This window comes from Streptomyces phaeofaciens (genome assembly GCF_014648915.1).
Classification (GTDB): Bacteria; Actinomycetota; Actinomycetes; order Streptomycetales; family Streptomycetaceae; genus Streptomyces; species Streptomyces phaeofaciens.
On record NZ_BMSA01000010.1, the window covers coordinates 1 to 53,789 of the forward strand.

Genomic DNA, 53,789 nt, shown 5'->3' on the forward strand with positions numbered 1-53,789 from the left:
GTACGACGCAGGGAGTTGCCGAGCGTGTAGCCGAAGCCCGGCTCCAGCGGCTCGATCACGAACCGGGAGCGGAACTCGTCGACGACCTCTTCGGTCAACGAGGGACGCTGAGCGATCAGCATGTTGCGTTCCTTCAGTCAGGGGCACCCACTATTTGATGCCCTGAGTCACCGGGCGGTGGCCCGGTGGTGATACAGCAAGGGTACGGGCGATACGGCCCTTTTACGGAGCCGTACCGCCCGGAAACCTCAGACCGACCGACGAGCGGCCGAGCGGCCGTGCGTCAGACGCGGCGGCGCTTCGGCGGACGGCAGCCGTTGTGCGGGGTCGGGGTGACGTCCTGGATGGAGCCGACCTCGAGGCCCGTGGCCTGCAGGGAACGGATGGCGGTCTCACGACCGGCGCCCGGGCCCTTGACGAACACGTCGACCTTGCGCATGCCGTGCTCCTGAGCGCGGCGGGCAGCCGACTCGGCGGCCATCTGCGCGGCGAACGGCGTGGACTTGCGGGAGCCCTTGAAGCCGACGTGGCCCGCGGAGGCCCAGGAGATCACGTTGCCGGCCGGGTCCGTGATGGACACGATCGTGTTGTTGAACGTGCTCTTGATGTGCGCGTGGCCGTGCGCGACGTTCTTCTTTTCCTTGCGGCGCACCTTCTTGGCAGCGCCCTGACGACCCTTGGGGGGCATCTACAAACTCCTACGGGGAGGTGGTCGGTCCTACAGCGAAGACCGCTGATGAAGCGTTGTCCGCTGAGGACTACTTCTTGCCCGGCTTCTTCTTGCCGGCGATGGCGCGACGCGGGCCCTTGCGGGTACGAGCGTTCGTGCTGGTGCGCTGACCGCGGACGGGCAGACCACGACGGTGACGGAGACCCTGGTAGCAGCCGATCTCGACCTTGCGGCGGATGTCGGCCTGGATCTCGCGACGGAGGTCACCCTCGGTCTTGATGTTGGCGTCCACGTACTCGCGGATCGCGACGAGCTGCTCCTCGGAGAGGTCGCGAACGCGGGTGTTCGGGTCGACGCCGGTCGCAGCCAGCGTCTCCTGCGAAAGGGTCCGGCCAATGCCGAACACGTAGGTGAGGGCGACCTCCACGCGCTTGTCGCGCGGGATGTCAACACCGGAAACGCGTGCCATTCAATGGCTCCTGGTGATCTTCGGAGGTCTTCCGCAGAGCCTGCTCCCAGCCGCCGTACCAGGTACGAACTGGGTCTCCGGCCTCCGAACCGGGGGTGTCAGGCAAGAAAAAACCCCGCCTGGGCCCTGCGTATGAACATATTCAGCTCGCGTCGCGCGAAGTCTCTGCGATATCGATGCAGAGGGTGTGATCCGGTGCGATCAGCCCTGGCGCTGCTTGTGGCGCGGGTTCTCGCAAATGATCATGACCCGACCGTGACGGCGGATCACCCTGCACTTGTCGCAGATCTTCTTGACGCTCGGCTTGACCTTCATGGGATGTGAGGTTCTCCGGGTCAGTTGCCGGCAACCCCGCACGCGGAACAGCGCACGGAGCCGGGGCAAGATCTACTTGTAGCGGTAGACGATCCGGCCACGCGTCAGGTCGTACGGAGACAACTCCACCACGACCCGGTCGTCAGGGAGGATACGGATGTAGTGCATCCGCATCTTGCCGCTGATGTGTGCCAGGACCTGGTGGCCGTTCTGGAGCTCGACCTTGAACATGGCGTTCGGAAGAGACTCGACGACAGTGCCCTCGATCTCGATGGCACCTTGCTTCTTGGCCACGCTTCGCCCTTCGAATCGACTACCTTGATCGACTCCCCCGCTTTCCCTTACGGGCGCATGCGGACATGCGGGTGCACGAGAGCCGACGAGTCAGTCTACGTCAGCGCATCCAGAAACACGAATCGAGAAGTCTGCCCCACCCAGCAGATCATCATGCGCACGCCCATCCCGACAGCCCCGGCACAGACCTCCGGCCGACGGACCGGGGCGGACCCGTGCCCGTAGGCCGGCGGATCCGGGGCCGCCGTCACGCGTCCGTCAGGCCGGCGGATCCGGAGCCGCCGTCACGCCGTGTTCGGCCAGCGTCGCGCGGCCGCAGTCCGGGGCCGTCAGGACCAGCGGACCCTCCTCCGTCAGCGCGACGGAGTGCTCCCAGTGCGAGGACCAGGTGCCGTCCGTCGTGATGACGGTCCGGTCGACCGATCCTCCACGCCACTCTCGCGGGCTCGGCGCCGGGGGCGCCTCACGGGCTTCGAGTGGCTGCGCCGGCCTCCGGCCGACGGCTGGGAGCGGGCCCCACCGTCAGGCCAGCGGATCCGGGGCCGCCGTCACGCCGTGTTCGGCCAGCTTCGCGCGGCCGCAGTCCGGGGCCGTCAGGACCAGCGGCCCCTCCTCCGTCAGCGCGACGGAGTGCTCCCAGTGCGAGGACCAGGTGCCGTCCGTCGTGATGACGGTCCAGTCGTCCTCCAGAACCTCCGTGCGCGGGGTGCCCAGGGAGACCATCGGCTCGATGGCCAGGCAGAAGCCCGGGACCAGCTTGGGGCCCTTGCCGCGGCGGCGGTCGACGTAGTTCAGCAGGTGCGGGTCCATGTGCATCTCGGTGCCGATGCCGTGGCCGCCGTAGTCCTCGATGATCCCGTACTTGCCGCCGCCCGGCTTCGGCTGGCGGCGGATGTACGTCTCGATGGCCCGGGAGACGTCCACCAGCCGGTTGCCCGGCTTCATGGCCGCGATACCGGCCCACATCGACTCCTCGGTCACCCGGGACAGCTCCACCAGCTCCGGAGCGTGACCGGAGCCCACGAAGGCCGTGTAGGCCGCGTCCCCGTGCCAGCCGTCCACGATCGCGCCGCAGTCGATGGAGATGATGTCGCCGTCCTTGAGGACGACCTCGTCGGAGGGGATGCCGTGGACGACCACGTCGTTCACCGAGGTGCAGATGGTCGCGGGGAAGCCGCCGTACCCGAGGAAGTTCGACTTCGCGCCGTGCTCGGCGAGGACCTTGCGCGCGACCTCGTCCAGGTCCTTCGTGGTCGCCCCCGGCACTGCCGCTTCCCGCGTCGCCGCGTGGATGGCCGCGACGACCAGCCCCGCCGCACGCATCCTGGCGATCTGCTCGGGGCTCTTGATCTGCACCATGGGGGGCCTGCGCTCTCCGTCACTCAGGTCGATGGGTACTCGAGGGTTACTACTACGTACACAACAGTACGGCCGTGGGGTCCCGGGGGACTCCACGGCCGTACAGGGACGACGGCTACTGGTCGTCGCCCTCACGCTTCAACGCGGCCAGCGCACGGCCGGTGACCTCTTCCACGGGACCCATGGAATCGATCGTCACCACCAGGCCCTGGGCCTTGTAGTAGTCGATGATCGGCTCGGTCTGCGTGTGGTAGACCTCGAGCCGGGTCCGCACGGTCTCCTCGGAGTCGTCGTCCCGCTGGTACAGCTCGCCGCCGCAGACGTCACAGACGCCTTCGCGGGCCGGCTTCTTGTACGTCACGTGGAAGACGTGGGACGAGTCGTTGCGGCAGATGCGCCGGCCGGCGATCCGCTTGACGACCTCCTCCTCGGGGGCCTCCAGGTCGAGCACCGCGTCCAGCTTGATGGCCTCGGTGGTGAGCAGCTCGTCCAGCGCCTCCGCCTGCGAGACATTGCGCGGGAAGCCGTCCAGCAGGAAGCCGCGCTCGGCGTCCGGCTGCTCCATGCGGTCCTTGGCCATGGCGATGGTGACCTCGTCCGGCACCAGCTCGCCCTTGTCCATGTAGGACTTCGCGAGTTTCCCGAGCTCGGTCTGCTGGCTGATGTTGGCGCGGAACAGGTCGCCCGTGGAGATGTGCGGCACGCTCAGTGTCTCGGCCAGGCGAGTGGCCTGCGTTCCCTTTCCGGCACCCGGCGGCCCGACGAGGACGATTCGCATCAGCGGAGGAACCCTTCGTAATTACGCTGCTGGAGCTGGCTCTCGATCTGCTTCACCGTCTCCAGGCCGACACCCACGATGATCAGGATGCTCGTCCCGCCGAAGGGGAAGTTCTGGTTTGCCCCGAAACCAACCAACGCCATCGTCGGCACAAGAGCGATCAGACCCAAGTACAGCGAACCCGGCCAGGTGATCCGGTTGAGCACGTACGACAGGTACTCAGCGGTCGGTCGGCCAGCCCGGATGCCCGGGATGAAGCCACCATACTTCTTCATGTTGTCGGCGACTTCCTCGGGGTTGAAGGAAATGGCCACGTAGAAGAAGGCGAAGAAGACGATCAGCAGGAAGTACAGGGTGATGTAGACGGGGTGATTGCCCTTGGTCAGCGTCTGCTCGATCCAGGTCTTCCAGCCGGAGGTCCCGCTGGAGAACTGGGCGACAAGAGCCGGGATGTAGAGCAGCGACGAGGCGAAGATGACCGGGATCACACCGGCCTGGTTCACCTTGAGCGGGATGTACGTCGAGGTACCGCCGTAGGACCGGCGGCCGATCATGCGCTTCGCGTACTGCACCGGGATCCGGCGCTGGGCCTGCTCGACGAAGACCACCAGGGCGACCATGACCAGGCCGACCAGGATGACCGTGCCGAACTCGATCCAGCCGTCCGCCAGGGTGCCCTGCTTCTTGATGGCCCACAGCGCCGACGGGAACGTGGCGGCGATCGAGATGAACATCAGGATCGACATGCCGTTGCCGATGCCGCGGTCGGTGATCAGCTCACCGAGCCACATGACCATGGCCGTACCGGCGGTCATGGTGACGACCATGACGATGGTGGTGAAGATCGCACGGTCCGGGACGATGCTCGAGGCGACCGTGCAACCGGAGAACAGGGCGCCGCTGCGGGCGGTCGCCACGAGGCCGGTGCCCTGGAGGATGGCGAGCGCCACGGTGAGATAACGGGTGTACTGCGTGATCTTCGCGGTGCCGGCCTGGCCCTCCTTCTTCAGGGCTTCCAGGCGTGGAATGACCACGGTCAGCAGCTGAAGGATGATGCTCGCCGTGATGTACGGCATGATCCCGAGCGCAAAGATGGTGATCTGCAGCAGCGCGCCGCCACTGAACATGTTCACCAGACCGAAGAGGCCCTGGTTGCCGGACGCCTCGTCCACGCACCGCTGGACGGACGTGTAGTCGACACCGGGGATCGGGATGTGCGTACCGACCCGGTAGACCACGATGATGGCGAGCGTGAAGAGCAGCTTCTTGCGCAGGTCGGGCGTCTTGAACGCCCGGGCGAACGCGGTGAGCACGGTGCCTCCTGCGACCCCCGCGCATCTGCGTCAAGGGTGACGGTCTTGAAGGTCCAATAGGAACAACGACATGAGTAACGGCCGACTGCCGCTCAAGGTGCCCGCTTGAGGGAACCTTGTGAAAAGTGGGCAGTGCAGGTCACCTTACCGGCGACACGCCTTCCCTAGGAACGACCAACCGGGGATACCCCATTTGTGGGGTATCCCCGGTCGGGATCGTTCAAGTCATCGAGACGCCTGTTGTGTTCAGACGAGCTCGGTGACGGTACCGCCGGCGGCGGTGATCTTCTCCTTGGCGGAGCCGGAGACGGCGTCGACCGTCACCTGAAGCGCCACGGTGATCTCGCCCTGGCCGAGCACCTTGACGAGGCTGTTCTTGCGAACGGCACCCTTGGCGACGAGACCCTCGACGGTGACCTCGCCACCCTCCGGGTACAGCGCGGCCAGCTTGTCGAGGTTCACGACCTGGAACTCGATCTTGAACGGGTTCTTGAAGCCCTTCAGCTTCGGAAGACGCATGTGGAGGGGCATCTGGCCACCCTCGAAGCGCTCCGGAACCTGGTAGCGGGCCTTCGTGCCCTTGGTACCACGACCGGCCGTCTTACCCTTCGACGCCTCACCACGACCGACACGGGTCTTGGCGGTCTTGGCGCCCGGGGCGGGACGGAGGTTGTGGATCTTGAGCGGGTTGTTCTCCGCCATGATCAGTCGACCTCCTCGACCGTCACGAGGTGGCGGACGGTGTGCACCATGCCGCGGAACTCGGGACGATCTTCCTTGACGACCACGTCGTTCAGGCGCTTGAGCCCGAGCGAACGAAGGGTCTCACGGTGGTTCTGCTTGCTGCCGATGTACGACTTCGTCTGCGTGATCTTGAGGCGGGCCATTACGCACCAGCCCCGGCACGCGCACGAAGCAGAGCCGCGGGAGCGACGTCCTCGAGGGGCAGACCACGGCGAGCCGCGATCTCCTCGGGACGCTGCAGGCCCTTGAGGGCCTCCACGGTCGCGTGCACGATGTTGATCGCGTTCGACGAACCGAGCGACTTCGACAGGATGTCGTGAACGCCGGCGCACTCGAGCACGGCACGCACCGGGCCACCGGCGATGACGCCGGTACCGGGGGAAGCAGGCTTGAGCAGGACGACGCCCGCGGCCTTCTCGCCCGTGATCGGGTGCGGGATGGTGCCCTGGATACGGGGAACCTTGAAGAAGTGCTTCTTGGCCTCCTCCACACCCTTGGCGATGGCGGCCGGCACCTCCTTGGCCTTGCCGTAACCGACACCCACGGTGCCGTCACCGTCGCCCACCACGACCAGCGCGGTGAAGCTGAAGCGACGACCACCCTTCACAACCTTGGCGACACGGTTGATCGCGACGACGCGCTCAACGTACGCGGTCTTCTCGGCGGCAGCAGCGCCGCCGTCACGGCCCTTCCGGTCCCGCCGCTCGCCGCCACCGGCACCGCTTCCGCGGCGCTGGGGTCCAGCCATTGGATTACCTCTCTCTTTTTCCGCTAGCTACGCAGCGACCTAGGTCGCTAGCGCGACGGGCGACTCAGAACTTGAGTCCGGCCTCGCGGGCGGCATCCGCCAGGGCGGCGATGCGCCCGGCGTACTGGTTACCACCACGGTCGAACACGACAGCCTCGACACCGGCGGCCTTGGCGCGCTCGGCGACCAGGGCACCGACCGACTTGGCCTGCGCGGACTTGTCGCCCTCGCCGCCGCGGATCGTCGTGTCCAGGGTCGACGCCGACGCCAGGGTGTGACCCTTGATGTCGTCGATGACCTGGGCCACGATGTGGCGGTTCGAGCGCGTCACGACGAGACGCGGACGCTCAGCCGTACCCGAGATGTGCTTACGGATCCGGATGTGGCGACGCTTGATCGCGGCACGCTTGTAAGCGTCGCCCTTGAGGATCTTCTGTCCGTATGCCATGGCTTACTTACCCGCCTTTCCGACCTTGCGGCGGATGACTTCGCCCTCGTACTTGACGCCCTTGGCCTTGTACGGGTCGGGCTTGCGCAGCTTGCGGATGTTGGCCGCAACCTCGCCGACCTTCTGCTTGTCGATGCCCTCGACCGAGAACCGGGTGGGGTTCTCGACCTTGAAGGAGATTCCCTCGGGGGCCTCGACGGTGATCGGGTGGCTGTAACCGAGCGCGAACTCAAGGTTCGAGCCCTTCGCGGTCACGCGGTAACCGACACCACTGATCTCGAGCTTCTTCACGTAACCCTGGGTCACGCCGGTGATCATGTTCGCCACCAGCGTGCGGGACAGGCCGTGCAGGGCCTTGCTCTGACGCTCGTCGTTGGGGCGGGTGACGTTCAGAACGCCGTCCTCACCCTTGGCGATCTCGATCGGCGCAACGACGGTGTGGGTCAGCGAGCCCTTGGGACCCTTGACCGAAACCGTCTGGCCGTCGATGGTGACGTCCACGCCGGCGGGAACCGTGATAGGGAGCTTGCCAATACGCGACATAGCTGTTTCCGTTCCCTTCCGCTACCAGACGTAGGCGAGGACTTCTCCGCCTACGCCCTTCTTGCCGGCCTGCTTGTCGGTGAGGAGACCGTGCGACGTGGAGATGATCGCCACGCCGAGGCCACCGAGCACCTTGGGCAGGGAGGTGGACTTCGCGTAAACCCGGAGACCGGGCTTGGAGATCCGCTTGATGCCCGCGATGGAGCGCTCACGGTTCGGGCCGAACTTGAGCTCGAGGGTGAGGTTCTTGCCGACCTCGGCGTCCTCGACCTTCCAGCCCGTGATGAAGCCCTCCTGCTGGAGGATCTCCGCGATGTGCGACTTGATCTTGGACGCCGGCATCGTCACGGAATCGTGGTACGCCGAGTTCGCGTTCCGCAGACGCGTCAGCATGTCTGCGATCGGATCAGTCATGGTCATGAATTGGCCTGTGGCCTCTCTCGCCGGGGTTTCCTGGTGCGCCATCCCTCTCCCCGATCCGAGACGGGGCGGGTGCGGCGCGGTGGACCTACGGCGTAGTAAGTCGTACGGGCGACCATCAGGTGCCCAACCCTCCAAGCCTAAGCCATGAAGAGGTGGGCACCTGACACGCCCATTGCTTACCGAGAGCCTCTGGAACCCCTAATAAGGGGGTTTACCAGGAGCTCTTGGTCACGCCCGGCAGCTCGCCACGGTGAGCCATCTCACGAAGGCACACACGGCAGAGGCCGAACTTGCGGTACACGGAGTGGGGACGGCCGCAACGCTGGCAGCGGTTGTACGCGCGCACAGCGAACTTGGGCTTGCGAGCAGCCTTCGCGATCAGAGCCTTCTTCGCCATCTCGCTCACGCCTCCTTGAAGGGGAAGCCGAGGTGACGAAGGAGCGCACGGCCCTCAGCGTCGTTGGTCGCCGTGGTGACCACGGTGATGTCCATACCCCGGACACGGTCGATCTTGTCCTGGTCGATCTCGTGGAACATGACCTGCTCCGTGAGACCGAAGGTGTAGTTGCCACGGCCGTCGAACTGCTTGGGGGACAGACCACGGAAGTCGCGGATGCGCGGGAGCGCGAGCGACAGGGTGCGGTCCAGGAACTCCCACATGCGGTCGCCACGGAGCGTGACGTGGGCACCGATCGGCTGACCCTCACGCAGCTTGAACTGCGCGATGGACTTGCGGGCCTTGGTGACGGCCGGCTTCTGACCGGTGATCGTGGTGAGGTCGCGGATGGCGCCCTCGATCAGCTTGGAGTCGCGGGCGGCGTCGCCCACACCCATGTTGACCACGATCTTGACGAGGCCGGGGATCTGCATGACGTTCTCGTAGGAGAACTCCTCACGCAGCTTGCCCGCGATCTCCTCGCGGTACTTCGTCTTGAGACGCGGAGTGGTGGTGGTAGCCATCAGATGTCCTCACCCGTCCGCTTGGCAACGCGGATCTTGTTGCCCTCGTCGTCGAAGCGGTAACCGACGCGCGTGACGACCTTGTTGCCGTCCTTCTCCACGACCAGCTGAACGTTGGACACGTGGATCGGGGCCTCGGTGGTCACGATGCCGCCGGCCTGGGAGCCCTTGGCGGTCGGACCGGCCTTCGTGTGCTTCTTGACCCGGTTGACACCCTCGACCAGGACGCGGTCCTCGCGGGGGAAGGCCGCGATGACCTTGCCCTGCTTGCCCTTGTCCTTACCCGTGATGACCTGGACCAGGTCGCCCTTCTTGATCTTCATGCTTACAGCACCTCCGGAGCCAGCGAGATGATCTTCATGAACTTCTTCTCGCGCAGCTCGCGCCCGACCGGGCCGAAGATGCGGGTGCCGCGAGGGTCACCGTCGTTCTTCAGAATGACGGCGGCGTTCTCGTCGAAGCGGATGTACGAGCCGTCCGGACGGCGGCGCTCCTTGACGGTGCGAACGATGACCGCCTTGACGACGTCACCCTTCTTCACGTTGCCACCGGGGATCGCGTCCTTGACGGTGGCGACGATGACGTCACCGATGCCCGCGTAGCGGCGACCGGAGCCACCGAGCACACGGATGCAAAGGATTTCCTTCGCACCAGTGTTGTCGGCGACGCGCAGTCGCGACTCCTGCTGGATCACGTCTATCTCCTGTTTGTCTGCCGGTTCCCCGGGAGCCGCTCAGCAGAGCGGCTCCCGGAGCCTGGCGGAACTGTCCTGCGAGGGATGCCCCGCAGGAGCGTACTGACGGGAATTCCCTTGCGGGAATTACCTACTTGGCCTTCTCGAGGATCTCGACGACGCGCCAGCGCTTCGTGGCGGACAGCGGCCGGGTCTCCATCAGGAGGACACGGTCGCCGACACCCGCGGCGTTCTGCTCGTCGTGCGCCTTGAGCTTGTTCGTACGGCGGATGACCTTGCCGTACAGCGCGTGCTTGACGCGGTCCTCGACGGCGACGACGACGGTCTTGTCCATCTTGTCGCTGACGACGAGACCCTCGCGGGTCTTGCGGAAACCGCGCGCCTCGGTGTTCTCAGTCACGTTGCTCTCGCTCATCAGGCGCTCTCCACCGTCTCGATGCCCAGCTCGCGCTCACGCATCAGGGTGTAGATCCGCGCGATGTCCTTGCGGACGGCCTTCAGCCGACCGTGGTTCTCGAGCTGACCCGTCGCCGCCTGGAAGCGGAGGTTGAACAGCTCTTCCTTGGCTTCGCGGAGCTTCGCCAGAAGCTCCTCGTCACCCAGTTCGCGCAGCTCGGACGCCTTGGTACCGGCCGACATCACGCTTCACCTGCCTCGCGCTTGACGATCCGGCACTTCATCGGCAGCTTGTGGGCTGCGCGAGTGAGGGCCTCACGGGCGATCTTCTCGTTCGGGTAGGACAGCTCGAACATGACCCGGCCCGGGTGCACGTTCGCGATCCACCACTCCGGCGAACCCTTACCGGAACCCATGCGGGTCTCGGCAGGCTTCTTGGTGAGGGGACGGTCCGGGTAGATGTTGATCCAGACCTTGCCGCCACGCTTGATGTGGCGGGTCATCGCGATACGAGCCGCTTCGATCTGGCGGTTGGTCACGTACGCCGGCGTGAGGGCCTGGATGCCGTACTCGCCGAACGCGACCGTGGTACCGCCCTTGGCCTCACCGCGACGCTTCGGGTGGTGCTGCTTGCGGTGCTTGACCCTACGGGGGATCAGCATGTCGGTCAGGCCTCCGTTCCGGTGCTCTCAGCCGGAGCGGCAGCCGGAGCCTCGGCCTTGGGGGCCTCGGCAGCGGGAGCCTGCTGCGGCTTGCGACCGCGACCGCCACGCTCGCCACCGCGGCCACCACGGGCCGGGCGGTCGGCGCCGCCACGAGCCGGGCGGTTGCCGGCACGGGCAGCAGCGTTCTCGGCGCGGACCTCGGCGATGTTCTTGACGTCGCCCTTGTAGATCCAGACCTTCACACCGATGCGGCCGAAGGTCGTCTTGGCCTCGAAGAAGCCGTAGTCCACGTTCGCGCGGAGCGTGTGCAGGGGCACACGGCCCTCGCGGTAGAACTCCGAGCGGGACATCTCGGCGCCACCGAGGCGGCCACCGCACTGGATCTTGATGCCCTTGGCGCCGGCCTTCATGGCGGACTGCATGCTCTTACGCATGGCCCGACGGAAGGAGACGCGGGAGGAGAGCTGCTCGGCGACGGCCTGGGCCACCAGCTGAGCGTCCGTCTCCGGGTTCTTGACCTCGAGGATGTTGAGCTGGACCTGCTTCTTGGTCAGCTTCTCCAGGTCACCGCGGATACGGTCGGCCTCGGCGCCGCGGCGGCCGATGACGATGCCCGGGCGAGCGGTGTGGATGTCCACACGCACACGGTCACGGGTGCGCTCGATCTCGACCTTGGAGATGCCGGCGCGCTCCATGCCGGACGTCATCATCCGACGGATGGCGACGTCTTCCCCGACGTACTCCTTGTACGACTTGTCGGCGTACCAGCGGGACTTGAAGTCCGTGGTGATGCCGAGCCGGAACCCATGCGGGTTAACCTTCTGGCCCATTACCGGGTTCCTTCCTTGCTGCTGACGACCACGGTGATGTGGCTGGTCCGCTTGCGGATCCGGTAGGCACGGCCCTGGGCGCGCGGCCGGAACCGCTTCAGGGTCGGACCCTCGTCGACGTACGCCTCGGAGATGAAGAGGCTGTCGGCGTCAGTGTGGTCGTAGTTGTGCGCGGCGTTGGCAATGGCGCTGTCCAGCACCTTGCCGACCGGCACGCTCGCGGCCTGCGGGGCGAAACGCAGGACCGCCTGAGCCTCCGTGGCGTCCATGCCACGGATAAGGTCCACCACCCGGCGGGCCTTCATGGGCGTGACGCGGATGTACCGCGCCTGGGCCCTGGCTTCCATGGTTGTCCTTCCAGTGTCTGTCATGGTCATTCCACCCCGCTACTAGCGGCGCTTCGACTTCCGGTCGTCCTTGACGTGACCCCGGAAGGTGCGCGTCGGCGAGAACTCGCCGAGCTTGTGGCCGACCATCGACTCGGTGACAAACACCGGAATGTGGGTCTTGCCGTTGTGCACCGCGATCGTGTGGCCCAGCATGCTGGGGACGATCATCGAGCGACGGGACCAGGTCTTGATGACGTTCTTGGTACCGGCTTCGTTCTGGGCGTCCACCTTCTTGACGAGGTGGCCGTCGACGAAGGGTCCCTTCTTGAGACTGCGCGGCATCTAAACCCGCTCCTAGCGCTTCTTGTTCGTCTTGCGGCGGCGGACGATGTACTTGTTCGAAGCCTTCTTCGGCGAACGAGTACGACCCTCCTTCTGACCCCACGGGGAGACCGGGTGGCGACCACCGGAGGTCTTGCCCTCACCACCACCGTGCGGGTGGTCGACCGGGTTCATCGCGACACCACGGACAGTCGGACGCACGCCCAGCCAGCGCTTACGACCGGCCTTGCCCCAGTTGATGTTGCTCTGCTCGGCGTTGCCGACCTCGCCGACCGTGGCGCGGCAGCGCTGGTCGACCAGGCGGATCTCACCGGAAGGCATGCGGAGGTGGGCCATCGTGCCCTCCTTCGCGAGCAGCTGCACGGAGGCACCGGCGGAGCGGGCGAACTTGGCGCCGCCACCGGGACGGATCTCGATCGCGTGGATCGTGGTACCGACCGGGATGTTGCGGAGCGCCAGGTTGTTGCCCGGCTTGATGTCGGCCCCGGGACCGTTCTCGACGCGGTCACCCTGCGACAGGTTGCGGGGGGCGAGGATGTAACGCTTCTCGCCGTCCGCGTAGTGCAGCAGCGCGATGCGCGCGGTGCGGTTGGGGTCGTACTCGATGTGCGCGACCTTCGCCGGCACGCCGTCCTTGTCGTGACGACGGAAGTCGATCACGCGGTAGGCGCGCTTGTGTCCGCCACCCTGGTGGCGAACGGTCACACGACCGGAATTGTTACGGCCGCCCTTGCTGTGCAGGGGACGGACCAGCGACTTCTCCGGCGTGGACCGCGTGACCTCGACGAAGTCGGCGACGCTGGAGCCACGACGGCCCGGCGTAGTCGGCTTGTACTTGCGGATTCCCATTTCTCAGTCCTCGTCCGATATCGGACGATCCGGACCGCCCTTAGGCGGTCGGACCGCCGAAGATGTCGATACGGTCGCCCTCAGCAAGGGTCACGATCGCCCGCTTGGTGGCGGCGCGCTGACCGAAGCCGGTCTTGGTGCGCTTGCGCTTGCCCTGGCGGTTGATCGTGTTGACCCCGGTGACCTTGACCGAGAAGACCGCCTGGACGGCCTGCTTGATCTGGGTCTTGTTGGCGCCGGGGGCCACGATGAACGTGTACTTGTTCTCGTCGAGGAGCGCGTAGCTCTTCTCCGACACGACCGGCTTCAGCAGCACGTCACGGAGGTCCGTGTACGCCTTGCTGGGCGCGGTGACGACGGTGTTCTTGCCCTCGGCCTCGTGGCGCTTCGCCTTGGCGACGCGCGCGGCCTTGGCGACCTTGGCCGCCTTGGAAGCAATGCTCGGGTGACGCGTAGCCATCAGGCGTCACTCCCTTCGGTGTCGTTGGCCTTCGGGCCGGCGACGAAGGACTCGAGAGCGGCCTGGGTGAAGACCACGTCGTCCGAGACGATCACGTCGTACGTGTTCAGCTGGCCCGGCTCCAGGATGTGGACCTGGGGCAGGTTGCGGGCGGACAGCCACGCGGCCTCGTCGCTGCGCTCGACGATCAGGAGCAGGTTCTTGCGCTCCGAGATCTTGCCGAACAGCGTCTTCGCGGCCTTGGTGGAGATGTCGCCGTCGACCACGCCGGTGACGACGTGGATGCGGTTGTGGCGGGCCCGGTCGGTGAGGGCGTGACGCAGGGCGGCAGCCTTCATCTTCTTCGGGGTCCGCTGCGAGTAGTCACGCGGCACGGGACCGTGCACGACGCCACCACCGGCGAACTGCGGCGCGCGGGTCGAGCCCTGACGGGCGCGGCCGGTGCCCTTCTGGCGGTAAGGCTTCTTGCCACCACCACGGACCTCGCCACGGGTCTTCGTCTTGTGCGTGCCCTGACGGGCAGCCGCGTTCTGCGCGACGACGACCTGGTGGATCAGCGGGATGCTGACCTTCTCCACGCCGAAGATCTCCGCGGGGAGCTCGACGCTACCGGTCTTCTCGCCGGCAGGCGAAAGGATGTCAACAGTGCTCATCGGTTACCTCAGGCCCCCTTGGCCGCGGTGCGGACCAGGACGAGGCCGCCGTTCGGACCGGGGACAGCGCCCTTGATGAGCAGCAGACCCTTCTCCGCGTCAACGGCGTGGACGGTCAGGTTCTGGGTGGTGACACGCTCGTTGCCCATGCGACCCGCCATGCGGAGGCCCTTGAACACGCGGCCCGGGGTGGCGCAGCCACCGATGGAACCGGGCGAGCGGTGCTTGCGCTGGGTGCCGTGACCGGCGCCGAGGCCCTTGAAGTTGTGACGCTTCATGACACCGGCGAAGCCCTTGCCCTTGCTCTTGCCGGTCACGTCGACCTTGATGCCGGCCTCGAACACCTCGGCGGTGATCTCCTGGCCGAGGGTGTACTCGCTGGCGTCAGCGGTACGGATCTCGACGAGGTGGCGGCGGGGAGTGACGTCGGCCTTGGCGAAGTGGCCCTTGAGGGGCTTGTTCACCTTGCGCGGGTCGATCTCGCCGAACGCGATCTGGACGGACTCGTAGCCGTCGACGTCGTTCGTGCGGACCTGGGTCACGACGTTGGGGCCGGCCTTGACGACGGTGACCGGAACAACACGGTTGTTCTCGTCCCACACCTGCGTCATGCCGAGCTTCTCGCCCAGGATGCCCTTGATCTGCTTAGCCATTCTCAGATCACCGGCCCCTAGAGCTTGATCTCGATGTCGACACCGGCCGGAAGGTCGAGTCGCATCAGAGAGTCAACGGTCTTGGGCGTCGGGTCGAGGATGTCGATCAGACGCTTGTGCGTGCGCATCTCGAAGTGCTCGCGCGAGTCCTTGTACTTGTGCGGCGACTTGATGACGCAGTACACGTTCTTCTCAGTGGGCAGCGGCACCGGGCCCGCGACCGACGCACCAGTACGCGTCACCGTCTCGACGATCTTCTTCGCCGAGGAGTCGATGACCTCGTGGTCGTAGGCCTTGAGCCGGATGCGGATCTTCTGTCCCGCCATGGCTACTCAGTAGTCCTGTCTCTTCGTACGCTCCGGAACCCGGTGTCCCTGTCCTGCTTGTCCGACCCACGCGGTCGGGCGTGTCGCTCTTCCACTGACAAAAATGTCCCTTGTTCGAACATCCCTGCGGGAATGCGCACGGCCCTTCCGGAACCGCAAGCCGGGGGCGAAAGGCCCACCGGGTGCCTGGCCGGTGCCGCACTGCGCTTCCCGAAAGATTCCCGTACGTCCGCCCCAGCGCTGCCATGTGGCAGTTAGGGCGACGAGTACTGTGGGACTCGCTTCCGGTCCTCCCGGCGGGAGGCGCACAGCATCAACACTCGACCGAGCAACCCCGCTAGTCTGCCATACGGGGCAGGGGGTCCGCCAATCGAGCCGGAGAGAATACCCCGGGAGTGACGAAGGTCAAACCCGGCCACGCGTGCGCGGGGCGGCCGGATTCCCCACGAACGCGACCCGCCGACGCGGCACTTGGCCCCGGCGGGCCCGGACTCACCACCTCAGCAGCACGCCACGCCAGGTCCACCCGGCGCCGAGGACGGCGTCCACCAGCGGATTCCTCATGTCCCGCGAGTCGAAGCGGAACGTCTCGACCTTCCGTCGGCGCCCGTCGGGCCCCTTCTCGTACCTCCACTGCTTGGACACCGAGACGGCCGGACCCCGGCTGTACTCGGTCCCCGCGTGCTCGCGCGAGGGCTCCCACCGCTCCTCCAGCACCCGCACCTCACGCTTGTGCGGATCGAACCGCATCCGCGTCCTGAGCCTGATGGACGCCTCGGGCACCCGGCACTCGGCCACGAGATCGGCCTTCTCCGCGGGCAGCGCGCCGCGCACCCGGAACGGCGCGTCCGTCCAGCCCAGGTCCAGCAGCGCCTGGCGCAGCTCCAGGACCGGCAGCGCCACGGCACCGGTCTCGGGGTACCTCGTACCGGTGATCTTGTCCCTCAGACGCCCCACTGCTGTTTCCCGCTCCCCGATCGACTGTGCGACGTGAGTAGCCGACGCGCACGGGACGAGTACGGTTCCCGATGCCCGGGCCGCGCGTGGGCCGCCGACATGGGCGCATGACCCTCGCGCCGGAGTACGGCGTGGTCCGGGCCCACGACGGCATGGACCGGTGCGGCGCCCCGCTCCACGGAGCGCCGGCCCTGTTCGCCTCGCCCGGCTGCTGCCGCTCCGGCGGTCCCTGCGGACCCCGCGCCTCGCCACGCCCGCCGCGCAGACCGCCGCACAGACCGCCGCACAGACGGCCGCACAGACGGCCGCGCAGACCGCCGCACCCGGCTTCCGGTGCCGCCGTCGGCGAAGCGGCACCTATCCCCCGGTCCCCCGCGCCTCCGCGTTCCGCCGCCGGGCGAACGCCGTCTCCAGCCCCCGCTTGACCTGTCCCGCCATCGGCCGCTCCACGAACCGGTGCACCAGCAGGCTCAGCACCAGGAATCCGGCCAGCACCAGCGCCACCAGCAGCCGCGCGTCCAGGTCGTCGCGCAGGCGGCTGATCAGCGCCGTACCGGCCGCGTAGTGCATCAGGTACAGGGGATACGTCAGGCTGCCCGCCGTCACCAGCCAGCGCCACCGGATCCGGTCCGTGCGGCCGAGCGCGACGGCGACCATGACCAGCAGGAACACGGTGAAGATCAGCACCGCGCCGCGCCAGCTGCCCACGTGCTCGACCTCGTCGATCCGCCGGCCCAGTTCCTTCTGGCCCATCAGCCAGGCCATGCCGAGGATGCCCCAGAGCAGCAGGTCCTGGCCGAAGCGGTGCATCAGGTACAGCGCCAGGCCCGCGATGAAGTACCAGGCCGCCTCCGGGTCGGCGAACAGCGTGAGGAGCGGGAGGTCCGCCACCGGCGCCAGCATCGCCGCGGCGCCCCACACGCAGCAGAACACCACGACCCTGCGGTACGTCAGCCCCATCGCGACGACGACCAGGAACAGCAGATAGAAGCGCAGCTCCGACCAGAGGGTCCAGTACACGCCGTCGACGTTCGGCACGCCCTGGCCCGACTGGAGCATCGTCAGGTTGAGCAGGACGTCCCGTAGCCGCAGCCGCTCCCAGACCCCCGGCACGGCCGCCAGCGTGGCCGTCGTGAACAGCACCGCGAACCAGTACGCCGGGTAGAGGCGGATCACCCGGGACACGAAGAACTGGCGGGGCGTGCGGCCCCAGCAGGACATGCAGATGACGAAGCCGCTGATCACGAAGAAGATCTCGACGCCGATCCAGCCGTAGGCCGCGACATGGAACACCGACGGCATGATGTCCGAGACGGGGCGGTCCCAGATCCGGTTGTGCGGCTGGTCCACGCGGCGGGTGCCGGCGTAGTGGTGGACGGCGACCATCAGCGCGGCGAGCAGTCGGATGCCGTCGACGGCGTACAGGCGGGGGCGTTCCCGCCGCCGGTCGGGGGCGACGGGGCGGTGCTCCGGCTGTACGGCGAGCGGGGGGAGGGCCAGGCCAGTCATCCGGGTGAGACTACGTCCGCCACAACCACCTCACAGGGAGCGCTCAGGGACATTCCACGCGCCCCTTCCGCGAAGTTGCGCCGGCGCTTCCCGAACCGTCCCGTGCCGTTCCCCGGCGCTTCACCTGGCGCCGGGGGCATGCGAAGGGGCCCGTACGACCGAAGTCGTACGGGCCCCTTCAGGAGCTTCAGCTCAGGCTGTCGCTACCGGTGGGTCGAGATCACTTCGTGATCTTGATGACCTGGCCGGCGCCGACCGTCCGGCCACCCTCACGGATGGCGAACTTCAGGCCCTCTTCCATGGCGATGGGCTGGATGAGCTCCACCTTCATCTCGGTGTTGTCACCCGGCATCACCATCTCGGTGCCCTCGGGGAGGGTCACAACGCCCGTCACGTCCGTCGTACGGAAGTAGAACTGCGGACGGTAGTTGTTGAAGAACGGCGTGTGGCGGCCACCCTCGTCCTTGGACAGGATGTAGGCCTGGGCCTCGAAGTCGGTGTGCGGCGTGACCGAACCCGGCTTGATGATGACCTGGCCGCGCTCGACGTCCTCGCGCTTGATGCCACGGAGCAGCAGACCGACGTTCTCACCGGCCTGGCCCTCGTCGAGCAGCTTGCGGAACATCTCGATGCCGGTGACCGTGGTGGTGGTCTTCTCGGTCTTGATGCCGATGATGTCGACGGTCTCGTTGACCTTCAGGACACCACGCTCGATACGGCCGGTGACGACCGTACCGCGACCGGTGATCGTGAAGACGTCCTCGATCGGCATCAGGAACGGCTTGTCGACGTCGCGCTCGGGCTCCGGGATCGACTCGTCGACAGCCTTCATCAGGTTGAGGACGGACTCGGTCCACTCGGCCTCGCCCTCCAGCGCCTTCAGCGCGGAGACGCGGACGACCGGCAGGTCGTCGCCCGGGAACTCGTACTCGGAGAGGAGCTCACGGACCTCGAGCTCGACGAGCTCCAGGATCTCCTCGTCGTCCACCATGTCGGCCTTGTTCAGGGCGACGACGATGTACGGAACGCCGACCTGGCGGGCCAGGAGCACGTGCTCCTTGGTCTGCGGCATCGGGCCGTCGGTGGCGGCGACCACGAGGATCGCGCCGTCCATCTGCGCGGCACCGGTGATCATGTTCTTGATGTAGTCCGCGTGACCCGGGCAGTCGACGTGGGCGTAGTGACGGGTCTCCGTCTGGTACTCGACGTGCGCGATGGAGATGGTGATACCGCGCTGGCGCTCCTCGGGCGCCTTGTCGATGTTGTCGAACGCGGTGGCCTCGTTCAGGTCCGGGTACGCGTCGTGCAGCACCTTGGTAATGGCGGCCGTGAGGGTCGTCTTACCGTGGTCGATGTGACCGATGGTGCCGATGTTGACGTGCGGCTTAGTCCGCTCGAACTTCGCCTTCGCCACTGGGGTCCTCCTGTGGAGTGGTTCTGTACGCCTTGGATCGTGGCGCCAGGTGATCTTTGCTGTTAAGTCCCGGGCCCCGGGTCATTCCGCCACGAATGCGGAGGAACGACCCGTGAGGCTCCGGGGTCAAGCCTAAAGCGTCTGCGCGCGGCGCGTTGAACGCGGTGCGCTACTCGCCCTTGGCCTTCGCGATGATCTCCTCGGCGACGTTCCGCGGAACCTCGGCGTAGGAGTCGAACTGCATCGAGTAGCTCGCGCGACCCGACGTCTTGCTGCGGAGGTCGCCGACGTAGCCGAACATCTCCGACAGGGGCACCAGGCCCTTGACGATACGAGCGCCCATCCGCTCCTCCATGGCCTGGATCTGACCACGGCGGGAGTTGATGTCGCCGATGACCTCGCCCATGTAGTCCTCGGGCGTGGTGACCTCGACGGCCATCATCGGCTCGAGCAGCACGGGGCTGGCCTTGCGCGCGGCCTCCTTGAAGGCCTGCGAACCGGCGATCTTGAACGCCAGCTCGGAGGAGTCCACCTCGTGGTAGCCACCGTCGAGCAGGGTGACGCGCACGCCGGTCATCTCGTAGCCGGCGAGGATGCCGAACTGCATGGCCTCCTGCGCACCGGCGTCCACCGAAGGGATGTACTCCTTCGGGATACGGCCACCGGTCACCTTGTTCACGAACTCGTACGAGGCGTCGCCGCCCTCGATCGGCTCGATCGCGATCTGCACCTTGGCGAACTGGCCGGTACCACCAGTCTGCTTCTTGTGCGTGTAGTCGACCCGGTCGACCGCCTTGCGGATGGTCTCGCGGTAGGCGACCTGCGGCTTGCCGACGTTGGCCTCGACCTTGAACTCACGGCGCATACGGTCGACCAGCACCTCGAGGTGCAGCTCGCCCATGCCACCGATGATGGTCTGGCCGGTCTCCTCGTCCGAGTGGACCTGGAACGACGGGTCCTCTTCGGCCAGGCGCTGGATCGCGATGCCGAGCTTCTCCTGGTCGCCCTTCGACTTGGGCTCGATGGCGACCTGGATGACCGGAGCCGGGAAGTCCATGGACTCCAGGATCACGGGCTGCTTGTCGTCGCACAGCGTCTCGCCGGTCGTGGTCTGCTTCAGACCCATGACGGCGACGATGTCGCCGGCGCCGACCGACGCGATCTCCTCACGCTTGTTCGCGTGCATGCGGTAGATCTTGCCGATGCGCTCCTTCTTGCCCTTGACGGAGTTCAGCACGGCGGTGCCGGACTCCAGGCGGCCCGAGTAGACCCGGACGAAGGTGAGCTTGCCGAGGTGCGGGTCGCTCATGATCTTGAACGCCAGCGCGGACAGCGGCTCCTCGTCGGACGGCTTGCGCTTGACGACCTCCTCCGCGTCGTTCACGGCGTGGCCCTCGATGGCCTCGACGTCGAGCGGCGAGGGGAGGTAGCGCACGACCGCGTCGAGCAGGGGCTGAACGCCCTTGTTCTTGAACGCGGTACCGCAGAACACCGGGGTGACGGTGGTGTCGGCGGACTTGCCGGACGCGATGGTGATGCGACGGATCGCGGCGTACAGCTGCTCCACGGAAGGCTCCTGGCCCTCCAGGTACAGCTCCATGATCTCGTCGTCGTTCTCGGCGACGGTCTCGACGAGCTTGCCGCGGTACTCCTCGGCAGCCTCGGTGTGGGTGGACGGGATGTCGACGACGTCGTACATCTCGCCCTTCTCCGCCTCGGCGGACCACACGAAGGCCTTCATCGTGACCAGGTCGACGACGCCCTTGAAGTCGGCCTCGGCACCGATCGGGAGCTGCATGACGATCGGCTGCGCGCCAAGGCGGTCGCTGATCATGTCGACGCAACGGTGGAACTCGGCACCGGTCCGGTCGAGCTTGTTGACGAAGCAGATGCGCGGGACGCCGTAGCGGTCCGCCTGACGCCAGACGGTCTCGGACTGGGGCTCGACACCCGCGACACCGTCGAACACCGTCACGGCGCCGTCGAGCACGCGCAGCGAACGCTCCACCTCGACGGTGAAGTCGACGTGGCCCGGGGTGTCGATGATGTTGATGGTGTGGTCGACATCGGCGAGCGGCCAGTGACAGGTGGTGGCAGCAGAGGTGATCGTGATGCCACGCTCCTGCTCCTGCTCCATCCAGTCCATGGTGGCGGCGCCGTCGTGGACCTCACCGATCTTGTAGGAAACGCCGGTGTAGAACAGGATCCGCTCAGTGGTGGTCGTCTTGCCCGCGTCGATGTGGGCCATGATCCCGATGTTGCGGACCTTGGCCAGGTCAAGTGAAGTGGTAGCCATAAGGCTTCAGTCTTCTCTCGGTCTCGATGTGGGTAGCGACTACCAGCGGTAGTGCGCGAAGGCCTTGTTGGACTCGGCCATCTTGTGCGTGTCCTCGCGCTTCTTCACAGCGGCACCCAGGCCGTTGGAGGCGTCGAGAAGCTCGTTGAGCAGGCGCTCGGTCATGGTCTTCTCGCGACGGGCGCGGGAGTAGCCCACGAGCCAGCGCAGCGCCAGGGTGCTCGCGCGACCCGGCTTGACCTCGACCGGAACCTGGTAGGTCGCGCCACCGACACGGCGGGACTTGACCTCGATGGTCGGCTTGATGTTCTCGAGAGCGCGCTTCAGGGTGATGACCGGGTCGTTGCCGGTCTTCTCCTTCAGGCCCTCCATGGCGCCGTAGACGATGCGCTCGGCGGTGGAGCGCTTGCCGTTCAGCAGCACCTTGTTGATGAGCGACGTGACAAGAGGAGAACCGTAGACCGGGTCGATGATGACCGGGCGCTTCGGGGCAGGGCCCTTACGAGGCATTGTTTACTTCTCCTTCTTGGCGCCGTAGCGGCTGCGGGCCTGCTTGCGGTTCTTGACACCCTGGGTGTCGAGGGAACCGCGGATGATCTTGTAGCGAACACCCGGCAGGTCCTTCACACGGCCACCACGCACGAGCACGATGGAGTGCTCCTGCAGGTTGTGTCCCTCACCCGGAATGTAGGCCGTGACCTCGATGCCGGAGGTCAGACGCACACGCGCGACCTTACGCAGGGCCGAGTTCGGCTTCTTCGGGGTGGTCGTGAACACACGCGTGCAGACGCCGCGACGCTGGGGCGAACCCTCGAGTGCGGGCGTCTTGTTCTTCTCGACCTTGTCCTGCCGGCCCTTCCGGACCAGCTGCTGGATCGTAGGCACTACTTCTCCGGTTTCTGTGTGCCGAATGGTGAAGCTAACCTGGAACTTTGCCGACCCACGCGGTCGGGTGTGTCGAATCCAGCACACTCCCTCCGCGAGGCGGGAGAGGGCGCGGATTACGGTGGCCGCTCACGGCCCCGGTGCGGTGGGAAGGCACGCACGAGGGCCAGGGCACACCCCAGGCACAAGGTATGAGCGTACCCAGCGCAATCACTCCGGTCAAAACAAGGGCAGCGCCCCCGACACACCGAGGTTACGTCCGGGAGCCCGACCGCCCGTGTGATACGGGGGCTGTGGGCCCCTCGGGCCGCTCGGCCGCCGTGTCATGACCCACGAAATACGTCGGCCGGTTCTGCACGGCCGTGTAGATGCGCCCGACGTATTCGCCGAGCAGGCCCACACAGACCAGCTGGACCGCGCCGATGAACAGGACCCCGGTGAAGAGGGAGGTCCAGCCGGGGACCGTGTGGTCGAAGGCGTGGGCGCTCAGGGTGTAGACCATCAGCCCCAGGCAGACCAGGAAGGCGAAGCCGCCCAGCCAGGTCGCCACGCGCAGGGGCGCCGCGGAGAACCCGGTGACGCTGTCCACGGCGAGCCGGATCATCCGGCCGAGGGGGTACTTGCTGCTGCCGGCCGGGCGCGGGGCGCGCTCGTACGTCACCTCGCCGCTCGGGAACCCGAGCCACGGGACCAGGAGCCGGTAGACCCGCTGCTGGTCCGGCAGCGCCTTGAGCGCGTCCACGGCGGCCCGGCTGAGCAGCCGGAAGTCGCCGGCCTGGGCGGGGACGGACGGCCCGGCGAGCCGGCGCACCAGCCAGTAGTACAGCCCGGCCGTCCACCGCTTGAAGCCGGTGTCGCTGGCCCGGTCGGCCCGGATGCCGTAGACGATGTCCAGCGCTTCCTTCCGGGCCAGCGCCAGCATGTCGGTGATCTTCTCGGGCGGGTCCTGGAGGTCGGCGTCGATGCTGACGACATAGGCGCCGACGGCCCGGTCCAGGCCGGCGGTGAGGGCGGCCTGGTGGCCGGAGTTGCGGCGCAGGCCGATGATCCGCAGCTCGGGCCAGCCCAGCCGGAAGGCGGCGAGCAGCTCGGCGGTGCGGTCGGTGCTGCCGTCGTCGACGGCGATCACCTCGTAGCCGACGCCGAGGTCCGTGAGGACCGGGCGCAACCTGGTGACCAGGGCGGGAAGAACCTCTTCCTCGTTGAACATGGGTATGACGACCGACAAGACGGTCGCCGCAGCCGTGGTGATCGGCGCTTCTGGCACCCGTCCTCCCCCAACCTGTGGCGCACATGTGCGACTCTGTTGCGATCTTATGACCGCACTTCACGACCATCCGGGCAAGCGGTTCGGTTCCGTCCCCGCGGTCCGGCCGGTCGTCCCGAGGGGGGACCCCAGTCATGAGCACGGCCCGCAGCGACGCGGCGACGGACTCCGCCACGCCCGACGAGCCCGGCGGGCGGAAGGAACGACCCCCGGCGTTCCGCAGGCTCGCACTGCCGGACGGGCTACGACCGTACCTCGCCCCGCTGCTCCTCTACGGCGTGACGAAGCTCGTGGGCCTCTCCGTCTTCGCCTGGCTGCTGGAGTGGGCCGACGACTACCAGAAGAAGCAGCCGCGCTTCGGCGGCGGCGCGCACTGGTGGGACGTCCTCGCCACCTGGGACGGCTGGTGGTACCTCCAGGTCGCCGAGAAGGGGTACGACCCCAAGCCGCTGCAACCGCTCGGTCCCGGCGGTCTGTTCACGGTCAAACAGGACTCGGTCGCGTTCTTCCCGCTCTATCCGGGGCTGATCCGGGGCGTCTCGGAGATCACCGGGCTGGGGCTGTTCGGCTCCGGGATCCTGGTGTCGGTGCTGGCGTCCTTCGTGGCCGCCGCCGGCATCTACGCCGTGGTCTCGACGCTCGCGGGGGTCCGGGCCGGGACGATCGCGGCCGGGCTGTGGGCGGTGGCGCCCGGAGCGGGCGTGGAGTGGGCGGTCTACTCCGAGTCGGTCTTCGTGGCCATCGCCTCCTGGTGCTGCTACTGCGTGATGAAGCGCCGCTGGGTGGCGGCGGGACTGCTCGCCTTCCTGGCCGGGCTCAACCGGCCGACGTCCGCCGCGCTCATCGGGGCGGTCGGGCTCGCCGCGATCGTGACGCTGGCCCGCAAGGAGAGCAGGCGCGAGCACGGGATCGCCGGTCCCGTGTACGCGATGATCGCCGCGCCGCTCGGCCTGCTCACCTACGTCACCTGGGTCGGCCTCAGCATGGGCGACCTCACCGCCTACTTCACCCTCCAGCGCGAGGGCTGGGCGCACTACTTCGACTTCGGCGCCTACACGCTCGACGTCCTGGGCAACATCGCGGTCGGCCACGGCGACTACCTGTTCGCCTTCTCCACCCCCGACCTGATCGCCGTACAGATCGTGCTGGCGCTGCCCTTCCTGATCGCGCTGATGCTGCGCAAGAAGCCGCCGCTGGTGCTGGTCGCGTACACGCTGGCGTCGGTCGTGACGGTGCTGGGGACGCAGCAGATGTTCGGCAACACCGGCCGCTATCTGCTCCCCGCGTTCCCGCTGCTGCTGGCTCCGGCGGCGGCGCTCGGCCGGCTGAAGTGGCCGAGCCTCGCGGTGTTCTTCACGACGGCGGCGGTGGCCTCGGGCTGGTACGCGCACTACGTGATCTTCGAGCTGGGCATTCCGTAGCTCACCCGTCGGCCCGGCGGGGCCCGCGGTGCGCGCCGCGGGCGGCGCGTTCGGCGGCGAAGACGTCCTCCAGGCGGAAGAGCTGGGCCCGGCCCGCCCTGCCGGCCGGTCTGAGCCGGCCCAGCTGGACCCATTTGCGGATCGTGGCGGGAGCGACGCCGGCCTCCTGGGCGGCGAGCGGGCCCGGGATCAGGGTCGGCCGGTCCGGGTGGCTGCTCGGGCGGCTCATGCGCGGCCCCACTCCCCGTCGTCCCAGGTGTGCCGGTAGGCGGGGTCGTCGCGGCAGCCGCACCGCGGGTCCGTGCAGCGGCAGGCCGGGTTCACACAGAGGACGGCGCTGCGGTCCGGGAACGCCCGCAGCGAGACCGAGTCGCACCAGGGGCAGCGCCCGGAGACCCGGACGACGGTCTCGGTGTCGCCCAGCGCGCGGGCGCAGCGGCGGGCCATGCGCCGGGTCTCGTCGCGCACGTGCGCGGCCAGTACGGGGTCGGCGGCGATGCCGTCGAGGAGCCCGGCGATGCGGCGCAGCCGCTCGGGCACGGGCGCGCGGCGTGCACGGGCCAGGCCGAGCCGGTCCCGGACGGCCTCCTCCAGTTCGATCACTCCGTCGGTGATGTCCCGGATGGTGTCGGAGACGTGCAGGCGCAGGGGGGCCGCGCTGTGGCCGGGGGCGGTCAGACCGCGCTTGTGGAGAAGCAGCGTCTCCTCCCGCTCCTCCCGCAGCCGGGCCGCGAGGCCGTCGGAGGGCGGGGGTGCGGAGGGCCGGGCCGCCGGGGTCGTGCGGCCCGGGGCGAGTTCGGTGGCCAGCTCCGGGAACTGCTGGAGCAGGGTGGTGATCCACAGGGCCGCGTGCGCGGTGGGGTGGTCCTCGGGCGTACGGGCCTCAGTCACGCGGGCCTCCCGCGAGGACCGGGCGGCCGGAGCGCCAGAGACGGCCGCCGCAGACGCCGTCGAACCAGTTCTCGGCCGGGGCCACGGTCTCCTCGCAGGCGCGGCGCACGGGGCAGCCGGCGCAGGCCCGCAGCGCGGGGGCGGCCTCCTTGGCCTTCTTGGAGAAGACGACCTTCGGCGAGAGTCCGGCGCAGGCGGCGGCGGACTGCCAGCCGGGGGTGCGCTCGGAGCCGGTGGTGTGCCCGGGGCCGGTGGTGTGCGGGCGATCAGGTGGGCAGGAACTGGTTGCGGGCATGGGCATGGGACCCCCCTGTGGTTCGGAAGACGGTCCGTGAACGGGCCGTGCGAAGTGAACGCGCTTCAGGTTTACAGATTGCGCGCGCGCTCGCAACGAGTTTCGGGTCACCCCCCTCCGCCACGCACCCCCGAATCTCCACGAACCGCACAAATTTTCCTCATTGCTTGCACGAGAGCACGTAATTCCGTGCGCGCAAGCAAGCTAAACTCGTGCCACCCCCGAAGGAAGCGAGCAGAGATGAACAGCCAGGATCTGGACGCGTTCGCCGCGTGGGTCGAAGACCTGATGCGCGATCGCGGCTACGACATCGACAGCCCACGCGGCGGCGGAAAGTCACGGATAGCGGACGAGGCGGGCGTGCACCGCGCGGCCGTCACCCGCCTGCTCCAGCGGCAGAGCATGCCGGACCTCGAGACCACGCGCCGGCTGGCGCGCGTCCTCGGCGTCCCGGTCCGCGACATGCTCATCCGCTCCGGCCGGCTGACCGCGGAGGAACTCGCCGACCCGCACGACCACCTGGCCGCACCCGCGGCCGGCGCGGAGTTCGCCCGCCGCCCCACGCTGGAGGAGGTCGCCGACCTGCTCGGCGTGCCCGCCGACCGGCGGGAGATGTTCGTCAGGGTGGTGGAGCAGTTCCTGCCGAACGAGGCCCAGCCCCCGGGGCAGGGACGAGTCCGGGCACAGGGCCGTGAGGACGGACGGGTACTGATGGAGGCGGCGGGGACGTCCTCCGTCGGCGACTGACCGACCTCGACGGCCGCTCCGATCGACGGGCACCCGTGGGCCGACGGGGGCGCCGTTCGACGGTTCGGCGGTGGCGGTCGGCGGTTCGGCGTCCGACGGTCCGGTGTCCGATGGCACGGCGTCCGACGGTCCGGCGGCACGAGCGGCTGCCGCACGCGCGCACCCACGCGCCCAGGCGCCCAGGCGCCCGCACACGCAGACACACCCCCCTCCCCGCTCCACTCCCCCCACGCGTCACACCCCCACCTCACCCCCCACCTGCGATTTCGCGCCCCGCGCGCCCCTTCGGGACCTTCCTTCGCAACTTCCTCGCCGATTTAGTTGCGTGCGCGCACGCTCCTCTGTCACAGTTGGTGCAGCGGCGGAGCTGTGCCCGCGGCCCCCACCCGGGCCGTACCCGCCGCCGTACGCCGGGCCGAGGCGCCGTGCGCCTCCCCTCCCCGCCCCCGCGCGGCGCCCGCCCGGCGGCCCTTCCTTCTTCCCGCTTCCCGGCGAGGTGACCCGGCATGACCACACCCACCCCACCGAGCGCCTTCCCGGACGTCGAGGCCCTGGTCGTCGACATCCTGGAGGCCGACTCGGCGCTCTCCACCGCACTCGTCACGGTCGATCCGCCGTCGGACTTCAACGGCACGACCGCCGCGGTGCTCGTCAACCGGCGCGGCGGCGCCTGGATCGGCGAACTCCACGTCGACCAGCCGCTGATCGAGCTGGAGGTGTACGGCCCGACCAAGCAGGCCGCGCACGTCCTGGCCAACTCCGCCCGCCGCGCCCTGATGGCCGCGGCCGGCAACCACTACGGCACCAACCTCATCACCGAGGTGGAGGAGCAGGACGGCCCGCGCTGGCTGCCCGACTACCTCTACAGCGCGGCCAACCGCTATGTCGTCGTGCTGAAGGTGTTCCTGGACGTCTACTGACGCCCCCCCCCGCGGCCCCCTGTCTCCCGGGCCGCCCCCACAGACCGAAGGCCCCGCCCCCTCGCCTCCGAGCGAACCGGCGGGGCCTTCGCCGTACCCGGACCGCCCGGGCACGGCATCACCACCCCTCCCTAAGGAGAACCACCCATGGCAGGCACCAACACCTCCGAGATCCGCATCGCCGGAGTCGGCCGGCTCTACGTCGCCGCGGCCGACACCGACATCCCGACGACCTTCTCCACCGACCCGGCCACCGACTGGGCCGCCGGCTGGAAGAACCTCGGGTTCACCTCCGGCGACGGCGTCACCTTCAGCAAGAAGGACAAGCTGGAGCCGGTCGACGTGTGGCAGGCGGTCAGCCCGGTCCACTTCGTCTACTCGGACCGCGACCTCACGCTGAAGTTCTCGCTGCTCCAGTTCAACGAGGACACGCTGCCCTTCTTCATGGGCGGTGGCGCGGTCGAGGCCGTCACCGGCTCGACGGGCGTCTACAAGTACGACATCGCGGACCGCCCGTTCGCCGACGTGCGCGCCCTCGGCCTGGAGTTCACCGACGTCCGCGCCAACGACGGCACCTCCGTGACCTACCGCTTCGGCATCCCGCGCGGCCAGGTCACGGCGGCGGACGACATCAAGCTGGCCCGCAAGTCGCCGGCCCAGCTCGGCATCACCTACACGGCGATGGCCTCCGCCGACGGTTCGCCGCTGGCCAGCTTCCTGATGAAGGACGCCGCGTACGCCGCGTCCTGAACCACCCGGGTGGGGTGGGCCCGCACCCGCTCACCCCACCCCGGACCCGCACCACCGTCCTCATCCTCCGCAAGGCTTCACGGACCCAAGGAGCACCCATCACCATGGCCCGATTCGACGTCAACGCCGCCCGCGCCCAGCGCCTGGAAGCCCTCGGCCGCACCTGGTCGTTCGAGCTCGACGGCGAGAGCTTCACCCTGCCCACGGAGCTGTCCCGCGCCACCGCCAAGGCGCTGCGCCGGCTCGACGACAACGACGTGGACGGGCTGCTCGGGCTGCTCATGGGTGAGCAGCAGTTCGCACGCTTCGAGCGCCACGACGTCACCATGCAGGACATCGCCGCCGTCCTGGAGGCCTACGGCAAGGAGACCGGGCTCGGCCTGGGGGAAGACTGAGCCTCGTCGCGTTCGTCGACGAACACGCCGAGGCACTCGAAGCGGATCTGCTCCGCTACTACGGCATCGACCTGCTCGACTGGCACCGACAGCGCCTCTCCTCGCGGCGGCTCTCGCTGCTCGTCCGGCAACTGCCGCGCGACAGCGCCCTCAACCGGGACCTGCACGGCGAGGCCGCCGACTGGTCGGTGACGGACCATCTGCTGGCCGCCGCGGTGGACCATCTGGCGGCGGCGAACTGGATGTTCGCCGCGGTCAACTCGGACGAGAACGACCAGCCGGACCCGCCGGCGCCGGTACCGCGCCCGGGTGACGGATCCCGGGAGCCGACGGACACCGACGCCGCCGTACCGGAGCGCGGGCACGAGGACGGGTCGCCGTCCGCGAGGGAACTGGCCCGGTTCTTCGGGTGAGGCGGGACGGGTCCTGTCCCGTCGTGCCCTACTCGTCGCGGCGGCGGCCGCCGCTCGCCCGGCCCTCCAGCTCGTCGGCGAGGGCCCGGGCCTTGTCCGAGAGCCGACGGCGTTCGTCGCCACCGGCCCCGGCTCCTGGACCGGGTGCCGGCTCGGGCGCCCCGGGCGGTTCCGGTGCGGAACGCTCCGGCGCGTCCGTCGTACGGCGTCCCCGCTCGCGTCCGGTGGCCCCGGTGTCACCGGGGCGGTCCAGCGGGGGCACGCTGGGGCGGCCGTTGCGGCGGACCACCGCACGCCGTTCCGCGCGCGCCGACCGCTTCTGCCGCACCTCGCGCGCGGACAGAAGGATGTCGCCGGAAGAGCCGCCGGGGGAATCCCCCGGCTTCGCGCCGGCGCTCCGTTGATCGCCGCCGTCCCGGCCGCCGCCCCGCCGATCCGGGGTCGGCTGGGCGACCTTGCCGCGGCCCGTCTGCCGGGGCGGGGCCGCCGCCACCGGCGACCCGTCCGCCACCGTCCGCTCCCGCTCGCCGCGCGCCTCTACCCGCGTCACCTCGGAGGGAGGCCGCAGCAGCTGGACGTACGGCAGCGCGATGACCTCACCGCCCGCTTCGCCCTCGGCCCTGCGGGCCCGGCGCGGCCGGTGGCCGGTGCGGGCGTCGTCCTGGCCCTGGAGGTAGGCGGCGGTGATCCGTTCCTCGTAGGCGCGCCGGATCGCCGGCAGCTGCTCGGCGACGACGTCGGCCCAGCCGGCGCTGTAGGCGGCCAGTTCGCGGCGGTCGAGTTCGCCGCGCGGCAGGGTCACGAGGTCGAGCGGGTCGTGGCCCAGACGGAGAACGAGTTCGGAGACCCGGGCGATGAGATGGGGAAGATCGGGGGACTGTTCCAGCCAGTCGACCACATGATCATTTGGCGCATTGCTCGCGTCGCCGTCCACCCCGTTGGCCTTGCTCTCGTCCCCTGTCCCATCGCGCCCCCCGCGCGAGGACGGCTGCCCGTCGCCGTCCACCGTCGTCTGGCGTGCCCTCAGATTGCTTGCAGGGAACCGTAGTTAGCCGTTTTCTCGCCGACGGGAGAACGGCCGGATCCTACTCCACGAGCCTGACACGACTTTCAGCGCACCCTGCATCGCCGCAGGTCCGGACCGCGGAACCACGGAGAGTCCTCACCAAACACGGAACGGAACCACAGGACTACTCGTACACTAGTTCGAAAAGGCGCTTCGAACACCCAGGGAGCGTCATCTGCACCACAGACCAGCGGACAGACCAGCGGACAGACCGGAAAGCAGGCCGACATGGCGACTGGCACGAGCAACTCCCCGAAGCAGCCGATCGACACCTACACCCGCCTCGCCCACCTCCTGCACGCGACCGCCCCCGACCGCGAGGCCATGGTCGACCGGGTGTACGAAGAACTGCTCGCCCGGGAGTCACGCGCCTACGCCGCCGGCTGGTCGGACGCCTTGACGGAGGCCCGGCGGGCGCGCCGGAGCAGCCGGCCGTAGCCGACGGCAGGCCGCCACCGCGCCGGAGCCCACCCGGGACGGCCGACCCGCACGCCCTCACGCATGGAGCGCCCCCCGTCGCCCACGAGGCCGGAGCCGGCCGAGCGCGGGCGTTCATCCCCCGTGTTCACCCCATGAACAGAACCAGCACGGTGTAGCCGACGGCAATTCCGGCACCGATGTAACAGAATCCCATATCCATGGTCTTCCAGCCGGGTTTCCGCAGCTCGAACTCCGAGAGCGCGGAACCCGGTTTTCTCGGGTCGTACACCACGGGAATTTTGTTGCTACCGCCTTTCGGCACATCCTCCGGGGCCACGGACAGACGGTGCTTTTTCCCGTCCTGATCCGTGTAATGAACTATCAGCGAGTAGATCCCGGCGTTCCAGCTCTCGCCCGCACGCACTCCCGTCACGCGCACACCGCGCCGGTTGAGGGTAAATCGCGTGGAATACCCCAGTACACCCATCGTGAAAACTGCTGCGGGCACCAGGTAGCCCAGCAGATAGTAAACCGCCATCCCCACCTCCGTACGGAGTTTCACATCCTGCCACATACAAGCGAAGGAGGCAGGTCCCTTGAGCGATGAAACAAGGATCAAAGCCCTGGAGGAGAAGGTCGGCATCCTCCAGCAGGACATGACCAAAAAGCCGGATGCGGCGACCCTCGGCAACTATGTTCTGAACAGCCAGATCCGACCCGGCGCCCTGACGTCCAGCAGCGGCGAAGAGGTCCTGGCAACACAGAAATGGGTCACCGACAAGTCGGCGGCGAAGATCTGGAAACCCCAAGCGGATCCCGGCTTCACGGGGGTCGCCCTGCCGACCGGTTCCCTCGCGAGCTTCGCCCTCGGCTCCGTGGCGAGCATCGGTGTCGGCAGCATCCTCGCCGTCGCCCTCCCCACGTTCTATTCGCTTCAGGCAGCCTTCGAGAAGAAGCTCGAAAACAAATGGCAGATCGTGCGCCGGAAAAGCGGGTTCCTCTGGAAGGAGTCCGAGCAGCAGCGGATCGATCGCCTGATAAAGGAAGGGCTGCCGGGCAAGGTAAAGAACGCCCAGAAGCGTCTCAACTACCTGGAGAAGACGGTCGCCCAGTTGAAGCGGCAGTCGAACGTGACCCGACAAGCGGTACGGCACTCCGCGTCGTCCCCCGCCCTGGCGGGCACGACCGACCGCCTGGTCATCCTGGAGACGCGTGTGCGTCTGCTCGCGGAAGCTCTCGGGTGAGTCTCCCTCGGCTTCACGAAGCGCAGTTCCTCATGAATCCTGGAGGCCCATATGTCCCTCGTACAGTCCTTGCGCCGTTCCTCCACATCACTGGGCACCTTCGCCCAGAAGTCGGATGCCGCCGCCCGCGCCGCGAAGGAAATCGGTGACAAAGCCCGGACCGCGGACTCCGGGCTCAAGAACCTCAAGTCGTCCGCCCAGAACTCACAGAGCGAACTGAAAAAACTCAAGACCACCTCCGACCAGGCCGAGAAGTCCATCGGCAAGGCCGGCAGAACCGGTTCCACCGCCGGCAAGAACCTCGGAAAGTACGAGTCCGGGGCGAGCAAGGCGGCCAAGGGCCAGGACAAGATGAACAAGTCGATGAAGGGCAACTTCTTCGGCATGCTCATGGACCTGCTGCGGCCTCTCATCGAGAAGGTCGTCGAGATGGCGACCAAGTCGAAGACCATGCAGAAGGTCCTCAAGACGGCCTTCGGTGTCATCAAGTCCGTGATCAGCAGCGTCATGAAGGCCATCGGGCCGATCATGAAGAACGCCGCGAAGCTGATCAAGTCGGTCTGGAGCGGCATCAAGAAGGCCGTCTCGGCCGTCGTGAAGGCGATCGCCACGGTCATCAAGACCTACGTCAACATCTGGAAGAAGGTCATCAGCACCGCGCTGAAGGCCATCAAGACGGTCGTCTCCAGCGTGTGGAAGGGCATCAAGGCCGTCATCTCACCGGTCGTCAACTGGGTCAAGTCCGCGATCCCGAACGCCTTCCGGGCCGTCAAGGACAAGCTGTCCAGCATCTGGGGCGGCCTCAAGGGCATCGCAGGGCGGGCCTTCGACGGCATCAAGAGCGCGGTCAAGGGACCGATCAACGCGGTCATCGGCATCATCAACCGTGCGATCGGCGCCCTCAACGGCATCAAGGTCTCGATCCCGGGCTGGGTGCCCGGCGTCGGCGGCAAGACCTTCGGTGTCAGCCTGCCGAAGATCCCCATGCTGGCCGCCGGCGGTGTCGTCATGCCCCGCTCCGGCGGAGTCCCGGCGATCCTCGCCGAGGCCGGTGAGGCGGAGGCCGTGCTGCCGCTGAGCAAGCTCGACCGGCTGCTGCGGCGGACCGCCGCCCAGGGCCGGGCGTACACCGGGTCCGCCGGGACGGACGGCGCGCTGCACATCGAGCACTACTACGCGGCCGAGAACACGAGTCCCCAGCGGACGGCGGACGCCCTCATGTTCCTGGCGAAGGCGCGCGGATGAGTGCCGCCGCAGTGTCCGCAGGCGGCATGACCGACCCTCTCGCCGGTGTCGCGTCCGCCCTGGCGTCCTTCCGCACCCGGATCGAGCGCGGCGGCAGCGTGCTCGGTGGACTCACCGCCCGGGTCAAGGAAGCCGCTTCGCAGGTGGGCCGGGTCCGCACCACCACGGACCAGGGCAGTGCCGCACTGCGCCAGGTGAAGGAGAACGCGGAGTCCGCCACCCGTGCCGTTGCCAGAGCCGGACAGACCGCCGGCACCGCAGCCTCCGGCGTGAAGTCCTTCGGCTCCGCCGCCACGACCGCCAACCGGTCTGTCACCGGACTCGGTTCCGCCGTCGGGCTGCTGGTCGCCCTCACCGGCCTCATCGACATCGCCGGTCCCCTCGGCGACCTCATGGGCGCCTTCGGCACCGCCATGACCATCGGCGCCGGCGTCATGCTGGTCGTCAACGCCCTCACCCGCGCCAATCCGATCGGCTTCGTCACCGGGCTGCTGCTCCCGGTCGCCGGCTGGCTGCTCGATCTCGCGATGAACTCCGAGACCGGGCAGCGGCTGACGGAGCAGCTCGCCACGCTCGTGCTGAAGTACGTCGAGGGATATCTGACCGTCATGACCCCGGTGCTCAAGGGCATCGCGAGCGCGGTGAACACGTACGTCACCGGCTACCTCGCCGTGATCACCGGCGCGCTCACCGTCATCGGGGCCCTCGTCGGCACCGGGTTCGCCGTGCTGAAGGCGCTGACCACCGGGGACACCCGGGCGCTCAGCGGCAGGGTGTCGTCGATCTGGCGGGGGTTCAAGAACACGGTCGAGCCCGCCCTGCGGTGGATCACCCAGGACGTCCCCCGGATGTTCACCCGGATCAAGGAGGCCACCTCCCGCACCCTCGACGCGATGGGCCGGTTCGTCACCACCGGCGCCCAGAGCTTCGCCGGTGTGGTCAAGGGGCCGGTCCAGGGGCTCATCGCCTTCGCCAACTGGGTCATCGACAAGCTCAACGGCCTCAGCTTCAGCCTCCTCGGCAAGAAGTTCGGCGTCGACCTGGACCGGATCCCGATGCTCGCCGAGGGCGGTGTCGCGGTCCCCGGCGCCTCTCCCCGGGCGGGCCGCGTGCTGCCGCTGACCGAGCTGGAGCGCCGTCGCGCCCGTGCCGGGGAGCGGCGCCGGTCCTCGGCCCCGCGGCGCCACCACATCAAGGAGTTCCACGAGAACCGGGGTGCCGGCGCCCGCGGCACGGCGGAGGACCTGCTCTTCCTCGCCACCGCCCACGCATGCACCTGATCCCGAGAGCGAGGTGACGGCCGACATGGCCGAGACGACCACAACCGCATACACCGAGTACACCGAAGACACGACCCCCGGCTCACTCATCACCCGCGACGGGCAGATGCAGTGGGCCGGACTGCTGATGGGTCCCGGCACCCCGTACGAGATCGACCGGGCCGGGCTGAGCGGCTGGGAGGATCTGCCGGAGTACGACTCCTCCGACGCCGACCGCCCCACCGCCCACGGCGCCTGGCCGGGCGCCCGCTACGCCAAGCCCCGCAAGGTCGGCGGCACGGTGTGGACCGTCCCGCCGCAGGACGACACCGCCTCCTCGCTCGCCGCGACGCGCGCCCTGCGCCAGGCCCTGCTCCTCGGCGACCAGGAACGCTGGCTGGCGGTACGGCTGCACGGGGAGACGCTGGCCGTGCGGGCCCGGGTCAGCCAGCGGGTGCTGGCCGCCGACCGGACGTACACCACCCAGGGCGTCTCCCGGGCGTCCGTGCAGTGGTACGCCACCGACCCGCGCCGCTACTCGGTGACCGAGCGGACGGCGGTGACCGGCGCCCCGCAGCCGGAGAGCGGTCTCACCTGGCCGCTGACCTGGCCGCTGTACTGGGGCCAGGCGGCCTCCACCGGCGATGTCAACGCCGACAACGACGGTTCCGCGCCCACCCACCCGGTGATCACCTTCACCGGCCCGTGCGCCAACCCGACGGTGACCGACCGGGCCTCGGCCCAGCGGCTGCGCTACGAGATCGGGCTCGCCGCGGGCGACGAGCTGGTGGTGGACACCGCGGCCGGCACGGTCACCCTCAACGGCACCGCGTCCCGCCGGCACACGGCGGCCGCCGACAGCAGCCCGGAGGAGCTGTTCGCGTTCGCCCCGGGCCGCGCCCAGCTGGCCTTCCGACCCGACACCTACGACACCGGCGCCCGGATGACGGTGCGCTGGCGCGCAGCGGAGTGGTGATCACATGACCGTACGAGCGGCGTGGCTGACCGAGAACGGTCAGACGCGCGAGGACACCCGCCTCACCCTGTCCGGTCTGCTCACCGTCAACGCCTACGCCGCCGAGAACGTCCCGCTCAAGGCCCGCGGCGGCGTCGTCCCAGGCGGCCTCGCGCTCACCGGGGCCACCGGGGGCATGACCTTCACCATCGGCACCGGCCGCGCGTTCGTCCAGGGCGGCCGGAACAACCAGGGCGCCTACCCGGTCGCGGTGACCGAGCCGGAGACCCTGACCGTGCCCGCGGGCGACGCCCAGTACAACCGGATCGACCTCGTCGAACTCGTCGTCCGGGACGGCGTCTACGACGGCACCGCGGAGACCGCGGCCCTGGTCCGCCTGGTCCAGGGCACCCCAGCGGCCACCCCGGTGGTGCCGAACACGCCCGACGGCAGCGCCCTGCCGCTCTACCGGATCCTGGTGCCCAAGGGGGCGTCCGCCGGCACCGGCGGCCTTGACTGGGCCTCCGCGGTCACCAACCTGCGCTACCCGACGGTCGCCCTCGGCGGGATCGTCCCCGCCGGCAACTTCAACGGCGCGTACGCCGGCCAGTACCGCGAGGACTCCGGTGTGCTCCAGCGCTGGGACGGCACCGCCTGGGTGCCGTACCCGAGGTCGGTCGGAGGGATCGCCCCGTCCGCGCCCCTGCTCGTCGACGGCAGCTACACCGGCCAGTACCGGGAGGACGCCGCAGGACTGCTCCAGCGCTGGAACGGCAGCGCCTGGCAGTACGCGGAGGGCCGGACGACGATCCTGCTCAGCGCCTCGCAGACCGCCCCGCAGTCCGTGGCCAGCGGCAACTGGACGCAGATCACCCTCAACTCCGTCGACGTGGACGACGCGGGCGGCTGGACCGGCTCGAACACCTACACCGTGCCGCGGGCCGGGTGGTGGCGGCTGTCCTTCTCGGTGAGCTGGTTCTCGGAGTCCCTCACCTCGTCGCCCACCGGGTCGCGCGGGGCGCGCCTGCACCTCAACGGCGCCGGTGTCTCACGGGCCACCTGGCTGGTCGGCGCCGGGCCGCTCGCCACCAGCGTCGGCGGGAGCTGCCTGCTCAGGCTGGCGGTCGGCGACCGGCTCGCGCTGTTCGGACTCCAGAGCTCGGGGACCACCGTCACCGCTCTCGGCGGCTCCGGCTACGCCTCGAACCTCACCGCCGAGTGGCTCAGGTCCTGACGCCCCCTCACCGTCCGTTCCCCCTCCGGAGATCACAGGAGACCAGCAGATGAACCTGCGCAGCTCATGGGTGGCCGAGACCGGCCAGACCCGCGAGGACACCCGACTCACCCAGATCGGCGCCACCACGCCGGCCAACCCCCTGGAGGTCCGCTCCGGCATCCTGCCCGGCTCCTACGACGGGCAGTACCGGATGTCCGGGTTCTGGATGGAGGGCGGCGCCGGCACCATGACCGCCACGGTCCACGAGGGCCGGGCCGTCGTCCAGGCCGACAGCAACCAGGGCGCCTACCCGGTCGCGCTGGCCGAGCAGCTGAACCTCACCTTCGCCGACGGCGACGCCGTCTACGACCGGATCGACGTCGTCGTCCTGCGGATCTACGACCGCCTGTACGACAACACCGGCTTCACCAAGGCCGCCGTCGAGATCGTCAAGGGCACCCCGGCCGCCACCCCGGCCGCGCCCGCGCTCCCCGGCATCGCGCTGCCGGTCTACCGGGTGCTGGTCCCGCGCGGCCGCAGCGCCGGCAACGGCGGCATCAGCTGGAACACCGACGTGACGGACCTGCGCACCCCCGTCGTCGCCCTCGGCGGCATCCTCCCGGTGTACGGCGACACCGGCAACGGCGCCTACCCGGGCCAGTACCGGGACTCCGGCGGCGCCCTCCAGCGCTGGGACGGCTCCGCCTGGGTGTCGTACCCGAGCGCGCTGGGCGGGATCGCCCCGGCAGGCGCGGTCACCACGGCCAGCTACACCGGCCAGTACCGCGACTCCTCCGACGGCCGGCTCCAGCGCTGGAACGGCTCGACCTGGGTGTCGTACCAGCCGGTCCCCACCTGGACCGACTACACACCGGTCTGGGGCGCCGAGTCCGGCACCGCGCCCGCGATCGGCAACGGCACCCTGGCCGGGTCGTACGCCAGGACGGGCACCGTCGTGCACGTCCGGATCTATCTGAAGATCGGCTCCACGACCAACCTGACGGCCCAGGGCACCAACGGCAACTGGTACTTCTCGCTGCCGACGCCGCCGCTCGCGACGACCTGGAAGCTGGCCGGGCGGGTGCTGAACACCCTCGGCTTCGACGCCTCCGCCGGCACCCAGTACCCGGGCAGCGCGGAACTGTCGACCGCGAACGGCGGCAGCGCGCGCCGGCTGCGCGAGTCCCTGAAGCAGGCCAATGCCTACTGGGACAAGGCCTTCCCGTTCGCCTGGGCCGTCAACGACGAGCTGTCGATCCACGGAACCTACGAAGCCGCCGCCCTCTGACGCCCGACGCGAAGGAACCGCCATGAACGCACGCTCCGCCTGGCTGTCCCCGGACGGCCAGACCCGGGAGGACACCCGGGTCACCCAGACCGGGGCACTCACCCCGGTCACCGACATCAAGGGGCGTTCCGGTGTCCTGCCCGGCTCGGAGAACGGCCTGTACCGGGTCACCGGCCTGTGGCTGAACGGCACCGCCGGCGGCATGACCGCCACCGTGGGCGTCGGCCGGGCCGTGATCCAGTCCACGGTGGCACGCGGCGCCTACCCGGTGGCCGTCACCGATCCGGTCCCGCTCACCTTCGCCGACGGCGACTCCCAGTACGGCCGGATCGACCTGGTCGTCCTGCGGATCTACGACCACGCCCACGACGGCTCCGGCCGCGCCGAGGCCGCCGTCGAGATCGTCCAGGGCACCCCGGCCGCCACCCCGTCCGCGCCGGCCGCCCCGGACGTGTCCCTCGTCCTGTTCACCGTCGCCGTCGCCAAGAACACCGCGACCGGCACCGGCGGCATCGCCTGGGACACCGCCCGGGTCGACCTGCGCCCCACCACCGTGCCGGCGGGCGGCATCCTGCCGACCCGCTCCGACGACACCGCGCCCGGCGGCTACCCCGGCCACTACCGGGACGTGGGCGACACCCTGCAACGCTGGAGCTCCACCGCCTGGGTGCCCTACCCGAAGGGCATCGGCGGGATCGTCCCGGCCGGGGTGCTGACCACCGGCGGGTACCCCGGCCAGTACCGGGACTCCTCCCTGGGGCAGCTCCAGCGCTGGAACGGCGGCACCTGGCAGCCCGCCGTACCGGGACCGGCGTTCGCCTCGTCGCTGGACGCCGGCTCCACCACCTCGACGACGTACACCGCCGCCCTGCTGGACACCTCCGTCGCGGCGCTCACCGTCACCTTCACCGCCCCGCCGTCCGGCTCCGTGATCATCGGCCTCGGCGCGCGGATGTACACCAAGGACAGCGAGACCGCCTCCGCGCACATGTCCCCGCAGGTCACGCTGGGCTCCACGGTGGTCTGGGCGGCGGACGACGAGCGCGCCGCGTCGTGCTCGGGTGCCGTCAACACGTCGGTCTCGACCCAGCTGCGCCTGAACTCGCTGATCGCCGGCTCCACCTACACGGTCACCGCGATGCACCGGTCGACCAGCAGCACCGTCGTCTGCTGGTTCGACACGCTCTACCTGCGCGTCGACCCGATCGCCTGACCTCCCGCCCTTCCGAAAGGAGTCGACCATGCCCGTCCGTTCCGGATGGCTCTCCCACGACGGCCAGTCCCGCGAGGACACCCGGCTCGTCTCACTGGGCGCCCTCACCCCGACCTCACCGGTCGCCACCCGCTCCGGCGTCCTGCCGGGCTCCTCCGACGGCCAGTCGCGGATCTCCGGCTTCACCGTCGACGGCGTCGCCGGCACCATGTCCGCCACCGTCCACCCGGGCCGGGCCGTCGTCCAGGGCGCCGACGCCCAGGGCGCGTACCCGGTCGCCCTCGCCGAGAACCAGACGCTGACCTTCGCCGACGGCGACGCCCAGTACCACCGGATCGACCTGGTCGTCCTGCGCGTCTACGACGACGCCTACGACGGCTCCGGCCGCACCGAGGCCGTCATCGAGATCGTCCGGGGAACCCCGGCCGCCACCCCGGCCGTGCCCGCCACCCCGGCCGTGTCGATCCCGCTGTACGAGGTCGTCATCGCCACCAAGGCGAGCGCCGGCACCGGCGGCATCGCCTGGGCCTCGGCCCTCACCGGCCGCCGTACCGCCACGGTCGGCGTCGGCGGCATCCTCCCGGTGACCACGGACACCTCCAACGGCGCCTACCCCGGCCAGTACCGCGACCTGGGCGGCCAGCTCCAGCGCTGGACCGGCACCGCCTGGGCCGACTACCCGGTGCTGCCGGCCTGGCAGAGCTGGACGCCCGCCTGGACGACGAACACCGGCAACGCCCTGCCGTCGTACGGCAACGCCGTGGTGAGCGGCCGGTACCTGAAGCACGGCAGGACCGTGCACGCCAACTTCACCGTCGTCTTCGGCACCACCACGACCTACGGCACCAGCCCCACCGCGTCCGACAACTGGCGGTTCTCGCTGCCGGTGCCGGCCTCGGCGGCCCAGTCGGTCGTCGGATTCGCCGAACTCGCCGTGGACAACACCAGCCGGATCGTCTCCCGGGTGCAGATCGGCACCACCGGCACCTTCGAACTGGTGATCTCCACGGGCCGCTCCAGCGGGGCCGCGCTCGCCAACACAGGTCTCGTCGACGCCCTCTCGCCCTGGACCTGGGCGAGCGGCAACTCCCTCCTCGGCACGCTCACCTACGAGGCCGCCGCATGACGACCACGACCACGCCGTACCGCGCGATCTTCTGCGACCTGCGGTCCGACGACACCATCGACATCCTGCCGCTGCGGGACGTCACCGTGGACGACTACATCGGCAAGCCGGGCTCCCTGTCCGGCACCGTGCCCGTGCCCGACGCGGCGATCGCCGCCCGGGTCCGCCGCATCGAGGAGGGCCGCACCGCGGTCTACCTCCAGCGCGGCAACGACCTGTGGTGGGGCGGCATCATCTGGACGTCCACCCTCCAGAGCGACGACCGGGGCGTGCTCAGCCTCGGCATCCAGGCGGCCACCTTCGAGTCGTACGCCGGCCGCCGCCGTATCCGGGACGACCTGAACTTCCGGGACAAGGACCAGCTGGTGGTGGCCCGCAAACTGTGGGAGCACCTTCAGACCGGCACGGTCGACGACGGGAGCGGGCCCACGACGGCCGGCGGGGACATCGGCGTCACCTACGGCTACGAGACCAGCGGGCTGAACCGTTCGGTGGCCTACCGCGACGGCGACGAGACGGTGTACCTGGAAGCGCTGGACGCGCTCGCCGCCCTGGAGAACGGCTTCGAGCACCACATCGGCGTCTACCGCGACCCGGTCACCGGAGAGCGGGTGCGCCGACTGCGGCTGGGCAGCCCGCGCATCCTGATCGGCAGCACCGACCTGGTGCTGGACCGGCCGGGCACGATCCTGTCGTACTCCTTCCCGCGCGACGCCACCCGAGGCGGCACCACCGCCCGCGCCCGGGGCGCCACCGACAACACCAACCAGGCCGCCGAGTCCCGTCCGCTGTACGCCGACGCCGATGTCGCCGTCGGCGACACCCTGATCGCCGCCGGCTATCCGCGCGTCGACCTCACCTCGGACCACAACGACGTCGCCAGCACCACGATCCTGCGGTCCCTGGCCAACGCCGAGCTGACCGAGGGCGCCGGGGCGGTGGTGATCCCCGAGATCAGCGTCCGCCTCGACGGCCTGGTGCCCCCGGCGCTGCTGGGCCGCACGGTCCGGCTGCGGATCACCGACGAGTGGTGGACCGAGGGGCTCGACACCCGCTACCGCATCGTCGGCGTCAAGGTCAGCCCGGCGCAGCGGGGCCGCCCCGACACCGCCGAGCTCTATCTGGAGGAAGCCTGATGCCCCAGCTGCCCGAGGACATCATCGACCGGCTGACCCGGATGGAACGCCGGATCCAGCAGCTCTCCACCGCCGTCAACACCCGCCCCGCGCTCAACACGATCACCGGCGGCGAGGTGGAGATCAGCGACGGCACCCTGAAGGTCACCGACGGCGGCACCCTGCTGGTGCAGCGGCCGGGCAGCACCGGCGCCATGTTCCGGGTCGGCTCGTGGAAGGACGCCGAGTACGGACTGGAGATCCACCGCCAGACCGGCAGCCTCGCCATGACCCTGTTCAACGGCGACGGCACCGCGAGCTCGCTCCAGCCCCTGCGGATCTACGACAACGGCAGCCGGGAGATCTTCTCCGACGACGTCAACAACGGCGGCCTGGCCCGGCCGTGGCTGGCCATGCTGCCCCCGCAGGACACCACGCAGTCCCGCTGGCCGCAGACCAGCTCCACCGCCTGGGTGACGATCGCGCTGTCGTACAACCCGGTCTGGCAGCCGAAGCTGCGGCTGCGGCTGAACACCGCGGTCAGCTCGGGCGCGACCGGACAGGTCCGGGTGCTGGTCAACGGCGCCGTATGGGGGCCGACCGTCGGCGCCGGCACCGAGTTCGACTGGACCGACCTGATCAGCACCGATTTCGCCGCGGTCCACACGACCACGCTGAAGGTCGAGATCCAGGCCGTCGTCACCTCCACCTCCGGCTTCGTCTACGCGAACCCGGTCCTGATGCACGGCCGCCAGACCTGAGGAAGGCAACCATGGACATCGACCCCACCCAGCCCTGGGGCCTCGCGATCGACTACGCGGGCCGGGCCACGCTCACCGAGAACGGCCACACGGTGTACGTCAACGTCTCCGACACCAGCCTCAGTTCGGTCATCGGGCCCGATCCGATCACCGGCACCTACTCGCCCGTCACCGTCACCGCCCAGTTCTCCGAGACCGGCGACGACAGCACGGTGCTGCGCGGCAGCGGCCGGATCACGGTGTGGCCGGCCGGCACCGCGCCCGTCGTGCCCGACCCGACCGCCGTCCAGCGCGCGGTCACCGCCGCACTGGCCGACTTCGAGAACGCCCGGACGGCGTACGCCGCCCTGTGCGCCCGGTGGGCGGCGGACGACGGCTCCGGGGACGGCGGCGGTACGGAGCCCGGACCCGACGACCCAGCGGACACCGGCACCGAGGAGGGTTCCGCCACCCCCGTCTGACGGCGCGCCACCGCCCGCCACCCACCAGCCCCGAGCCGTCCCACGTCACGGCCGGGGTTTTCTCATGCCCGGAACCACCCAGGGAGGCACCGCCCATGGCCAACCCCCTCTCCGCCGACGCCCTCGTCGCCGCGCTCAGGGCCGAAGGCGTCAACGTCGTCGAACACGCCGGCTGGCGCTCCAACAACCGCAACCACAAAGGAAGCTGGGGCCCGGTCAACGGCGTGATCATCCATCACACCGTCACCTCCGGCACCAGCAACAGCGTGAACCTCTGCTTCAACGGCCACTCCGCCCTCCCCGGCCCGCTCTGCCACGGCGTGATCGCCAAGGACGGCACGGTCCACCTCGTCGGCAACGGCCGCGCCAACCACGCCGGCCGCGGGGACGGCGACGTCCTGCGGGCCGTCGTCGCCGAGAAGCCGCTGCCCGCCCCCGACGAGAACGACACGGACGGCAACGTCCACTTCTACGGCTTCGAGTGCGTCAACCTCGGCGACGGCAAGGACGGCTGGCCCGAGGTCCAGCTGGAGGCCATGGTCCGGGCCTCCGCCGCGCTGTGCCGGGCACACGGCTGGAGCGCCCACTCCGTCATCGGCCACAAGGAGTGGACCAACACCAAGATCGACCCGCGCGGCTTCGCGATGACGGACTTCCGCGCCCGGGTCACGGCCCGCCTCGGCACCCGGCCCACGCCGGGCAGACCGACGTACCAGCCGTTCCCCGGCGCCGACTGGTTCAGGAAGAAGCCGCGGTCGGCGATCGTCACTGCGATGGGCAAGCGCCTGGTCGCGGCCGGCTGCTCCGCCTACACCTCGGGCCCCGGCCCGCAGTGGACGGAGGCCGACCGGCTCGCCTACGCCAAGTGGCAGCGCAAGCTCGGCTACACCGGCGCCGCCGCCGACGGCTGGCCCGGCGCCACGTCCTGGGCGGCCCTGAAGGTCCCGTACAGCTCCTGAGAATCGAGGCTCACCATGTCAGAGGCCGCCAAGCGGACCCTCCGCACCGTCGTCCAGACCGCTGCCGGCCTGTGTGTCCTGCTGCCTGCGGTCGTCGACGCCGCCGGGGTCCCGGACACGCTGCCCTGGGCCGCCGGGGCCCTGGCCGTCGCCGCCGGCGTCACCCGGGTGATGGCCCTGCCCGCCGTACAGGCGCTGCTGCCCGGGTGGCTGCGCACGGACGCCCCCGCGAACGGCGACGCGGCGCTGCTGTCCCTCGCCGACCGGGGCGCGGACGGGAGGGACACGTGAACGAACCCCACCCGCTCTCCGACCCCACCTCCGTCGCCGTGGAACTGGAACGGCTGCGCGGCACCGTGGAGGCCGGGTTCGCCCGCGCCGACGGCCAGCTCGCGCTGCTGGTGCAGCGCAGCGACCAGACCGACAAGCAGCTCGCCGACCACGAACAGCGCCTCGACGCGCTGGAGCGCTCCCGCTGGCCGCTCGCCAGCATCGGCGCGCTGGCCGCCGTCACCACGGTGGCCGTGGCGGTCTGGGAACTCACCGCACGCTAGGAACGCCGAAGGGCGGTCACCCCGTACGCAACGGGGTGACCGCCCTTCAGTGTGTTTCAGCTACCACTCACTGGTTGTACGGACCGTAGTCGTAGTCCTCCAGCGGAACGGCCTGGCCGGAGCCCGTGCCGAACGGCGAGTAGTCGATGTCGTCGTAGCCGACGGCCGAGTACATCGCGGCCTTGGCCTCTTCGGTCGGCTCGACCCGGATGTTGCGGTAGCGGGACAGACCCGTACCGGCCGGGATGAGCTTACCGATGATGACGTTCTCCTTGAGGCCGATCAGGGAGTCGGACTTGGCGTTGATCGCCGCGTCCGTCAGCACCCTGGTCGTCTCCTGGAAGGACGCCGCCGACAGCCAGGACTCCGTGGCCAGCGAGGCCTTGGTGATACCCATGAGCTGCGGACGACCGGAGGCCGGGTGACCGCCCTCCTGCACCACACGACGGTTCTCGACCTCGAACTTCGAGCGCTCGACGAGCTCGCCGGGCAGCAGCTCGGCGTCGCCGGACTCGATGATCGTCACACGGCGCAGCATCTGCCGGATGATGATCTCGATGTGCTTGTCGTGGATCGACACACCCTGCGAGTTGTACACCTTCTGGACCTCGCCGACCAGGTGGACCTGGACGGCACGCTGACCCAGGATGCGCAGCACGTCGTGCGGGTTGGTGGCACCCACGGTGAGCTTCTGGCCCACCTCGACGTGCTCGCCCTCGCTGACCAGGAGTCGGGCGCGCTTCGAGATCGGGAACGCCGTCTCGTCGCTGCCGTCGTCCGGCGTGATGACGATCTTCTTGGTCTTCTCGGTCTCCTCGATCCGCACGCGGCCCTGGGCCTCGGAGATCGGGGCGACACCCTTCGGGGTACGGGCCTCGAAGAGCTCGACGACACGCGGCAGACCCTGGGTGATGTCGTCACCGGCCACACCACCGGTGTGGAAGGTACGCATCGTCAGCTGGGTACCGGGCTCACCGATGGACTGGGCGGCGATGATGCCGACCGCCTCACCGATGTCGACCAGCTTGCCGGTGGCCAGCGAACGGCCGTAGCACATGGCGCAGGTGCCGACCTGGGACTCGCAGGTCAGAACCGAGCGGGTCTTGACCTCCTCGACGCCGGCCTTGACCAGCTGGTCGATGAGGACGTCACCGAGGTCGACGCCCGCCGGGGCGAGCACCTTGCCGTCCACCACGATGTCCTCGGCGAGGCAGCGCGCGTACACGCTGGTCTCGGCGTTGGCCTCCTTGCGCAGCACACCGGTCTCGTCGCGCTCGGCGATGGCCAGCTTGAGGCCGCGCTCGGTACCGCAGTCCTCCTCGCGGATGATGACGTCCTGCGAGACGTCCACCAGACGACGGGTGAGGTAACCCGAGTCGGCGGTACGCAGGGCGGTGTCCGCCAGACCCTTACGGGCACCGTGCGTGGAGATGAAGTACTCCAGCACGGACAGGCCCTCACGGAAGGACGCCTTGATGGGACGCGGGATCGTCTCGTTCTTGGCGTTCGACACCAGACCACGCATACCGGCGATCTGCCGCATCTGCATCATGTTTCCTCGGGCACCCGAGTCAACCATCATGAAGATGGGGTTCGTCTTGGGGAAGTTCGCGTTCATCGCCTCGGCGACCTCGTTGGTCGCCTTGGTCCAGATCGCGATGAGCTCCTGCGTGCGCTCTTCCTTGGTGATCAGACCGCGCTCGTACTGCTTCTGGACCTTCTCGTCCTGCGCCTCGTAGCCCGCGACGATCTCCTTCTTCGCCTCGGGAACGACGACGTCGGAGATGGCCACGGTGACACCGGAACGGGTACCCCAGTAGAAGCCGGCCGCCTTCAGGTTGTCGAGCGTCGCCGCCACGATGACCTTGGGGTAGCGCTCGGCCAGGTCGTTGACGATCTCGCCGAGCTGCTTCTTGCCCACCGAGTAGTCGACGAACGGGTAGTCCTCGGGCAGCAGCTCGTTGAAGAGCGCGCGGCCCAGGGTCGTCCGCAGCCGGAACGAGTCACCCTGCTGCCACTCGGGCTCGCCCTCCTCGCGCGCCGGCGGGGTCCAGCCGCGCGGCGGGATGGTGCCCACCGGGAAGCGGATGTCGATCGCCGACTGGAGCGCGAGCTCACCGGCGTCGAACGCCATGATCGCCTCGGCCGAGGAGCCGAACGCGCGGCCCTCGCCCTTGGTGTCACGCAGTTCACCGTCGGTGGTGAGGAAGAACAGACCGAGGACCATGTCCTGGGTCGGCATCGTCACCGGACGGCCGTCGGCGGGCTTGAGGATGTTGTTCGAGGACAGCATCAGGATGCGGGCCTCGGCCTGCGCCTCCGCGGAGAGCGGCAGGTGCACGGCCATCTGGTCACCGTCGAAGTCCGCGTTGAACGCGGTGCAGACGAGCGGGTGGATCTGGATGGCCTTGCCCTCGACCAGCTGCGGCTCGAAGGCCTGGATGCCGAGGCGGTGCAGCGTGGGCGCACGGTTCAGCAGAACCGGGTGCTCCGCGATGACCTCTTCCAGGACGTCGTACACGACCGTGCGGCCGCGCTCGACCATCCGCTTGGCGCTCTTGATGTTCTGCGCGTGGTTCAGGTCGACCAGGCGCTTCATCACGAACGGCTTGAAGAGCTCCAGCGCCATGGCCTTCGGCAGGCCGCACTGGTGCAGCTTCAGCTGCGGGCCGACGACGATCACGGAACGCGCGGAGTAGTCCACACGCTTGCCGAGCAGGTTCTGACGGAATCGACCCTGCTTGCCCTTCAGCATGTCGCTGAGGGACTTCAGCGGACGGTTGCCGGGGCCCGTGACGGGGCGACCACGACGGCCGTTGTCGAAGAGCGCGTCGACGGCCTCCTGAAGCATGCGCTTCTCGTTGTTCACGATGATCTCGGGCGCACCGAGGTCGAGAAGGCGCTTCAGACGGTTGTTGCGGTTGATCACACGGCGGTACAGGTCGTTGAGGTCGGAGGTTGCGAAGCGGCCACCGTCCAGCTGCACCATCGGGCGAAGGTCCGGCGGGATGACCGGCACGCAGTCCAGCACCATGCCCTTGGGGCTGTTGCTGGTCTGGAGGAACGCGGAGACGACCTTGAGGCGCTTGAGCGCACGGGTCTTCTTCTGGCCCTTGCCGGTACGGATGATCTCGCGGAGACGCTCGGCCTCCTCGTCGAGGTCGAAGGACTCCAGGCGCTTCTGCAGCGCCGCGGCACCCATCGAACCGTCGAAGTACGTGCCGAAGCGGTCACGAAGCTCGCGGTAGAGCAGCTCGTCGCCCTCGAGGTCCTGGACCTTGAGGTTCTTGAAGCGGGTCCACACCTCGTCGAGACGGTCGATCTCGCGCTGGGCGCGGTCGCGCAGCTGCTTCATCTCACGCTCGGCACCCTCGCGCACCTTGCGGCGCACGTCGGCCTTGGCACCCTCGGCCTCGAGCTCGGCCAGGTCGGTCTCGAGCTTCTTGGCGCGGGCCTCCAGGTCGGCGTCCCGGCGGTTCTCGACCTGCTGGCGCTCGACGGAGACGTGCGCCTCCAGGGAGGGCAGGTCGCGCGTACGGCGCTCCTCGTCGACGTACGTGATCATGTACGCCGCGAAGTAGATGACCTTCTCGAGGTCCTTGGGAGCCAGGTCGAGCAGGTAGCCCAGCCGGCTCGGGACACCCTTGAAGTACCAGATGTGCGTGACGGGGGCGGCGAGCTCGATGTGGCCCATCCGCTCACGGCGCACCTTGGCACGGGTCACCTCGACGCCGCAGCGCTCACAGATGATGCCCTTGAACCGGACGCGCTTGTACTTGCCGCAGTAGCACTCCCAGTCCCGGGTCGGACCGAAGATCTTCTCGCAGAAGAGCCCGTCCTTTTCCGGCTTGAGCGTGCGGTAGTTGATCGTCTCGGGCTTCTTGACCTCGCCGTGGCTCCACTGACGGATGTCGTCCGCGGTGGCCAGGCCGATCCGGAGCTCGTCGAAGAAGTTGACGTCGAGCACTATGCGTCAATCCCTCTCAGGGTTGTAAGTCTTGGGGTCTGAAACGGGGGTCTCGGGGCCGGCCGGAGGCTCAGGGATCTTCATCGCTGAACCTCCGGACCGAACTCCCGTCAGACCTCTTCGACGCTGCTCGGCTCGCGCCGGGACAGGTCGATGCCGAGCTCCTCCGCAGCGCGGAAGACGTCCTCGTCGGTGTCACGCATCTCGATGGACATACCGTCGCTGGACAGCACCTCCACGTTCAGGCAGAGAGACTGCATCTCCTTGATGAGCACCTTGAAGGACTCGGGGATGCCGGGCTCGGGGATGTTCTCGCCCTTGACGATGGCCTCGTAGACCTTCACGCGGCCGGTCACGTCGTCGGACTTGATGGTCAGCAGCTCCTGGAGGGCGTAGGCGGCGCCGTATGCCTCCAGCGCCCACACCTCCATCTCACCGAATCGCTGGCCACCGAACTGGGCCTTACCACCCAGCGGCTGCTGGGTGATCATCGAGTACGGGCCGGTCGAACGGGCGTGCAGCTTGTCGTCGACCAGGTGGTGCAGCTTCAGGATGTACATGTAGCCGACCGAGATCGGGTCCGGGAACGGCTCACCGCTACGACCGTCGAACAGCCGCGCCTTGCCGGACGGGAGCACCATGCGCTCGCCGTCGCGGTTCGGGATGGTGTGCTGGAGCAGACCCGCCAGCTCGTCCTCACGGGCACCGTCGAACACCGGGGTGGCGACGTTGGTGCCGGGGGCGACCTGGTCGGCACCGATGACCTGGAGGCGCTGCGCCCACTCGTCGGCGAGACCGGAGACGTCCCAGCCGCGGCTGGCGAGCCAGCCGAGGTGGATCTCCAGAACCTGCCCCGGGTTCATTCGGGACGGCACACCGAGCGGGTTGAGGATGATGTCGACCGGGGTCCCGTCCTCGAGGAACGGCATGTCCTCGATGGGCAGGATCTTGGAGATGACACCCTTGTTGCCGTGACGGCCGGCGAGCTTGTCACCGTCCGTGATCTTGCGCTTCTGCGCCACGTAGACCCGAACCAGCTGGTTCACGCCCGGCGGCAGCTCGTCGCCTTCCTCACGGTCGAAGACACGGACGCCGATGACCTTGCCGATCTCGCCGTGCGGGACCTTCAGCGAGGTGTCACGGACCTCACGGGCCTTCTCACCGAAGATCGCGCGCAGCAGGCGCTCCTCGGGCGTCAGCTCGGTCTCGCCCTTGGGCGTGACCTTGCCGACGAGGATGTCACCGGCGACGACCTCGGCACCGATCCGGATGATGCCGCGCTCGTCGAGGTCGGCGAGGACCTCCTCGGAGACGTTCGGGATGTCCCGGGTGATCTCCTCGGGGCCGAGCTTGGTGTCACGGGCGTCGACCTCGTGCTCCTCGATGTGGATCGAGGAGAGGACGTCGTCCTGCACGAGGCGCTGCGACAGGATGATCGCGTCCTCGTAGTTGTGACCCTCCCACGGCATGAACGCCACGAGCAGGTTCTTGCCCAGCGCCATCTCGCCGTTCTCGGTGGCCGGACCGTCGGCCAGGACCTGGCCCTCGATGATCCGGTCGCCCTCGTTGACGATGACCTTCTGGTTGACCGAGGTGCCCTGGTTGGAGCGGGCGAACTTGGCCAGGCGGTACGTGATGTACGTGCCGTCGTCGTTGGCGGTGGTGATGTAGTCCGCGGAGACCTCCTGGACCACACCCGCCTTCTCGGCCTTGACCACGTCGCCGGCGTCGACGGCGGAGCGGTACTCCATGCCGGTGCCGACGAGCGGGGACTCGCTCTTGATGAGCGGGACGGCCTGACGCATCATGTTCGCGCCCATGAGGGCACGGTTGGCGTCGTCGTGCTCGAGGAACGGGATCATGGCGGTCGCGACCGACACCATCTGGCGCGGCGAGACGTCCATGTAGTCCACGTCGTCACCGGCGACGTAGTCGACCTCGCCGCCACGGCGGCGGACCAGGACGCGGTTCTCGGTGAAGCGCATGTCGTCGTTGAGCGTGGCGTTGGCCTGCGCGATGACGTAGCGGTCCTCTTCGTCGGCCGTCAGGTAGTCGACCTCGTCGGTGACCTGGCCGTCGACGACCTTGCGGTACGGGGTCTCGACGAAACCGAACGCGTTGACCCGGCCGTAGGAGGCGAGCGAGCCGATCAGACCGATGTTCGGGCCTTCGGGCGTCTCGATCGGGCACATGCGGCCGTAGTGGGACGGGTGCACGTCACGGACCTCGAAGCCGGCCCGCTCACGGGACAGACCACCGGGACCCAGCGCCGAGAGACGACGCTTGTGCGTCAGACCCGACAGCGGGTTGTTCTGGTCCATGAACTGCGACAGCTGGCTGGTGCCGAAGAACTCCTTGATGGAGGCGACGACCGGCCGGATGTTGATCAGGGTCTGCGGCGTGATCGCCTCGACGTCCTGGGTCGTCATGCGCTCACGGACGACGCGCTCCATACGAGCCAGACCCGTACGGACCTGGTTCTGGATGAGCTCGCCGACGCTGCGCAGACGACGGTTGCCGAAGTGGTCGATGTCGTCGGTTTCGACGACGATCGTCTGACCGCTGTCGCCGACCGTCTCGGTCTCGCCCGCGTGCAGCTTCACGAGGTACTTGATCGTCGCGATGACGTCCTCGACGGTCAGGACACCGGCGTCGAGGGGCGCGTCCGCCGCCAGCTTCTTGTTGACCTTGTAGCGGCCGACCTTGGCGAGGTCGTAGCGCTTGGGGTTGAAGTAGAGGTTCTCGAGCAGCGTCTGCGCGGCCTCACGCGTGGGGGGCTCGCCCGGACGCAGCTTGCGGTAGATGTCGAGCAGCGCGTCGTCCTGGCCCTGGGTGTGGTCCTTCTCCAGGGTGGCGCGCATGGACTCGTACTCGCCGAACTCCTCGAGGATCTGCTCGGTCGTCCAGCCGAGCGCCTTCAGGAGGACGGTCACCGACTGCTTGCGCTTGCGGTCGATGCGGACGCCGACCATGTCGCGCTTGTCGATCTCCATCTCCAGCCAGGCACCCCGGGACGGGATGATCTTGGCGGAGAAGATGTCCTTGTCGGACGTCTTGTCGATCGAGGAGTCGAAGTAGACACCCGGCGAACGGACGAGCTGCGACACGACGACGCGCTCGGTGCCGTTGATGACGAAGGTGCCCTTGTTGGTCATGAGCGGGAAGTCGCCCATGAAGACCGTCTGGGACTTGATCTCGCCGGTCTCGTTGTTGGTGAACTCGGCCGTCACGAAGAGCGGGGCCGCGTACGTGAAGTCGCGGTCCTTGCACTCGTCGATGCTGTTCTTCGGCGGCTCGAAACGGTGGTCGCGGAACGTCAGCGACATCGACCCGGAGAAGTCCTCGATCGGGGAGATCTCCTCGAAGATCTCCTCGAGGCCGGACTTGGTGGGGACGTCCTGACCGTTCTCGAGAGCCTCCTCGACCCGACTCTGCCAAGCGGTGTTGCCGAGCAGCCAGTCAAAGCTCTCGGTCTGCAGCGCGAGCAGGTTCGGAACCTCGAGAGGCTCCTTGATCTTTGCAAAAGAGATGCGCAGCGGGGCGGTGCTGGCGCCGTTGTTCGTATTCGCGGTCGAGGCGTTGCGCGAGGCGGCCAAGAGGGGGTCCTTCCGAGGGCTCGGACTCACTACGCGCGTACCGGCCCCTCTCCCGCGCACAGACACGAACCGCCCTTTTCGGCCGTAGGGCCAGCTCAGGGATGTTCCGATCGTCTGTGCTCAAGTGAGGGCATGCCCCTGGTGACGGGCAGGGGACAGCTAACAGGCAGCGCAAAGGGTCAGTGTAGCCACTTGGCACACTGATGTCCAGTGCGGGTTTTTCGAGACCCTCGTGGTTCTCAACGCCCTCGGTCTGATTGCCCTCAACGCACGGTGATACTGCCCTCTTCGCCGTCGATCCATGCCTCGGATTCGGATCCTTGTGACGACGCGTCCTGAGAATTGCGCGCTGCGTGCGGTTCGTCAAGGCCCCCCATGCCCGGACCCTGGGCTCGGAGACACTACGAAGATCACCATACCCCCCGCTCACAAGGGTTCCAGGTAACCGTGACCACGCTCCGGAGAACGCCGAAGAGCGACCACCCAGATGGATGATCGCTCTTCGGTGCGTGGGCGTTACAGCCCCCAGGGGACTGTTTCAGCCATCGCGTGCGGTCGTCGCCGACCGCGGGGTGTTACTTGACCTCGACGGAGGCGCCGGCGCCCTTGAGGGACTCGGCGGCCTTCTCCGCGGCTTCCTTGGCGACCTTCTCGAGAACGGGCTTCGGGGCGCCGTCCACGAGGTCCTTGGCCTCCTTCAGACCCAGGGAGGTCAGCTCACGCACGACCTTGATGACCTGGATCTTCTTGTCGCCGGCGCCCGTGAGGATGACGTCGAACTCGTCCTGCTCCTCAGCGGCCTCGGCCGGGGCGCCGGGGACGGCGGGGCCGGCAACGGCGACGGCCGCGGCGGCGGTGACGTCGAAGCGCTCCTCGAAGGCCTTGACGAACTCGGAGAGCTCGATGAGGGTCATCTCGTCGAACTGCGCGAGCAGGTCGTCCTGGCTGAGCTTCGCCATGGTGGCGGTCCTTCCACTAATTCGGCTGGTGCCGGATGTACATGTCTGGCGGGCGTACGTTCGGCCCGCTGTGACCCTCGCCTCAGGCGTACTGCCTCAGGCGGCGGTCATTTCGCGAGCCGAGTTACTCGGCACCGCCCTGCTCGTCGCGCTTGGCACGAAGGGCGTCCACGGTGCGGACGAGCTTCGACGGCAGCGCCTGGAAGAGCGTGGCAGCCTGCGACTGCTTGCCCTTCATGGCACCGGCCAGCTTGGCGAGCAGAACCTCGCGGGACTCGAGGTCCGCAAGCTTCTTGATCTCGTCGGCGGTCAGCGCCTTGCCGTCAAGGACACCGCCCTTGATGACGAGGTTCGGGTTGTCCTTGGCGAAGTCACGAAGACCCTTCGCCGACGTCACCGGGTCACCGGTGATGAAGGCGACCGCCGTCGGACCGTTGAACAGGTCGTCGAGCGTGTTGATCCCGGCCTCGTTGGCCGCAATCTTGGTCAGCGTGTTCTTCACCACGGCGTACTGGGCGTTCTCACCGAGCGAACGACGCAGCGTCTTGAGCTGCGCCACGGTGAGACCCCGGTACTCGGTCAGCACGGCGGCGTTCGAGCTGCGGAACTGCTCCGTCAGCTCGGCCACCGCGGCAGCCTTGTCGGGCCTTGCCATAGAGCGTCGGCCTCCTTCCGGGTGATGAGGACCGCTCAGAAGGGGCTGAACAAACGAAACGCCCCGGCACAGGTGCACGGGGCGTAGCTCGACCGAACAGAATCCAGGGATTCCGGTCCGGGAGCACTTCCACACTCACCTGCGCGGGTCGTCCGTATGTCAACGGATCCTTCGGCCACCGCACTCTCTTGCGAGCGCACGGCAACGACCAGCGGTCTTTGGCTTCTTTAGGAGAGTACGGGAGGCATACGGCGACAAGCAAATCCGCCCGTACGGGACTCCCGTACGGGGCTCAGTCCTCCTTGGCCT

General features: G+C 68.6%; 66 protein-coding genes and 1 pseudogene (1 of these 67 running past the window's edge). 21 read left to right on the forward strand and 46 right to left on the reverse strand.

Annotation, left to right across the window (positions count from 1 at the left end; all coding sequences use genetic code 11):
* From IE275_RS17895 to IE275_RS18075, 36 genes and pseudogenes are all read right to left on the reverse strand, one after another.
* Positions 1-122, reverse strand: a pseudogene (locus IE275_RS17895) (DNA-directed RNA polymerase subunit alpha); the annotation flags it as partial.
* Positions 123-283: 161 nt separating this feature from the next.
* On the reverse strand, positions 284-688 hold the full coding sequence (gene rpsK, locus IE275_RS17900) for a 30S ribosomal protein S11 (protein ID WP_189712332.1): 405 nt from the start codon (positions 686-688) through the stop codon (positions 284-286).
* 70 nt (positions 689-758) lie between these two features.
* Positions 759-1,139 (reverse strand): 30S ribosomal protein S13, encoded by a 381-nt coding sequence (gene rpsM / locus IE275_RS17905; protein ID WP_189712333.1) that lies wholly within the window; start codon positions 1,137-1,139, stop codon positions 759-761.
* 201 nt (positions 1,140-1,340) lie between these two features.
* Positions 1,341-1,454 (reverse strand): 50S ribosomal protein L36, encoded by a 114-nt coding sequence (rpmJ, locus tag IE275_RS17910; protein ID WP_004984509.1) that lies wholly within the window; start codon positions 1,452-1,454, stop codon positions 1,341-1,343.
* Positions 1,455-1,526: 72 nt separating this feature from the next.
* Positions 1,527-1,748 (reverse strand): translation initiation factor IF-1, encoded by a 222-nt coding sequence (gene infA / locus IE275_RS17915; RefSeq protein ID WP_003948620.1) that lies wholly within the window; start codon positions 1,746-1,748, stop codon positions 1,527-1,529.
* Between the two features lie 522 nt (positions 1,749-2,270).
* Complete coding sequence (gene map, locus IE275_RS17925) at positions 2,271-3,107, reverse strand: type I methionyl aminopeptidase (protein WP_189712334.1); 837 nt, start codon at positions 3,105-3,107, stop codon at positions 2,271-2,273.
* Between the two features lie 115 nt (positions 3,108-3,222).
* Positions 3,223-3,885 carry an adenylate kinase gene (locus tag IE275_RS17930; protein WP_189712335.1) on the reverse strand — a complete coding sequence of 221 codons (663 nt, stop codon included), beginning with the start codon at positions 3,883-3,885 and terminating at the stop codon, positions 3,223-3,225.
* Positions 3,885-5,198, reverse strand: coding sequence for a preprotein translocase subunit SecY (gene secY / locus IE275_RS17935; RefSeq protein WP_189712336.1), 1,314 nt, complete (start codon positions 5,196-5,198; stop codon positions 3,885-3,887). The genes IE275_RS17930 and secY overlap by 1 nt, the downstream gene beginning before the upstream one ends.
* Before the next feature lie 246 nt (positions 5,199-5,444).
* Positions 5,445-5,900, reverse strand: a complete 456-nt coding sequence (gene rplO / locus IE275_RS17940) for a 50S ribosomal protein L15 (RefSeq protein WP_189712337.1) — start codon at positions 5,898-5,900, stop codon at positions 5,445-5,447.
* 2 nt (positions 5,901-5,902) lie between these two features.
* The gene (gene rpmD, locus IE275_RS17945) at positions 5,903-6,085 is read right to left on the reverse strand and encodes a 50S ribosomal protein L30 (protein ID WP_055632353.1); all 183 of its coding nucleotides are present in this window, start codon (positions 6,083-6,085) and stop codon (positions 5,903-5,905) included.
* Positions 6,085-6,690 (reverse strand): 30S ribosomal protein S5, encoded by a 606-nt coding sequence (rpsE, locus tag IE275_RS17950; RefSeq protein ID WP_020132624.1) that lies wholly within the window; start codon positions 6,688-6,690, stop codon positions 6,085-6,087. The genes rpmD and rpsE overlap by 1 nt, the downstream gene beginning before the upstream one ends.
* Positions 6,691-6,754: 64 nt before the next feature.
* Positions 6,755-7,138 (reverse strand): 50S ribosomal protein L18, encoded by a 384-nt coding sequence (gene rplR / locus IE275_RS17955; protein ID WP_020132625.1) that lies wholly within the window; start codon positions 7,136-7,138, stop codon positions 6,755-6,757.
* A gap of 3 nt (positions 7,139-7,141) precedes the next feature.
* Entirely contained in the window at positions 7,142-7,681 is a 540-nt protein-coding gene (gene rplF / locus IE275_RS17960) for a 50S ribosomal protein L6 (protein WP_057602881.1), read from the reverse strand.
* Between the two features lie 21 nt (positions 7,682-7,702).
* The gene (rpsH, locus tag IE275_RS17965; protein WP_030788259.1) at positions 7,703-8,101 is read right to left on the reverse strand and encodes a 30S ribosomal protein S8; all 399 of its coding nucleotides are present in this window, start codon (positions 8,099-8,101) and stop codon (positions 7,703-7,705) included.
* Positions 8,102-8,315: 214 nt separating this feature from the next.
* Entirely contained in the window at positions 8,316-8,501 is a 186-nt protein-coding gene (locus tag IE275_RS17970) for a type Z 30S ribosomal protein S14 (protein WP_030890724.1), read from the reverse strand.
* Positions 8,502-8,506: 5 nt separating this feature from the next.
* Entirely contained in the window at positions 8,507-9,064 is a 558-nt protein-coding gene (rplE, locus tag IE275_RS17975; protein ID WP_030788262.1) for a 50S ribosomal protein L5, read from the reverse strand.
* The gene (rplX, locus tag IE275_RS17980) at positions 9,064-9,387 is read right to left on the reverse strand and encodes a 50S ribosomal protein L24 (protein ID WP_030039760.1); all 324 of its coding nucleotides are present in this window, start codon (positions 9,385-9,387) and stop codon (positions 9,064-9,066) included. The genes rplE and rplX overlap by 1 nt, the downstream gene beginning before the upstream one ends.
* Before the next feature lie 2 nt (positions 9,388-9,389).
* On the reverse strand, positions 9,390-9,758 hold the full coding sequence (rplN, locus tag IE275_RS17985; RefSeq protein WP_003998823.1) for a 50S ribosomal protein L14: 369 nt from the start codon (positions 9,756-9,758) through the stop codon (positions 9,390-9,392).
* A gap of 130 nt (positions 9,759-9,888) precedes the next feature.
* Entirely contained in the window at positions 9,889-10,173 is a 285-nt protein-coding gene (gene rpsQ / locus IE275_RS17990) for a 30S ribosomal protein S17 (RefSeq protein ID WP_014674375.1), read from the reverse strand.
* Positions 10,173-10,397: a 50S ribosomal protein L29 gene (rpmC, locus tag IE275_RS17995; protein ID WP_003998824.1), complete on the reverse strand. Its 225-nt coding sequence runs from the start codon at positions 10,395-10,397 to the stop codon at positions 10,173-10,175. Before rpmC ends, rpsQ begins: the two co-directional genes overlap by 1 nt.
* Complete coding sequence (gene rplP, locus IE275_RS18000) at positions 10,397-10,816, reverse strand: 50S ribosomal protein L16 (protein ID WP_030788270.1); 420 nt, start codon at positions 10,814-10,816, stop codon at positions 10,397-10,399. The genes rpmC and rplP overlap by 1 nt, the downstream gene beginning before the upstream one ends.
* Before the next feature lie 5 nt (positions 10,817-10,821).
* Complete coding sequence (rpsC, locus tag IE275_RS18005; RefSeq protein ID WP_189712338.1) at positions 10,822-11,649, reverse strand: 30S ribosomal protein S3; 828 nt, start codon at positions 11,647-11,649, stop codon at positions 10,822-10,824.
* The gene (gene rplV / locus IE275_RS18010) at positions 11,649-11,996 is read right to left on the reverse strand and encodes a 50S ribosomal protein L22 (RefSeq protein ID WP_003974262.1); all 348 of its coding nucleotides are present in this window, start codon (positions 11,994-11,996) and stop codon (positions 11,649-11,651) included. The genes rpsC and rplV overlap by 1 nt, the downstream gene beginning before the upstream one ends.
* Positions 11,997-12,038: 42 nt before the next feature.
* Positions 12,039-12,320, reverse strand: coding sequence for a 30S ribosomal protein S19 (rpsS, locus tag IE275_RS18015; RefSeq protein WP_055718840.1), 282 nt, complete (start codon positions 12,318-12,320; stop codon positions 12,039-12,041).
* A gap of 12 nt (positions 12,321-12,332) precedes the next feature.
* Positions 12,333-13,169, reverse strand: coding sequence for a 50S ribosomal protein L2 (rplB, locus tag IE275_RS18020; RefSeq protein WP_006376052.1), 837 nt, complete (start codon positions 13,167-13,169; stop codon positions 12,333-12,335).
* A gap of 40 nt (positions 13,170-13,209) precedes the next feature.
* Entirely contained in the window at positions 13,210-13,629 is a 420-nt protein-coding gene (gene rplW, locus IE275_RS18025; RefSeq protein ID WP_189712339.1) for a 50S ribosomal protein L23, read from the reverse strand.
* Entirely contained in the window at positions 13,629-14,282 is a 654-nt protein-coding gene (gene rplD / locus IE275_RS18030; protein WP_189712340.1) for a 50S ribosomal protein L4, read from the reverse strand. Before rplD ends, rplW begins: the two co-directional genes overlap by 1 nt.
* A gap of 8 nt (positions 14,283-14,290) precedes the next feature.
* A complete protein-coding gene (gene rplC, locus IE275_RS18035; RefSeq protein ID WP_020135811.1) occupies positions 14,291-14,935 on the reverse strand; it encodes a 50S ribosomal protein L3 in 645 nt (214 codons plus the stop codon).
* 17 nt (positions 14,936-14,952) lie between these two features.
* Positions 14,953-15,261 carry a 30S ribosomal protein S10 gene (rpsJ, locus tag IE275_RS18040; RefSeq protein WP_003948644.1) on the reverse strand — a complete coding sequence of 103 codons (309 nt, stop codon included), beginning with the start codon at positions 15,259-15,261 and terminating at the stop codon, positions 14,953-14,955.
* 492 nt (positions 15,262-15,753) lie between these two features.
* The gene (locus IE275_RS18045) at positions 15,754-16,218 is read right to left on the reverse strand and encodes a hypothetical protein (protein ID WP_189712341.1); all 465 of its coding nucleotides are present in this window, start codon (positions 16,216-16,218) and stop codon (positions 15,754-15,756) included.
* 357 nt (positions 16,219-16,575) lie between these two features.
* Positions 16,576-17,727, reverse strand: a complete 1,152-nt coding sequence (locus IE275_RS18050) for an acyltransferase family protein (RefSeq protein WP_189712342.1) — start codon at positions 17,725-17,727, stop codon at positions 16,576-16,578.
* 220 nt (positions 17,728-17,947) lie between these two features.
* Positions 17,948-19,141 (reverse strand): elongation factor Tu, encoded by a 1,194-nt coding sequence (tuf, locus tag IE275_RS18055; protein WP_189712343.1) that lies wholly within the window; start codon positions 19,139-19,141, stop codon positions 17,948-17,950.
* 169 nt (positions 19,142-19,310) lie between these two features.
* A complete protein-coding gene (gene fusA, locus IE275_RS18060) occupies positions 19,311-21,437 on the reverse strand; it encodes an elongation factor G (RefSeq protein ID WP_189712344.1) in 2,127 nt (708 codons plus the stop codon).
* Between the two features lie 39 nt (positions 21,438-21,476).
* Complete coding sequence (gene rpsG, locus IE275_RS18065) at positions 21,477-21,947, reverse strand: 30S ribosomal protein S7 (RefSeq protein ID WP_189712345.1); 471 nt, start codon at positions 21,945-21,947, stop codon at positions 21,477-21,479.
* 3 nt (positions 21,948-21,950) lie between these two features.
* Complete coding sequence (rpsL, locus tag IE275_RS18070; protein WP_003948652.1) at positions 21,951-22,322, reverse strand: 30S ribosomal protein S12; 372 nt, start codon at positions 22,320-22,322, stop codon at positions 21,951-21,953.
* 253 nt (positions 22,323-22,575) lie between these two features.
* On the reverse strand, positions 22,576-23,589 hold the full coding sequence (locus tag IE275_RS18075; protein WP_268255272.1) for a glycosyltransferase family 2 protein: 1,014 nt from the start codon (positions 23,587-23,589) through the stop codon (positions 22,576-22,578).
* A 134-nt stretch (positions 23,590-23,723) separates the two neighbouring features.
* On the opposite strand from IE275_RS18075, the gene IE275_RS18080 reads away from it, so the two are divergent.
* A complete protein-coding gene (locus tag IE275_RS18080) occupies positions 23,724-25,010 on the forward strand; it encodes a putative hexosyltransferase (protein ID WP_189712346.1) in 1,287 nt (428 codons plus the stop codon).
* 1 nt (position 25,011) lies between these two features.
* Here the strand turns inward: IE275_RS18080 and IE275_RS18085 are convergent, their stop codons facing one another.
* The 3 genes from IE275_RS18085 to IE275_RS18095 are packed head-to-tail and all read right to left on the reverse strand — an operon-like array spanning position 25,012 to position 26,202.
* Positions 25,012-25,239: a MerR family transcriptional regulator gene (locus IE275_RS18085; RefSeq protein ID WP_189712347.1), complete on the reverse strand. Its 228-nt coding sequence runs from the start codon at positions 25,237-25,239 to the stop codon at positions 25,012-25,014.
* Entirely contained in the window at positions 25,236-25,901 is a 666-nt protein-coding gene (locus IE275_RS18090) for a hypothetical protein (protein ID WP_189712348.1), read from the reverse strand. Before IE275_RS18090 ends, IE275_RS18085 begins: the two co-directional genes overlap by 4 nt.
* Positions 25,894-26,202 (reverse strand): WhiB family transcriptional regulator, encoded by a 309-nt coding sequence (locus IE275_RS18095; RefSeq protein ID WP_229870331.1) that lies wholly within the window; start codon positions 26,200-26,202, stop codon positions 25,894-25,896. Before IE275_RS18095 ends, IE275_RS18090 begins: the two co-directional genes overlap by 8 nt.
* A gap of 234 nt (positions 26,203-26,436) precedes the next feature.
* Between IE275_RS18095 and IE275_RS18100 the strand changes: the two genes are divergently transcribed.
* The 5 genes from IE275_RS18100 to IE275_RS18120 all read left to right on the forward strand — a co-directional run bounded on the left by IE275_RS18100 (position 26,437) and on the right by IE275_RS18120 (position 29,421).
* Positions 26,437-26,943 carry a helix-turn-helix domain-containing protein gene (locus IE275_RS18100; protein WP_229870333.1) on the forward strand — a complete coding sequence of 169 codons (507 nt, stop codon included), beginning with the start codon at positions 26,437-26,439 and terminating at the stop codon, positions 26,941-26,943.
* A 506-nt stretch (positions 26,944-27,449) separates the two neighbouring features.
* Positions 27,450-27,863: a phage tail termination protein gene (locus tag IE275_RS18105; RefSeq protein ID WP_189712349.1), complete on the forward strand. Its 414-nt coding sequence runs from the start codon at positions 27,450-27,452 to the stop codon at positions 27,861-27,863.
* Between the two features lie 147 nt (positions 27,864-28,010).
* Positions 28,011-28,613: a phage tail tube protein gene (locus tag IE275_RS18110; RefSeq protein WP_189712350.1), complete on the forward strand. Its 603-nt coding sequence runs from the start codon at positions 28,011-28,013 to the stop codon at positions 28,611-28,613.
* A 104-nt stretch (positions 28,614-28,717) separates the two neighbouring features.
* Entirely contained in the window at positions 28,718-29,008 is a 291-nt protein-coding gene (locus tag IE275_RS18115; RefSeq protein WP_189712351.1) for a hypothetical protein, read from the forward strand.
* A 65-nt stretch (positions 29,009-29,073) separates the two neighbouring features.
* A complete protein-coding gene (locus IE275_RS18120; RefSeq protein WP_189712578.1) occupies positions 29,074-29,421 on the forward strand; it encodes a hypothetical protein in 348 nt (115 codons plus the stop codon).
* 28 nt (positions 29,422-29,449) lie between these two features.
* On the opposite strand, the gene IE275_RS18125 is transcribed toward IE275_RS18120, so the two are convergent.
* Positions 29,450-30,319 (reverse strand): hypothetical protein, encoded by an 870-nt coding sequence (locus IE275_RS18125; RefSeq protein WP_189712352.1) that lies wholly within the window; start codon positions 30,317-30,319, stop codon positions 29,450-29,452.
* Between the two features lie 396 nt (positions 30,320-30,715).
* Between IE275_RS18125 and IE275_RS18130 the strand changes: the two genes are divergently transcribed.
* On the forward strand, positions 30,716-30,925 hold the full coding sequence (locus IE275_RS18130; RefSeq protein ID WP_189712353.1) for a hypothetical protein: 210 nt from the start codon (positions 30,716-30,718) through the stop codon (positions 30,923-30,925).
* Positions 30,926-31,052: 127 nt separating this feature from the next.
* Here the strand turns inward: IE275_RS18130 and IE275_RS18135 are convergent, their stop codons facing one another.
* Positions 31,053-31,445 carry a DUF3592 domain-containing protein gene (locus IE275_RS18135; RefSeq protein ID WP_189712354.1) on the reverse strand — a complete coding sequence of 131 codons (393 nt, stop codon included), beginning with the start codon at positions 31,443-31,445 and terminating at the stop codon, positions 31,053-31,055.
* 58 nt (positions 31,446-31,503) lie between these two features.
* Here IE275_RS18135 and IE275_RS18140 point away from each other — a divergent pair, with 58 nt between their 5' ends.
* The 14 genes from IE275_RS18140 to IE275_RS18205 all read left to right on the forward strand — a co-directional run bounded on the left by IE275_RS18140 (position 31,504) and on the right by IE275_RS18205 (position 44,303).
* The gene (locus IE275_RS18140; RefSeq protein WP_189712355.1) at positions 31,504-32,151 is read left to right on the forward strand and encodes a hypothetical protein; all 648 of its coding nucleotides are present in this window, start codon (positions 31,504-31,506) and stop codon (positions 32,149-32,151) included.
* Positions 32,152-32,202: 51 nt separating this feature from the next.
* The gene (locus tag IE275_RS18145) at positions 32,203-33,396 is read left to right on the forward strand and encodes a phage tail protein (RefSeq protein WP_189712356.1); all 1,194 of its coding nucleotides are present in this window, start codon (positions 32,203-32,205) and stop codon (positions 33,394-33,396) included.
* Positions 33,393-34,676 (forward strand): tape-measure protein, encoded by a 1,284-nt coding sequence (locus IE275_RS18150; protein WP_189712357.1) that lies wholly within the window; start codon positions 33,393-33,395, stop codon positions 34,674-34,676. The genes IE275_RS18145 and IE275_RS18150 overlap by 4 nt, the downstream gene beginning before the upstream one ends.
* Positions 34,677-34,701: 25 nt before the next feature.
* Entirely contained in the window at positions 34,702-35,631 is a 930-nt protein-coding gene (locus tag IE275_RS18155) for a phage distal tail protein (protein WP_189712358.1), read from the forward strand.
* A 4-nt stretch (positions 35,632-35,635) separates the two neighbouring features.
* On the forward strand, positions 35,636-36,844 hold the full coding sequence (locus IE275_RS18160) for a hypothetical protein (RefSeq protein ID WP_189712359.1): 1,209 nt from the start codon (positions 35,636-35,638) through the stop codon (positions 36,842-36,844).
* Positions 36,845-36,893: 49 nt separating this feature from the next.
* Positions 36,894-38,114 carry a hypothetical protein gene (locus IE275_RS18165; protein WP_189712360.1) on the forward strand — a complete coding sequence of 407 codons (1,221 nt, stop codon included), beginning with the start codon at positions 36,894-36,896 and terminating at the stop codon, positions 38,112-38,114.
* A gap of 22 nt (positions 38,115-38,136) precedes the next feature.
* A complete protein-coding gene (locus tag IE275_RS18170) occupies positions 38,137-39,327 on the forward strand; it encodes a hypothetical protein (RefSeq protein WP_189712361.1) in 1,191 nt (396 codons plus the stop codon).
* A 28-nt stretch (positions 39,328-39,355) separates the two neighbouring features.
* Positions 39,356-40,453: a hypothetical protein gene (locus IE275_RS18175; RefSeq protein WP_189712362.1), complete on the forward strand. Its 1,098-nt coding sequence runs from the start codon at positions 39,356-39,358 to the stop codon at positions 40,451-40,453.
* The gene (locus IE275_RS18180) at positions 40,450-41,589 is read left to right on the forward strand and encodes a hypothetical protein (RefSeq protein ID WP_189712363.1); all 1,140 of its coding nucleotides are present in this window, start codon (positions 40,450-40,452) and stop codon (positions 41,587-41,589) included. The genes IE275_RS18175 and IE275_RS18180 overlap by 4 nt, the downstream gene beginning before the upstream one ends.
* Positions 41,589-42,329 (forward strand): hypothetical protein, encoded by a 741-nt coding sequence (locus IE275_RS18185; protein ID WP_189712364.1) that lies wholly within the window; start codon positions 41,589-41,591, stop codon positions 42,327-42,329. Before IE275_RS18180 ends, IE275_RS18185 begins: the two co-directional genes overlap by 1 nt.
* Positions 42,330-42,340: 11 nt before the next feature.
* On the forward strand, positions 42,341-42,790 hold the full coding sequence (locus IE275_RS18190; RefSeq protein ID WP_189712365.1) for an ATP-binding protein: 450 nt from the start codon (positions 42,341-42,343) through the stop codon (positions 42,788-42,790).
* 95 nt (positions 42,791-42,885) lie between these two features.
* Entirely contained in the window at positions 42,886-43,749 is an 864-nt protein-coding gene (locus tag IE275_RS18195; RefSeq protein ID WP_189712366.1) for a peptidoglycan-binding protein, read from the forward strand.
* A gap of 15 nt (positions 43,750-43,764) precedes the next feature.
* Positions 43,765-44,040: a hypothetical protein gene (locus IE275_RS18200; RefSeq protein WP_189712367.1), complete on the forward strand. Its 276-nt coding sequence runs from the start codon at positions 43,765-43,767 to the stop codon at positions 44,038-44,040.
* A complete protein-coding gene (locus IE275_RS18205) occupies positions 44,037-44,303 on the forward strand; it encodes a hypothetical protein (protein ID WP_189712368.1) in 267 nt (88 codons plus the stop codon). The genes IE275_RS18200 and IE275_RS18205 overlap by 4 nt, the downstream gene beginning before the upstream one ends.
* A 67-nt stretch (positions 44,304-44,370) precedes the next feature.
* Here the strand turns inward: IE275_RS18205 and IE275_RS18210 are convergent, their stop codons facing one another.
* The 5 genes from IE275_RS18210 to IE275_RS18230 all read right to left on the reverse strand — a co-directional run.
* Positions 44,371-48,270, reverse strand: a complete 3,900-nt coding sequence (locus tag IE275_RS18210) for a DNA-directed RNA polymerase subunit beta' (RefSeq protein WP_189712369.1) — start codon at positions 48,268-48,270, stop codon at positions 44,371-44,373.
* A 110-nt stretch (positions 48,271-48,380) separates the two neighbouring features.
* A complete protein-coding gene (rpoB, locus tag IE275_RS18215; RefSeq protein ID WP_189712370.1) occupies positions 48,381-51,866 on the reverse strand; it encodes a DNA-directed RNA polymerase subunit beta in 3,486 nt (1,161 codons plus the stop codon).
* Between the two features lie 575 nt (positions 51,867-52,441).
* A complete protein-coding gene (gene rplL / locus IE275_RS18220) occupies positions 52,442-52,825 on the reverse strand; it encodes a 50S ribosomal protein L7/L12 (RefSeq protein WP_189712371.1) in 384 nt (127 codons plus the stop codon).
* A gap of 124 nt (positions 52,826-52,949) precedes the next feature.
* Positions 52,950-53,480, reverse strand: a complete 531-nt coding sequence (gene rplJ / locus IE275_RS18225) for a 50S ribosomal protein L10 (RefSeq protein ID WP_189712372.1) — start codon at positions 53,478-53,480, stop codon at positions 52,950-52,952.
* A gap of 292 nt (positions 53,481-53,772) precedes the next feature.
* Positions 53,773-53,789 carry the 3' end of an SCO4651 family lipoprotein gene (locus IE275_RS18230; RefSeq protein WP_189712373.1) on the reverse strand. The gene runs 811 nt beyond the window's last position, so only the last 17 of its 828 coding nucleotides appear in the window; its start codon lies beyond the right edge, outside the window; its stop codon occupies positions 53,773-53,775.

What these genes read in the sequence shown, in the direction of transcription:
- rpsK (WP_189712332.1), bottom strand. Translation starts at nt 688, where the DNA reads ATGCCCCCCAAGGGTCGTCAGGGCGCTGCCAAGAAGGTGCGCCGCAAG.
- rpsM (WP_189712333.1), bottom strand. Translation starts at nt 1,139, where the DNA reads ATGGCACGCGTTTCCGGTGTTGACATCCCGCGCGACAAGCGCGTGGAG.
- rpmJ (WP_004984509.1), bottom strand. Translation starts at nt 1,454, where the DNA reads ATGAAGGTCAAGCCGAGCGTCAAGAAGATCTGCGACAAGTGCAGGGTG.
- map (WP_189712334.1), bottom strand. Translation starts at nt 3,107, where the DNA reads ATGGTGCAGATCAAGAGCCCCGAGCAGATCGCCAGGATGCGTGCGGCG.
- IE275_RS17930 (WP_189712335.1), bottom strand. Translation starts at nt 3,885, where the DNA reads ATGCGAATCGTCCTCGTCGGGCCGCCGGGTGCCGGAAAGGGAACGCAG.
- rplO (WP_189712337.1), bottom strand. Translation starts at nt 5,900, where the DNA reads ATGGCGGAGAACAACCCGCTCAAGATCCACAACCTCCGTCCCGCCCCG.
- rpmD (WP_055632353.1), bottom strand. Translation starts at nt 6,085, where the DNA reads ATGGCCCGCCTCAAGATCACGCAGACGAAGTCGTACATCGGCAGCAAG.
- rpsE (WP_020132624.1), bottom strand. Translation starts at nt 6,690, where the DNA reads ATGGCTGGACCCCAGCGCCGCGGAAGCGGTGCCGGTGGCGGCGAGCGG.
- rplR (WP_020132625.1), bottom strand. Translation starts at nt 7,138, where the DNA reads ATGGCATACGGACAGAAGATCCTCAAGGGCGACGCTTACAAGCGTGCC.
- rplF (WP_057602881.1), bottom strand. Translation starts at nt 7,681, where the DNA reads ATGTCGCGTATTGGCAAGCTCCCTATCACGGTTCCCGCCGGCGTGGAC.
- rpsH (WP_030788259.1), bottom strand. Translation starts at nt 8,101, where the DNA reads ATGACCATGACTGATCCGATCGCAGACATGCTGACGCGTCTGCGGAAC.
- IE275_RS17970 (WP_030890724.1), bottom strand. Translation starts at nt 8,501, where the DNA reads ATGGCGAAGAAGGCTCTGATCGCGAAGGCTGCTCGCAAGCCCAAGTTC.
- rplE (WP_030788262.1), bottom strand. Translation starts at nt 9,064, where the DNA reads ATGGCTACCACCACCACTCCGCGTCTCAAGACGAAGTACCGCGAGGAG.
- rplX (WP_030039760.1), bottom strand. Translation starts at nt 9,387, where the DNA reads ATGAAGATCAAGAAGGGCGACCTGGTCCAGGTCATCACGGGTAAGGAC.
- rpsQ (WP_014674375.1), bottom strand. Translation starts at nt 10,173, where the DNA reads ATGAGCGAGAGCAACGTGACTGAGAACACCGAGGCGCGCGGTTTCCGC.
- rpmC (WP_003998824.1), bottom strand. Translation starts at nt 10,397, where the DNA reads ATGTCGGCCGGTACCAAGGCGTCCGAGCTGCGCGAACTGGGTGACGAG.
- rplP (WP_030788270.1), bottom strand. Translation starts at nt 10,816, where the DNA reads ATGCTGATCCCCCGTAGGGTCAAGCACCGCAAGCAGCACCACCCGAAG.
- rpsC (WP_189712338.1), bottom strand. Translation starts at nt 11,649, where the DNA reads ATGGGCCAGAAGGTTAACCCGCATGGGTTCCGGCTCGGCATCACCACG.
- rplV (WP_003974262.1), bottom strand. Translation starts at nt 11,996, where the DNA reads ATGGAAGCCAGGGCCCAGGCGCGGTACATCCGCGTCACGCCCATGAAG.
- rpsS (WP_055718840.1), bottom strand. Translation starts at nt 12,320, where the DNA reads ATGCCGCGCAGTCTCAAGAAGGGACCCTTCGTCGACGGCCACCTCGTC.
- rplB (WP_006376052.1), bottom strand. Translation starts at nt 13,169, where the DNA reads ATGGGAATCCGCAAGTACAAGCCGACTACGCCGGGCCGTCGTGGCTCC.
- rplW (WP_189712339.1), bottom strand. Translation starts at nt 13,629, where the DNA reads ATGGCTACGCGTCACCCGAGCATTGCTTCCAAGGCGGCCAAGGTCGCC.
- rplD (WP_189712340.1), bottom strand. Translation starts at nt 14,282, where the DNA reads ATGAGCACTGTTGACATCCTTTCGCCTGCCGGCGAGAAGACCGGTAGC.
- rplC (WP_020135811.1), bottom strand. Translation starts at nt 14,935, where the DNA reads ATGGCTAAGCAGATCAAGGGCATCCTGGGCGAGAAGCTCGGCATGACG.
- rpsJ (WP_003948644.1), bottom strand. Translation starts at nt 15,261, where the DNA reads ATGGCGGGACAGAAGATCCGCATCCGGCTCAAGGCCTACGACCACGAG.
- IE275_RS18050 (WP_189712342.1), bottom strand. Translation starts at nt 17,727, where the DNA reads ATGACTGGCCTGGCCCTCCCCCCGCTCGCCGTACAGCCGGAGCACCGC.
- fusA (WP_189712344.1), bottom strand. Translation starts at nt 21,437, where the DNA reads ATGGCTACCACTTCACTTGACCTGGCCAAGGTCCGCAACATCGGGATC.
- rpsG (WP_189712345.1), bottom strand. Translation starts at nt 21,947, where the DNA reads ATGCCTCGTAAGGGCCCTGCCCCGAAGCGCCCGGTCATCATCGACCCG.
- IE275_RS18080 (WP_189712346.1), top strand. Translation starts at nt 23,724, where the DNA reads ATGAGCACGGCCCGCAGCGACGCGGCGACGGACTCCGCCACGCCCGAC.
- IE275_RS18085 (WP_189712347.1), bottom strand. Translation starts at nt 25,239, where the DNA reads ATGAGCCGCCCGAGCAGCCACCCGGACCGGCCGACCCTGATCCCGGGC.
- IE275_RS18095 (WP_229870331.1), bottom strand. Translation starts at nt 26,202, where the DNA reads ATGCCCATGCCCGCAACCAGTTCCTGCCCACCTGATCGCCCGCACACC.
- IE275_RS18100 (WP_229870333.1), top strand. Translation starts at nt 26,437, where the DNA reads ATGAACAGCCAGGATCTGGACGCGTTCGCCGCGTGGGTCGAAGACCTG.
- IE275_RS18105 (WP_189712349.1), top strand. Translation starts at nt 27,450, where the DNA reads ATGACCACACCCACCCCACCGAGCGCCTTCCCGGACGTCGAGGCCCTG.
- IE275_RS18110 (WP_189712350.1), top strand. Translation starts at nt 28,011, where the DNA reads ATGGCAGGCACCAACACCTCCGAGATCCGCATCGCCGGAGTCGGCCGG.
- IE275_RS18115 (WP_189712351.1), top strand. Translation starts at nt 28,718, where the DNA reads ATGGCCCGATTCGACGTCAACGCCGCCCGCGCCCAGCGCCTGGAAGCC.
- IE275_RS18130 (WP_189712353.1), top strand. Translation starts at nt 30,716, where the DNA reads ATGGCGACTGGCACGAGCAACTCCCCGAAGCAGCCGATCGACACCTAC.
- IE275_RS18135 (WP_189712354.1), bottom strand. Translation starts at nt 31,445, where the DNA reads ATGGCGGTTTACTATCTGCTGGGCTACCTGGTGCCCGCAGCAGTTTTC.
- IE275_RS18145 (WP_189712356.1), top strand. Translation starts at nt 32,203, where the DNA reads ATGTCCCTCGTACAGTCCTTGCGCCGTTCCTCCACATCACTGGGCACC.
- IE275_RS18150 (WP_189712357.1), top strand. Translation starts at nt 33,393, where the DNA reads ATGAGTGCCGCCGCAGTGTCCGCAGGCGGCATGACCGACCCTCTCGCC.
- IE275_RS18155 (WP_189712358.1), top strand. Translation starts at nt 34,702, where the DNA reads ATGGCCGAGACGACCACAACCGCATACACCGAGTACACCGAAGACACG.
- IE275_RS18160 (WP_189712359.1), top strand. Translation starts at nt 35,636, where the DNA reads ATGACCGTACGAGCGGCGTGGCTGACCGAGAACGGTCAGACGCGCGAG.
- IE275_RS18165 (WP_189712360.1), top strand. Translation starts at nt 36,894, where the DNA reads ATGAACCTGCGCAGCTCATGGGTGGCCGAGACCGGCCAGACCCGCGAG.
- IE275_RS18170 (WP_189712361.1), top strand. Translation starts at nt 38,137, where the DNA reads ATGAACGCACGCTCCGCCTGGCTGTCCCCGGACGGCCAGACCCGGGAG.
- IE275_RS18175 (WP_189712362.1), top strand. Translation starts at nt 39,356, where the DNA reads ATGCCCGTCCGTTCCGGATGGCTCTCCCACGACGGCCAGTCCCGCGAG.
- IE275_RS18180 (WP_189712363.1), top strand. Translation starts at nt 40,450, where the DNA reads ATGACGACCACGACCACGCCGTACCGCGCGATCTTCTGCGACCTGCGG.
- IE275_RS18185 (WP_189712364.1), top strand. Translation starts at nt 41,589, where the DNA reads ATGCCCCAGCTGCCCGAGGACATCATCGACCGGCTGACCCGGATGGAA.
- IE275_RS18190 (WP_189712365.1), top strand. Translation starts at nt 42,341, where the DNA reads ATGGACATCGACCCCACCCAGCCCTGGGGCCTCGCGATCGACTACGCG.
- IE275_RS18195 (WP_189712366.1), top strand. Translation starts at nt 42,886, where the DNA reads ATGGCCAACCCCCTCTCCGCCGACGCCCTCGTCGCCGCGCTCAGGGCC.
- IE275_RS18200 (WP_189712367.1), top strand. Translation starts at nt 43,765, where the DNA reads ATGTCAGAGGCCGCCAAGCGGACCCTCCGCACCGTCGTCCAGACCGCT.
- rplL (WP_189712371.1), bottom strand. Translation starts at nt 52,825, where the DNA reads ATGGCGAAGCTCAGCCAGGACGACCTGCTCGCGCAGTTCGACGAGATG.
- rplJ (WP_189712372.1), bottom strand. Translation starts at nt 53,480, where the DNA reads ATGGCAAGGCCCGACAAGGCTGCCGCGGTGGCCGAGCTGACGGAGCAG.